Below are 56,465 nucleotides of genomic sequence, written 5' to 3'. Positions count from 1 at the left end.
TCCCACCATCTGCCGCGACAGTTCCCTCTCGGCTCCCGCCCGACGCGGTGCCGACACCCTCTCCGGGCTCGATGCTACCGATCCAGTGGTCCGGCCACTGGTCCTGCGGGCCGAAGTCCCACTCCTCATCGGGGAGGAAGTATCCGGCACGAAGCGTAGTCGTGACCACCAGCAGTCCGACCATCGCCCCCAGCAGGCCAGGGAACGTCGGGCCGAGGAAGTACGCGGTGGCGACGTACGGGATCGCGAAGGAGGCCCACGCGAACAGGCACAGCGGCAGGACTTCGAGTGCCGGTTTGAGAGACCGTTCCTCGCCGAAGAAGCGCGTCATCATCGCCACACCGATGAATGGGATGGCGATGCCGACGATCGCGTGGATGACCGCCGCCCACACGCCGATCTGGGCGACGTACGCGCCGACGCTCTCGAAGCCACCCTGCTGGACAACTTGCTGTGCTGCGCCGGTCCCCTCCGCGAACACCACGTCGCGGAGTCCGATAATCAGCGGCGTGCCGACCGCGCCGAAGGTGATTGCGAGGATGTTCCCGGTGAGCGCGACGACCACAGCGGCCAGCGGCGGGAAGCCCAGGCCGACCAGCAGCGGACCGACGATGGCCGCGGGCGTCCCGAAACCGGCCGCCCCCTCGATGAACGACCCCATGAGGAAGACGAGCAGGATGACCTGTACGCGCCGGTCGTCGCTGATCGAGGAGAAGCCCGCGTTGATGACCTCGAACGCGCCGGACTGTTTCAGCGTGTACAGCAGGAGTATCGCACCGAAGACGATAACCAGGATTCTGGTCGCTGTCAGCGCACCGCGTATCGACGCGGCGGCGATGAGTCGGGGCGACATCTGCCAGCCGACGAAGGCGGCGATAGCCGCCACCGCCCATGCGATAGGCATCGTCCGTGTCGCGGGCTGGTACAGCCCGACCATCAGCACCGCAATCGTCGCCAGCGGCAGCAGCGCCAGGAGCACCAGTGTGTGTTCAGACATGGGTGCTCACTCCCGGTATTCGTTCGTCCGGAGCTGTGCCAGTACTGTCACCGACTCCGTCCGTCGGGTTGAATGGTCGCGGTCTCATCCCGAGACCACCTCGGTACGCGGCTCTATCGCTCGAAACCATCCGATACGTCGGTTTCTGGTCAGGTGCATCAATCACCTCGTTTAGCAGGGAGTATTTATACCTATCTACTGTTTACATAATAGTCTACCCAGATTAGCTGGAGAACGGGCGTGTGAGGCGTTGATAGCGTGAATATCGGGACCTATTCTGTCCGAACGGTGGAAAACGGGTACAGTCGTGTGTAACCGGGATAACGGCCGTTTACGCCACGATTTCAGTCGTGTGTACTCTTACTGGAGGCCGGTACAGTCGTCTGTATTCGTCGGTTTCAGGGCGAAATTCACAGGCACGTGGACATAGCTGGGAACCGGGTCGTATCGCCGTTCAGAACGGGGGGTCCCGGAGCACCATTCGGCAACCGCTGGCGCGCGGTGGAAGCGAACCGGCCATCACGCCTCCGGTCGTACGGATTGCCGCTTGGCGAACGCCGTTACGGCGGAGGTGGAAACCACGAGTATGACACGCGTCACTGTCTGGAATGAAAACGTCCACGAGCAGGAACACGAAGCGGTCGCGGACCTGTACCCCGACGGGATTCACGGCGCTATCGCCGCAGCACTCGACGAGCGCGGGTTCGACACGGAAACCGCGACACTACAGGAACCCGAACATGGCCTTACCGAAGACGTACTGGCGGAAACGGATGTCCTGACCTGGTGGGGGCACGCAGCACACGACCAGGTCGACGACGAGGTCGTCGCCCGCGTGAAAGAGCACGTGCTCGACGGCATGGGACTCATCGTCCTCCACTCGGGTCATTACTCGAAAATCTTCCGCGAACTGATGGGGACGACCTGCAGTCTGAAGTGGCGCGAGGCAGCCGAGACCGAGCGGTTGTGGGTCGTCGAACCCGGCCACCCCATCGCCGACGGCGTCGACGAGTACATCGAACTGCCGGAAACCGAAATGTACGGGGAACGCTTCGATATCCCCGCGCCGGACACGCTCGTGTTCAACTCCTGGTTCGAGGGTGGCGAGGTGTTCCGGTCGGGATGTTGCTACCGTCGCGGCGCGGGCCGGGTCTTCTATTTCCGCCCGGGCCACGAGACGTATCCGATCTACCACAACGAAGACATCCAGCAGGTCCTCGCAAACGCCTGCGAGTGGGCCGCGGCCGGTGACGGCCCCGAACCGACGTTTGGCAACGCCGACCCGATTGAAGCAATCGATCAAAGCGACGACCGGTCGGTCCACTAAGTACGGCGCGGAGTTTAGCGGCGTCGTATGTGACCCAAATCACCGTAAATATTCTAGTACATCGTATACACACGGCGATGGGCCGCAGACACTCATTGCGGGAACGCGGGCTGCGGTTTCTCCCGCCATAGTTCACCGTTTCCCAGATGGTCGATATCGAGCTGCAATCCGGTCCGGAGCGCCGATTCGAGGTGATCGAACAGCGAGTCCAGTGAGGTATCGACCGGCGACAACACCCGCCACCGGTATGCGCTGTCGGCACGTTCGGATTCGAAGACGACGCCATCGCCGATGTACTCAGTGACGATAGCGGGCACGGCGCAACAACGGTCGGCCCGGTCGTGGTACGTGTACACAGTCCGTGCGGTCGGTTGCCGGTCGAGAACCTGATACTCCCGCGTCCCGGAACAACAGTGCTGGTTGAGCCGCTCGTTACAGCGACTGTCGTCGAGAAACACGTCGTCAAAGGCCGAGATGGCGTCAGCGGGACCATCGACGTGGTCGATTCGCCACATGGCGTTTCCGGTGACGGTACACGTCGCGTTCCGGAGTCGTAGCGTGGGATACTCCCGAAACAGGTCCATCACCGGGTCGGTTCCCGAAGTGAACCTGACGGTGAACTCGAACTCCTTCACAGGGAATCAGGTTGTTCTGTGGTACCATAGTGAATCAGTCGATAATTCGATCAGCCGGTCTGAGATACCGAAACGGACACAGCGAGACGACACAGCCACTAATCCCGCGGATTACGTACCTGCTTATCAATGACAGGACCGAGCGGGCTGGGCATCGGCACTGTCCCTTCTCGCCAGTCTCGTACCGATAAGACGGTGTTCGAGGGTTAGCAATGGGATAGTCGGCGCAGAGCCGACGCAGGGTTACTCCCCTGTGCCGAACAACGCGTCCGCGTCGGCGGGCGTATCGAAGTCGTGGAAGTGCTCCCCTTTCTCCTTCGTGAGAATATTCAGGGCCGCCGCCGCGCCGTCGCCAGCGGAGATGACGGCCTGCCACTCCTCGGCTCTGACCATGCCCCCCGTCGCGTAGGCGTCATCAACGCTCGTTTCCATCGTCACGTCCACGTCGACGACATCCTCGTCAGTCATGTCACAGCCCAGGGATTCAGCGAGATCACGGTTCGCACCCGTCGCGAGGACGAGATACGTCGCTTCGTGCGTGTCCTCCTCAGTTGTGACCTCGAATCCGGCATCGGTTTGTCCCACGTCGGTCACTTTTGTGCCCTGCTTGCGGTCGACGCCGAAACTATCGACCTGGGTCCGGGCCGTCTCCATGAACGCGGACCCGTCCTGGGAGCCGATCCCGAGGTAGTTGAACAGGTGTGCCTTGTGCATCCAGGTCCCGTCGGTGTCGAAGACGGTCGTTTCCAGGCCGTTCTTCTGCGTGAACAGTGCGGCACTCAGGCCGGCGGGGCCCCCGCCGACGACGAGAACATCCGTCATGGTCCCGTACTTCTATCCCCCCAGTGGTAATTGTTTCCATCCAATAAATACGGCCGGGCGGATGTGACAGACGGCATGGGAACGGTTTTCCACAGCCGACCCGAATTGAGCGCATGCGCGCAGCCATCTACCGTGGCCCCGGTGAGATCACCGTCGAAGAGGTTCCCCGTCCGGAGATCGAATCGCCGACCGACGCCATCGTCCGCGTGACCCACACCGCGGTCTGTGGGTCCGACCTGTGGTTCTACCGCGGCCAGAGCGACCGGGAGGAGGGGTCCCGCGTCGGCCACGAGCCCATGGGTATCGTCGAGAAAGTCGGCGACGACGTGCGCTCAGTCGAGCCCGGCGACCGGGTGTTCGCCCCGTTCGTCATCAGCTGTGGTCGGTGTGAGTTCTGCCGGAAGGGGCTGCACACCTCCTGTGTCAACGACGACTCCTGGGGCGGCGACAACGGCGGCGGCCAGGGCGAGTACGTCCGGGCGACTGAAGCCGACGGGACGCTCGTCCGGATTCCCGACCGCCACGCCGACGACGAGGACACCCTGGAAGCGATTCTCCCGCTGACCGACGTGATGGGGACCGGCCACCACGCGGCAGTGAGCGCCGGCGTCGACGAGGGGGACACCTGTATCGTCGTCGGCGACGGGGCTGTCGGACTGTGTGGTGTGCTCGCGGCGCGACGCCTCGGGGCGGAACGGATTATCGCGATGGGGCACCACGAGGATCGTCTTGAACTCGCGGAGTCCTTTGGCGCGACGGAAACCATCGCCGCCCGTGGGCAGGACGCCGTGGACGCGGCGACCGATCTGACAAACGGCGGTGCGAACCACGTTATGGAATGTGTCGGTGCGGCCTCGGCGATGGAGACCGCCATCGACGTCTGTCGCCCGGGTGGGACCGTCGGCTACGTCGGCGTCCCGCACGGGCTCGACGACTCCGGGTTGGACGTGTTCTCGCTGTTCGGCGACAACATCGGACTCAACGGCGGCGTGGCACCCGTGCGTGCCTACGCCGACGACCTGCTTGCCGACGTATTGCAGGGCACGCTCGATCCCTCGCCGATCTTTACGAAAACGGTCGACCTCGACGGCGTTCCCGAGGGATATCGGGCGATGGACGAACGCGAGGCGATCAAAGTCCTCGTCAAGCCGTAGATCGGATCCTCTACTCCTCCGAGTGCTGTGTATTTTCTCGGGGAATCCCGACTACGCGAAGGGCGCGCACCGAGACATCACGACGCCAATCCGTATCAGTCCTCGCCAGCTGGAGCGGCGTAGCCACACGCCGGACAGTGCTGTCGCTCGGTATCGAACGACAAACCACAGAAATCACACTGATGGTTCGCCCCAAACCCGACTGTTTCGCTGATTCGCCGACGAATGCTCATCGGTCTGCTCTCACCCGAGTTTTCCACAGGACCGACAGCGGGGTCGGTCAGTCGCCGGGTCGTACGCCATCGAGACGTCCTTGCAATGACGGCAGTATCGGTCTACTCCGCCACGATGCGAATGCGTGTTTCCTTCGTGAGATAACATGTGTGAATCAACCACACAATCGCTTATAGTACTTTTGGACAATCGGATCAGTATTCCTTATATTCTACCGTATCACTAACTACTCAATCGGAAAGCGGAGTATTCGTCTACAATTTTCGGTTCGATATTGAAAATACCGATATTGTGTTTTCTCGGTATAATCCACCCGACAACGGACCGGGACTAAATGTCGCCAGTAATAATGTCCGCGACCCGCTGCCGGTCGAACAACTGTCTGTCCTCGGGGACCTCTGGGAACTGGTCCGGTTCGAAAGAGCCAAATTCCTCGGGATAGAGCTGTTGTACGACCATCTCCGTCTGGAGCAGGTTCACGAGCGGCCCCTGTTCACCGTACTGCCCCGGGAAGATATTGTTCTCCTGAACCGCGGTGAGTTGGCTGCCGACCGAGTGGTCTTCCATCGGAACGACGTATCGTCGCTCACTGGTCGAACACCCCGTTGATGATATCAGCTAACCGTTGTCGGTCGAAGAGCTGTTCGTCGACCGGGATGTCACCGAGACCGCGCCACTCGCCGAAAGCCTCGGGATAGAACTGCTTCGCAGCTACTTCCGTCTGGAAGAGATTGATTATCGGCCCCTGGTAGGAGGTCCCGCCGCGGTAGAGCTGATCGTTCCGGACCGCCGAGAGCTGCTGGCCGATGGGGTCCTCGCGCATTGCCGCCATCCGGTCCTCGAACTCTGCGGTCGAGACGTGTGAGAAGCCGTACTGGAACAGCAGGATGTCGGGGTCCACGTCGAGAAGTTGTTCATAATCCCACTCGGCATAGCTCCCGTCGATAACGTCGTCGAACGCGCCGCGCATCCCCAGGTCGCGGTACTGCTTGTGCCCGTTCCCGTCGTGGACGGGATAGGCGTAGAACGATCCGCCCTCGAAGTCGGAGTTGACCGAAAGGAGACCGACCGTCGGCCGTTCGTCCTCGGGTGGGAGCCCTGCATCGATTTCCGACAGCAGCGAGTCGTGGAGGGCGGCAACGGCCTCGTACCGCTCGCGCTCCTGAAACACGTCGGCGATCAGTTCGAAGGCCTCATACAGCGAGTAGTACCGGTAGTCGTGCCAGTCGTCGGTCCGTCGCCGGATGCTGTTCCCGATTATCGGGCCGATATTGGTCGTGATTTCCGTGAAGTCCGCGTCGGCCCAGCTGTCGTCGAGCACCTGAACGAAGTTCGGGTCGAACAGGTGGACGTCACAGTCCATCTCGTAGAAGGCTTCCTTGTCGATGCCCCCCTCGCCCATCAGTTGTGGGATATCGTCGAACGATACATCGACATCCGGGATGGCGTCGAAAAACGCCAGCGGCCAGTTCTCGGTGAATATCAGCCCCGCAAGCCCCTCAAGTTGCCCCAGCGCGATAGCCATGTCCCCGTAGGTGCTGAAGTAGGCCATCCACCGCTCCGGGACCGACTCGAAGGTCACCTCGCCCATCGGCTCCATAGAGACAGTGTAGGGTTCCGATGCGGTCGGTGTCGGCGTCGCGCCGGACGTATCGATGGCTGTCGTGTTACTGTCCGTCGGCTCAGGTGTCGACTGTGAGTCGGCATCACCGGTACAGCCGGCGAGCAACCCACCACTGATGACTGCACCGCCGTATTTCAGATAGGCTCTGCGTGTTCGCGCGTCCGCTGTCGTGTCATTGTCGCTCATGCTTCGAATTCTCCGTTGATGATGTCAGCCACTCGCTGGCGGTCGAATAGCTGTTCATCGGCTGGAATGTCAGGGTATGGCCCGTCGGTGTAGGTCGGCCACTCGCCGAACTGCTTGGGGTACAGTTGCTTTGCGGTCATCTCCAACTGGAAGAGATGCAGTATCGGCCCCTGATACCGCGCCCCCTGCGGGTAGATGCGGTCGTTCTGTACGGCCGTGATCTCCGATCCGACCGGGTCGGATTTGAACGCCTCCCGGCGCTCCGGGAGGCTCGTGTTCGGCTCGAACCCGCCAAGGTGCAGGATTACCTCGGGGTCGGCCTCAAGCAGCGTCTCGAAATCGACCACAGTGTTCGTCTCAATCGACCCCTCGAAGGCGTCCCGTGCGCCAAATGGACGGGTATGTGCGGTCAGGAAACCGGGGTTGTCCAGCGTGTACGCGTATATTTCTTCGATATCAGCCGCGGCGAGTATCACCGCCGACGGGCGCTCCGACTCGGGCGGCAAATTCGCGTCGATAGTCGAACGTATCTCGTCGTGGATGGCCGCGAGCGCCTCGTACCGGGCCTGCTCCTGGAACGCCTCAGCCACGAGTTCGAACTGCTCCCAGAGGGTGTAGTACTGGTAACCCTCCTGCCAGCCTGGAGCGGGTTCGGCGTGGCGGTCACTCAGCGAGTTGCCGAACCACGGCGAGACGTTGGTGGCGATCTCCTCGAAGTCCTCCCGGTCCCAGTTGTCCTGTTTGGCGATCCAGGCCGGGTCGGCAAGGTGGATGTCGCTGTCCAGTTCGTACAGTTTCTCCTTGCTCGGTTCCCACGAAGAGTACAGTCCGGTCCAGTCCAGCGACACGCCCGGGAGTCGTTCGACGAACTGGTTCCACAGGCCGCTGTAATAGTCCGGGGCGTGCATCGCAGTGACAGTGTCTCCACGACCCAGGGCGAACGCCATGTCGGCGTGGTGTGTGAGCCGCGTGAAGACGGTCTCCGGCGGCGAGTCGAACGTCACCTCCCCCATCGGCGACATCGACACGGAGTACGCGTCGTCACTGGTCGCCGCGTCCGTATCGGTGGCCGAATCGTCTCCGACGGCCGCACCGTCCTCAGATGCTGTGGCCTCGCTGGTGCCGGATTCTGATCCACCGCTGGAACACCCCGCAAACAGGCCGCCGGCTGCTGCCGTCCCACCGTACCGCAGCACCTCTCTGCGCGTGGGTGACCCCGCTTCGTCGCTCATTGGTCCGCCCCGGTGATGATATCGGCCACGCGCTGGCGGTCGAATAGCTGCTCGTCTTCGGGGGTTCCGCCGACACCGCGGAACTGACCGAACACCTCGGGATAGATCTGTTTGGCCGCGTTCTCTAGCTGGAAGAGGTTGAATATCGGCCCCTGCATCGGCGTGCCGCCGACGTACACCCGGTCGGTGTCGATAGCTGTGAGTTCCTTGCCGACCGGGTGGTCTTCCAGCGCCAGCAGCGCCTCGAACCGGGCGGAAGGTTCGATATCCCAGTGGTGGATGATGACGTCGGGGTCGACTTCCAGCATCTCTTCGAGATCGACGTCGCTGTAGTCGTTGGCGTACGTCTTGTCGCTCTCGGCGAAAGCCCCCGTTGGCTCGAGCGGGCGGTAATGGGCCTTCGCAAAGCCCGGCCCGTTGATCTGGTAGGTGCCGAACGTCTCCGACTCGCTATTGTAGACGACGAGGGCGACAGTCGGGCGCTCGGATGCCGGGGGCAACTGCTCGGTAATCGTCTCGACCATCTCGTCGTGAACCACCCGTAGCTTCGCGCCGCGGTTCTCCACCTGGTACACCCGGCTGAACCGCTCGGCGAGTTCCCACAGCGTGTAGAACTGATAGGCGTCCCGACAGCGCCCTTCCGGTGGGTCGCTGTGAGCGCGGCTGAACCGATTTGCGAAGAAGGGGCCGACGTTCTCCGCCACCTCGTCGAAATCCGCCTGGGACCACCCGGAGTCAAAGGAGAGCCAGCGACACGGGTCCAGGTGGTGCACGTCGGCGTCCAGTTCGTAGAACACCTCCTTCGGGAGGCCGTCGCTCCACAGCGCCTGGAGGTCGCTGGTGTCGAACTCGACGCCAGGGAGTTCGTCGTAAAAGCCCGTGAAGTAGCCGTCGGGCCGCCCAAGCGAGGCGATGCGGTCCTGCTGTCCGAGGGCGACCAGATGGTCCGCCCAGACGTCGTCGAAAATCACCGCGTCCTCGGGGACCCCGTCGAATGTCACCTCACCCATCGGGGCCATCGTCACCGAGTAGGAGCCGCCCGCGGTGGCCGTCTCCGTTTCGGTCGGCGTAGAGCTGGTATCGCCCTCTGTGTCGCCGGTACAGCCGGCCAGCAAGCCCGCGCCGAGGACGGTGCCGCCGTATTTGACGTACTCTCTGCGCGTCGGCGTCTCGATTTCGATGGCGTCGTCTCCCATGCTTTTAGGCTAGCCTAAAAATTATATAGATGTTCCGGTTCCAACGACCGAGGGAAATCAGGTGTCAGTCGCTGAATCGGGTGTCCATAAAAAACGGGTCGGGCAGGGAGCCTATTTCGTGGTCGTCGTATCACCCTCTACTCGGCCACGACCTCCTCGGCACGTTCCGCTTCGGTACTGTCGTCATCGACCGCCTGTTCGTCCCCATCGTGGCGAGCGCGAATCGGATTGATGCGCGGCCCATGCTGGGTGACCGACACCTCCGCCTCGATCTCGAAGACGTCCGCGAGGAGTTGCTCCGTCACGACCGATTCGGGCTCGCCCCGGGCCTGTATCTCGCCGTCTTTGAGTGCGACCATCCGGTCGGCGAGGCGTGCCGCCTGCTCGATGTCGTGCAGAACGACGACGATGGTAATGTCACTCTCGTCCCGGAGCGTTTCGATGATCTCCATCACCTCAAGCTGGTGGTGCAGGTCGAGGAACGTCGTCGGTTCGTCGAGCAACAGCACGTCGGTGTCCTGTGCGAGAACCATCGCGATCCAGGCGAGTTGTTTCTGGCCGCCACTGAGGCTCCCGACTTCGCGATCACGGAGATGGTCGCAGCCGGCCAGGTCGATGGCCCGCTCGACGGCGGCCTCGTCCTCCTCGGTGACGCTCTCGAAGAACCCGCGGTGTGGGTAGCGACCGTGATACACCAGATCCTCGACCGAGATGCTGTTGGGCGACGTGCTCTCCTGTGAGAGCAGGCCGAGCTTCCGAGCGATCGCTTTGGTATCGAGCGTCTGGATGTCTTGCCCGTCCAGCAACACGGACCCCGACTCGGGCGTGAGCTGATTGGCGAGGCCTTTCAGCAGCGTGCTCTTGCCCGAGCCGTTCGGGCCGACGAGGGCGGTAACAGCACCCGGTTCGGCCCTGATCGTCTCATCGTCGATTATCGGGCCGTCACTGGAGGGGTACGTCAGAACCAGATCCTCGCCAGTCAGTGACGCTTCCGATTGATTCGCCGGTGATTCCGAAACAGCGCCACCAGCATTCTCAGCACCTGTACCGTTCGTCCGTGGTTGGTTCTGTGACATTAGATTTCACCCATCTCCTGCTGTTTCCGCATCAGATAGAGGAAGTACGGCCCCCCGACTAGTCCGGTGACGATACCGACCGGAATCTGCGTCGGATTCAACGCCAGGCGTGCACCGACGTCAGCCCCGACCATCAGCGCGGGGCCGGCGAAGACGCAGCCGACGACGAGCTTCCGGTAGTCGCTCCCGACGATGTTACGGACCATGTGGGGAACGATGAGCCCGATGAAGCCGACGATACCGGCCACGGCGATGCTCGCTGCCGCCGCGAGTACGGCCACGCCCGACAGCGCGAACCGGACCTTCTCGACGGACATCCCGAGTGACTTGGCAGTGTTCTCCCCGAGCAGAAGGACGTTCAGCTGTCGCGAGCTAAACAGCGACAGCCCCATCGCCACGATAGTCCAGGGGAGCGCCATCCGGACCTGCTCCCAGTCGGTCCCGGTCAGTGAGCCGGTCGTCCAGGCGATAGCGGACTGGACGACACCGATGTCGTCCGCGAAGAAGAACATCGCCGTCTGGAGGGAGCCAAAGACGGTGCTGACGATGACGCCGGCCAGCACCAGCCGGACCGGCGACGTGCCGTTCTTCCAGGCGATAGCGTAGACGATCAGGAACGCCACTGCGCCGCCGGCAGAGGCGACCAGCGGCAGGAGCGTCGAAAGCCCCGAAAACACCACTAGCGTGAGCAGAATCATCAGTCCCGCGCCCGACGAGACGCCGAGGATGAACGGGCTGGCGAGTTCGTTCCGGGTGACCGCCTGAAAGATCGCCCCTGAGACCGCGAGATTCATTCCGACGAGTACGCCCACGAGGACCCGCGGCAGCCGGATGTTCCAGACGATGAGGCTCTGCTTGCTCATCTCCGGCAGCGACGCGTCGACGATGAGCGAATCCCAGGCGAACGGGTTCAACAGTACGTCCGGGTTTATTTGCCCGCCGAGCAAGAGCACCTGCCAGACCCGAAGATCGAACAGGATATCCGGGTCGAATACGGCCTGCCACGCCTCGACGATAGTCATCGAGAACGCGCCGAAGCTCACCTGAATGAGGCCCCCGGCGACGACGACGGCAACGCTCCCGAGACAGAGCCCGAGCAGCGATGCATCGACGGCCCTGAGCCGGTTCAGAGCTCGCGACCACGCGTCGGTGACTCCCGTTGTCCTGCTGGCCATCGCTACTCACCCACCTCCGCCGTGCAGTCAGCCGCGTCGGCGTAGTCACGGATCGTCTCGTCGTCCATCGCATCGAGGACAGCAGTCTCATCGAGCGCCGAGACGACCGCCGCAGGGTCCAGGTAGTCCGCCAGGACTTCCTGTCCCGTTTCGGTCCGGTCGGCTATCTCCTCTGGTGCGATGTACGACGACCGCCGCTCGTCGACGGCCGCTTCGCGGACCCGCTGGAAGCGGTCCGAGTCCGGCTCGACGGGGGCGTCCTCAGCGTACCGGTCGTTGAAGTGTTCGACCCAGGTCCCACGCTCGGTCCACTCGTCGTCGAGTTCGGCCTCGCGGCGGACCCAGTCGACGCCGTCGGCGACGGGCTCCCACCAGCCGTCGTCGATTCTCGCGTCCGCGATCACCCGGCGTGCGACGCGAGCGCCCCGACCGGCCGCGATGATCGCCTGCCTGTCCGCCGCTTCGGACGGTGACGCGACATAGAGACCTGAGACCGGTGTCGTGCCGTTTTCGTCGGCGTACTCGCTGTCGAATGTTTCGCGTTCTTCGCCGTCGTGTTCATACGTCTCGAACATCGCGGACTCGTCGTCCAGACCGCGCATGTACTCGCCGTCGTAGCGGGTCGCCGCGATAACACGACGAGTCGTGGCCGTCTCCCCGTCCTGTGTCTCAACGACGAACCCCTCCCCGTCCGCAGTTCTGTCGAGCGATTCGACCAGATCGGTGACGATGGTACAGCCGGCGGTTTCGGCGTGGTCCTGGATGAGATCGTACAGCGTCTCGATGTCGATACCCGCCGGGAAGCCGAGGTAGTTTTCGAGGTGGGCACACCGCTTGAGCGACGACCGCCCGCGGTCGTAGATGACCGTATCGAGGTCCGCCCTGGCCGTGAACACACCCGCCGCACAGCCGGCCGGACCGCCCCCAACGATGCTGACATCATGGTCGAACGCCGTCCCGGTCCGGTTCCCCACTCTCGCCATGTTCACGACGCTCCGTCCAGTGTCGGTGACACTGCCCACCGGCGTGTCGGTTCCGAAGTGTCGATCGATTCGTCCAACATACTATTTAGGCCAGCCTAAATGGATAAAGCGTTTTCGAAAATTAGGCGAGCCAAATTTTACAGCAGTCTTCGTACTCGTTACCACAGCTAGCCGCTCGCGGACTCAGTTGCCGGCCGCCACCCGAAGCTCGGGGAAGTATCGACCGTGGAAATCAAACGGAGCTGCGTGGGGGAGCGTCGCTCTGGCGCGCTCCGAAAACGTCTGGCCGTCGAGTACGAGTAGCCGAGACCGGTCCTCGTCTGCGTCCAGCGCAACGACAAGTACCACGCCGTCATCTTCGGGGCCGCCGTCGGGTGCAGGGACAAACACCGGTTCGCCGAAGTACTCCCCGCCGTCGTCGAACGTCTCGACAGCGCCCGTGTCCGTGTCGAGCTTCAGCACACGACGGGCCCACTCGGTAACGGGGGTGTCCATCCCCATCGCGTACACGTAGCGGTGCGGGCGACACCAACGAGACGGTGAAACGGTCGGCAGCGCGCTGCCGTCGGGGTACAGCATCTCGCGTGACACCGTCGCGTCGACACCGCCGTAGCGAGTCACACCGCTTCCGGTACCGAGGTCGACGGTGAACCGCTCGATTCGACCGACGATAGCGCTCATCTCTCCCGCACAAAGGGTGTCCAGATACATTGAGTCGATAGTCGTTGCGTCGGGTACTGTTTCGAGGTCGAACACGAGTTCCCTGCCACCAGCTCGTTCGAACGCGTTGACGTGGTGGAACCCGAACACGGCGGGGATGACCGGTTCAGCGACGACGGTTCCCGTAGTGCGCTCCATGACGATGATTCGGGTTCCACGGTCAGGGTCCCACTCGAACTGCTCGATGAAGGGCGCTTGTCGACCGGGCTTGAGAAACCGTCGAGGGTCGAGTCGAAGCGGGAACTCCGTCAGCACGACGTACCGGGGTGTGAGCGCGAAGCTGTGCATATACGCCGGCTGGTCGGTGTCGACGCTCCCAATGTGTCGACGGGTCCCATCGGGCGACATGGCAGTGACGTGGTACCGGCTGGTCCGTCCGAACGCCGTGTCGACGTTGACGAGGACGCCACTTGTCGGGTCGCGTTTGAGATGGGCACAGGAGAGTTGGCCTGTCGGCACATCGTCGTCGTGTTCGAGGTGACCCGTCGTCTCGAGCGTGTTCGGGTCGAAGCGCACCTTGCGGGGCGATTCGGTCAGGGCGAGGTACTCGCCGCCGAACCGCTCGGCGATGATGTTCGTGTTGTCGTAGGGGTCGGTCAGGAACGTCGCCAGCCGGGAGCGAAGCGTCGTTTCACCGGTCGCAAAGCCGCCCTCGAACTCGCCACTCGTCGCCGCCTCGTATGCATCCGTTCGGAGGAAGCGGTTCCGATAGTGAACGGCGTCGCTGTCAGGGTCGAACGTAAACCGGTACAGCATCGCGAACCCGTCGAACCAGTGGTCGACACTGCTACCGTTAGGGAGGGAAAACGCGCCGGGTCCGTTCCGGATAAGACTGCCACGGAGCCAGTCAGGAAGTGTCCCGGTTACCGAGATGGATGCCGCTGTCTCGTCATACAGGGAGTGGAACCCGGGGTGGGAGGCCATACCATTGCAATGTGTGCCAACGGCTAAGTCCTGACGCCCCTGCTCGGGGTATCAGTCCTGCGTTGAGTACGCGTTCCCGCTGACGACGACGCAGTCGTCCTGCGGCCCGCATGCACGGTACGTCGGAGAGTCAGCGCGGCGACGGCGGAGCGACCGAAGCACGTCGGCTTTCACCCACGCGAAGCCGACCACGATGACGGCGAAGCCGGCGACAGTCACCGGGCTGAGTGTCTCACCGAGCAGGAGCCAGCCGCTGATAGCCGTCACCGCCGGGACCGCGTAGGAAACCAGGCTGGTTTCTGCCGCTCCGACCGTGCTGATCAAGCGGAAGTAGAGGAGGAACCCGAGAGCACTGGCGACGATGCCGAGGTACGCGATGGCCGCGAGCTGTTCGAAACCAACGGAGACGGTCCCGAGTCGCTCCGACGGCAACCCGACGCTGACGGCGTGGAGAATGGCGGCACCGAGCAGCGTCATCCAGGTCTGGAGGCTCACGAGCGGGAGCGAACTGGTGTAGCGTTCTGTCAGTACCGCACCGACGGCGAAGGCCACAGCCGAACTGATGAGCAAGGCGACGCCGAGCAGTCGGCCGTCGACCGCGCCCGGTGTGGGGTTTGCGATGATAACCACGCCGAGGAACCCACAGACGGTGCCGATGAGTTCGTGGGGGCGGGCCCGATAGCTCGGGAGGAGCGTCGATGCGAACGCCGGCGTCACTACCGGCGTGAGACTGAGCAGGATTGCGCCGAAGGAACTCGGGACGTACTGCTGGCCGAGAAACAGCAGCGCGAAGTGTGCGCCGATGAGGACAGTGCCGCCGATGAGGATCAGCGACCAGTCGTCACGGGTCCGTGGACGGAGTGTCCGGCCCCGCCAGAGGGCATAGCCCAGCAGGACGACTGCAGCGATATCGTGTCGGAGTGCTGCCAACAGCACCGGCGGAACGCTTTCGAGACCAGTCTTGATCGCCACAAAGGAGAGTCCCCAGATGAGTGCGAGCGCAGCAAACAGCAAGCCAATATGTCGTGTCGAGCGTGTCATTCCAGTAGAGACCAATCATATGTGCTGGAGGAGTATGAAGCTTCTATCGCCACTGTGACGCACACACACGGACTCTCCCGCCGAATCCACCGTTCAAAAATCGAGCCGATCAGTGGGTGTCCACAGTGCTATCCACGCCACTTGTACTGAGTCGTAGTGTTCTACTTCCGAACAGAAGACGGAGTTCGCATTCGGTCGACAGCGCTCTCATCAGTTCGCTGTCAGCAACGGCAGAACGGGATGATGCCCACGTCGGCACACCCGGACGGATGTGCCGGGTCAGGTCGACATCGTGTCGAAATGCCATCCCGGATCGGTCCCGGTCTCGTCGATGTGCTCGGACCGGCACGCCGGACAGCAGTCAGGGACCGCAGTTTCCGACCGTGGCACGTACACCGCGCCGTCACACTCCACACAGGCGTCCGCGACGACTGTCACGCAGTCGGCACAGAGGTTGAAATCGTCGACTGTGAGGTCTCGCAGGGGTTCGAGTTGTTTGTCCAAGAGGTACTCGTCGATAGCCGCCTGACAGTTTTGGCACAGTTGCATGTCGATCCGATTTGACGCATGGTACCGTGACACAAATAGTTACTGCCCGGTTATCGAGCGTGAGTTTTGCGACTACCAGCTAACGGCTGCCCGAACCAGGGAAAAGAGACGAATCCCGGCGAGGCTACGGCGCACGGAACACGCGGATGGTGTCACGGGACGTGGGCTCCCGGATGAGCTGTGCGAACCCGAGTTCCGAGAACACCTGCTTCCAGTTGCGGTGATACAGCGGGAAGTCGTCGTCGACGTAGCTCACTTCCGTGTCTGCGCGTCCACGTTTTGGGCTGTTACCCTCGTTCTCGGCGATTATGAGGAGATCCCCCGCGATGCGGGCGACCTCTTCGAACACCCACGCGTCGTCGGGGTGAATGTGCTGGAGCGTCTCGACCGAGTAGACGACATCGAAGGCGTCGTCCTCGAACTCGGTAACGACGTCCTCCAAGGCCCCGGTGTGGAACGTCCCCGACTCCGAGAGCCGCGGGTAGTGTTCTTCCATCACGTCGAATGATTCGTCGTTGATGTCGATCCCAGTGAGGTTCCCGTATCCGTTGGTCAGTAGGTGTGCCAGATGGCGGCCCGAGCCACATCCCAGTTCGAGGATTCGGGCGTTGTCGTGAACGTAGTGGTCGAGCACGTTGCCCAGCGTCTCACTCACTTCGTTCGGCCCGAGTTCGGCGTAGTACGTCGGTGAGTACTTCCCGGAGCGGGAGGCCCAGTCGTCGCGAACGTCGTCCGGGTCCATACCCGGCGTACACCGTTGCGGAATAAATGTACCACGAAGTACGTGTCGGGCGGTCCGTGGGCACAGTTGCGGGGCAGCGACTCGGCAGGGTAGCTCTCTGCCGTCACATCCGCTGTCGGGGAAAATTCTGGCGTCGTGAGCTACGACTCGTGTTGGAGTAATCGGTCAGCCCGCGTTTCAAGCTCCGTCTCGTCGATCTCGCCGGTTGCGTACTGCTGTTTGAGTGTCTCCAGTGAATCCGGCTCAGCGGTCGCTTCGTGCTGTAGCTGCACGTACAGCAGGCCCCCTATCGCCACAACGGCGATGATGAACGCTGCGAGCAGCAGCCACCAGCCACCCGGGGTCATGCCCATCCCCGTTGCCCCGCCGTGGGGGCCCATCGGTCCGTGCTGGAGTAGCGCAGTTGTTGGCGGTAGCATCTGGAACACCTCTACGTGTATCTACGGGTTTCAAGCCATAACTACGGTCGCTGGTTCCCACAGACTGAGAACGTACGACTACCGAGCGACGGCGCATACTGCGCTGAGAGGGAATCTGTAACCGATATTGTTCATGGCTCTCCACACCACGGTCATCCGACTCGGAACTCCCGCCCGCTCCAGTCGTCGATCCGTAGTTCGTACGGCGTCGTCGTCGATGTATCGTCCCAACTGACTGGGTTGGGAGCGAACTGGGTGTTGCTGGCCAGCGAGGCGAGGGCCGGCTCCACGTCGCCGTATGTCGTCTCGATCAACTCACCGGTGACGATGACGCTTCGCCACACGGATTGGGGCTCGGTCTCCTCGTACACGGTGAAGCCGACGGTGGCGTCCGCTGTCAGGTGGCGGTGTTTTTGGCTCTCGTCACTTACCGAGAGATGAAACGCCAGGCTATCCGTCGCCGGGTCGTACCCGAACGCGACCGGGACCGGATACGGGTTCGCCCCCGTCGAACTGGACAGTGCCAGCACGCCGATGCCGTTGTCGGTAAGGACCTCGACGACCGCTTCGTCACTTAATTCTCGCATCCCGAGTGCAGTGATTACTGGCAACTACTTGGGAACTGGACCGCGTTTTCAGTCGATGGGAACGTGAGCGTCGCTTTTCAAATAATGGGTAACAGAACAGGTATGGGCACGGATTCGACGAGGGAGTTCGCCGAGTGGGACGAGGAACGGTACAGTACCAACATCGAGCGGTTCGATGAACAGCACAAGCGCCTGTTCGGACTGTTGAACGATCTCCACACGGCGATGAACGAGGGGCATTCCGAGGAGGAGGTCGGCGACATTCTCCGGGAACTCGAACGCTACACGGAGTATCACTTCGGTGACGAGGAGGAGTTCATGCAGAACTGTGGCTACGCCATGGACTGCAGCGACTGTTTCTACAACCACCGCGAGATGCACGAGGAGTTCGCCGGGAAAGTCCAGGAGCTCCGCGAGAAACACGAGAACGGGGAGTACGTCACGATGGAGGTGCTGACAGTCGCCCGGGACTGGCTCGATGCACACATCGCCGCCGGCGACGAAGACCAGAACTACGCTGACTACTTCGAGACCGAAGTCAGTGACGACTACGAGTACGAGCCCGGGCAACTGTATCAGGACCGAACGGCAACGGCGGAGCCCGTCCCAGTTGACCGTCAGAGTGATGACGCCGGCGTGCGCCTCGACAGCGAAATCTACGACGGTGGGTCGCTTTCGGTCCCGGAGGGGTCAGTAGCGGCCTGGTTCGAAGAGATCGCTACAGACCACGGGGACCGAACCGCGGCACTCGTCCGGGATGGCGGCGAGTTCGTCGAGCGGAGTTTCGAGGAGCTGGCCGAGCGGGCGAAGGCCGTCGCGGGCGGACTCCTCTCGACGGAACTGCGCCCCGGGGACCGGCTGGCTATCAGAGCGCAGTCCCAGTACGAGTGGTCCGTGCTCGACCTGGCCTGTCACTTCGCCGGGCTGGTCCCGGTCGCACTCTATCCGTCTGCGAGTGACGACCGGGCATCCGAGGTCATCGAGCGGACCGGTGCGACCGGACTCGTAGCAGCGGGGGAGGTGCCAGAGGATCTGGCGATGGCCGTCGAATCCGTGCTCGATTTCGAGGCTCTACCGACCGGCGAAGCGAGAGTGCTCCCGGGCCTCCAGACGGACGGCGACGAGGTGGCGACAGTCGCGTTCGACGTGGCCGCCCCCGCCGAACAGGCCGGCTGCGCGCTGACACACCGAAATCTGCTGGCGGCAGCAGAGAGTCTCCGCGAGGAACTCCCCGCCGGTCCCGGTGCGACCGGGACGTGTTCGCTCCCGCTGGCACACATCTATCAGCGTGTCGCGACGTACTATCTCTGGGCGACCGGGAGCGCCGTCGCCTACCTCGGTGCAGAGGAGTTCGTCGACCAGCTTGGGGCCGTCGAACCAGACGTGCTCGTTGGCGTCCCGAAGATGTACCAGCAGCTATACGGGACGATACAGGATCGCCTCGGCGACATGGGCTGGATGAAACGGAAGGTCGGCGGCCGAGTCACATCGTACGGTCAGGATATCGTCAGTGGACAGGGTACGCCGCTGAAATACAGAGCCGCAAAGCGGCTCGTGTACAAGCCGCTCCGGCAGGAGATGGGGTTGTCGAATCTCACCTACGCCCTCTCCGGGACAGGCCGGCTTGACGACCACCTGCTGTACTTCTTCCGGGGACTGGGCGTTCCGATCTGTGAGCTATACGGCTCTGTCGGGACGACCGGTGTGGGCGCACTGAACCCGGCGGATTCCTTCGTCGAGGGGACGATCGGCGATCCGATGCCGGGCGTCGAAATCGCGGTGTCCGAAAGCAGGGAGATACTGGTCCGGGGCCCGACGGTGCTGGGCGGGTTCCTGGAAGACGACCGAACCGGTGCACAGACGGTCCGGGACGACTGGTACCACACCGGCGAAGTCGGTGAGGTAGGCCCGGACGGTACGCTGTCGCCCGCCGAGTGAGTGCTGTCGGGCCAGCGGTGAACAGCCCCCTTTTCCGTCCAACCGAACGCTACCACAGTCCGGATGACTCAGACGAGCCGAGACCCGAGTGCGACGAGTGGCACGAGAACGAGCAGATACACAGCCGCCGATATCGCCCAGTCCCGTCTGATGTCCGCTATCCGGACCGATGCCAGGCGGGACCGCGGGAGGACGACGAAGACGAAGAACCCGACCATCAGCGTGTACAGAACAGCGGCAGCGAGCACTGTCGCGAGTAGCGACTGCCCGCCCAAGAGACCCTCGCTGGTAAGAAGCACCCAGACGAACAGCGGGCCAGTCAGCCAGCCAGCGATGTAGTGGACCACGTTCGCGAGCCGACCCGGTGCGTGCTGTGGCGCGCTATCGGTCAATACACCGGAAGCGACGAACGGCGGCGTCTCGCCTTCCGGAAGCCTGGCCATCACGAGATCCATCGCGACCGTCGCGACGACACCGGCAGCCACGCCGATAACAAACCGGAGCGACACCGCAAGCGTCGTGACGAGAGGTACCGATTCCATATGTCACTGACAGGGCGGGAATGTATTCCATCTGACGATTCAGGGATACCTATTTGTTGGGTGCGAAAGCCCGTGATGGTGTACCCCATAGCGAGTGCATGCGCACACAGGATGCGGGACACCGAGCCGCGGCGGTCGCCGCCCTCGCTGACCGCGATTACCGGCGCGCTGGAGACGAGTACACCCGAGCGGGGTGGCGTGTTCTGTCGGACCCGCGGGAAGGCATCGCGCCTTTCAGTGCCGACGAGAAGGGATGGGTCGGTGCCGGCCTCCAGTATCTCGCGACAAGCGCGGTCTGCTACCGTGTCGCCGGCCAGGACACACGGGCTACCCGTCGCGGTGTTGAGGGCGTCGCCGTGGCGAAGGACCTGACCAACGGGCTCGACCATCCGGTACAGCACGCCTGTCTCAAGGAGTTCGTCGGGGACTTCCGGACCGTTGCAGGGCTCGACAGCGTCGAGACAGCGTACCGGGAGGCGGAGACGGCCTACGAAGACGCTGGCAGCGCTGTCGACAACCCGCAGGCGTGGGGAACGACCCCGCTGTTCGAGGCCGCTGCGACGCTGATTCAGCAGGTCGCCCGTGGCTCCGCGAACGGCGAAATCGCTATTCCCTGGGAGGACCTCCACGGCACGGACCCGGACAACCCCGGCAGATTCCTCGCACAGCGGGCCGTCGTCAAGCGTCAACGGTTCCCCAACCTCGTCCAGCAAACGATCAAAGACGGGTTCCTTGCTGCCCCCCGTGGGACAACAGAGTACGACACCGACCACCACCGCTGCCCGCACTGCGGCTCGACGGACGTGAACTGGACCGCGGAGAGCGTGTTGTGTCTGCGGTGTTCCCGTCCGACGGCCGAGACAAGCTAATATAGGAAGTCAGTCTTCGTACCAGAGAATATAATCCCAGATATGGTTGTATACCCAGTTTATGCTCCCATATATCATCTACCTGATTTTTATTTTGTTTTTTCTATTTAAATAAATATATTATATATCCATATTACGGAGAGGTATTGAAACGGAGTGGTGTAATAGAGACGGAATAGCGTAGATGATCATAGGATCCGACCATGTTGGTCACGTTGTCGGTTCGGCCGATTCGGACTGTGAAGACGGATGGCTGCGTGCTTCGATCAGAAGGCGTCGATTAACAATGTGGTCGACGACGGTGGTGCTGTCGAGAATCTCCGTCGCACCGTCGTCAGTTTCCGGATCAACGGGGTAATGGCGTATCTTGAACGAATCCATCGCGTTTCGGTTCTCCGAGACTGGTTCGATCACTTCGATGTACTCATCAGTGGCGGTGTTGCGGTAGGTTTCCCCCGTCGAAAAGCCGACGACGGGTACGTCCGCGGGCCACTCCCACGAGAACTGCCGAAGATACTGATCGAACTGCCAGACGAGATACTCGGGGTCAAGATCGTCGTCAAGCGCACCCACAGCAGCTGAGTCGAGTGTCCGATCCCAGTAGTCGACGACGCATTCCTTGAGGTCGTCCTGCAGGCAGTCATCGACCAGTTTCTGCTCGATCGGATAGCCGATTTCGATGGCAACGATGGCATGTCGGTCGAGATGTGTGAGACAGCGCTGGCATTCGATCTCGAACACGGACAGACCGAGTGGGTTGTCGGCGGTCATATGCGCCAGTTCGTTCCCACAGTTTGGGCACCAGAGAAACAACACGCCGTTGTCCGCACCGGACAACTCACCGAGCACGGTCAGATCATCGAATGCCGTGTCGGGACTGTCCGTCTGGGATTCCGGTATCGATTCCGGGACTGCACCGACAGTATCGTCCGCGTATTTCGCCAGCTTTCGGTCTTTCAGCAGCGACTTGATGACGGAGTCGTGCGAGGAGTGAGACTCCGCGTCACGTATCTTCTCTATCTGTTCTTTCGTCCAGTCACGTACGCGAATCGTTGCCATTTGTCACACGTATAAACCGGGACACAAAAATGTTTTCCTTTTTTCATGATCGTTCGTCTATCCACCTGTACCACACTGCGGGAGAGCGATCAATGACCGGCAGCAGTGATCCGCCGCTTGATTTCGTCGTTCGAGACACAGATCTGATTGGCGGCCAGACGGTGGGTGACGAGGTCAAGGAGATCCAGCTCCGAAAGCAGTCGTCGAGCGTGCGTCTGGCTCAGATCGAGACGCTGTGTCACCTCGTGTAGCGAGGTGGACTGGGTAACAGTCCGTGCAAGCTCGGCGACGGTCAGGTCCTGTGAGATACCGAGTCCGTCCGCGACGAGATTGTCGTCGCTGTCCTGTGAATCCGCTTCAGCGAGCAGTTCAGCGACAGATCTGGCCCCCAAACCGTCCGGGTCTTCGGGCTGTCCATCGTCGTCCGGTTGGTCGTCAGGAGTGGCCGAGTCTGCCGAGGGCGTACCGTCGGTGTCGGTTTCGGAATCCGCCTGAACATCGGAGAGGCTCAGGCCGCCTGCCTGTGGCGTCGTCTCGGTCGGGTCATGGATGTCGTACTCCACCATATACCGGCGGACAGTTTCGGAAGTCACGTCGGCGTCCAGCGCCTCGGTCATCTCCGGGAACGTATCGCAGGTGTCGTAGGCAGCCTGGAGTGCGTCCGGGTCCTTGTATGCTGGGACGGAATCCGACTGCGAGAGGTTCTGAGCCAGTTGGTCAGTCGCATCTCCCTGGTCCTCCGACGGAACCGGTATGTCGGTCCCGACGGGCACCGTAACGGTCACGTCAAGCTCGATCCGCTTGTCGGTCAGATCGAACTCTTCAGCGTCGACAGACACGTCATCGTGTAGCGTTATCCCGCCGAACACCGGCGTTTCGAGCGTCAAATCAGCACTGATTTCGTCGTTATCTGCAGTCGTCTGGCCCTGTACCGAGACCGTTTTGACCACAGTCTCAGACGATTCTACGCATTCGAGTACCTGCGTGAACGTCTCAAAGGCGTCACTAACTACCATATGTCAACCACGCACACAGTGGCACTATTACATACTGGAACAGGAAATATTTGCGACGGCCCAGGATTTAGACAGATTACAATCCTCAGCGGCGCTGCGGTCGAAATACTGTGTGTACAGAATGTGCACACTGACGGAGAAATCGGGATATCGGCCGAAGTTGTACACACTTAGGGTGTAATTTAATAGGCGGTCACAGAAGACGATCCTCCGAAATCGGCTGGAAAAATTATAACACCCTTAGGATGTAAACTGCTGTTAACGGTTCTTTTGCAGCAACGAACAGTAACAGTGTGAAAGCCGACCTACAACCGATCCCAGAGATCGGCGCTCGCATCGCCGACAGCAGCCATATCCGCGTCGGCAACGCCGGTGACACCGGATCGTTCGTCGTAGACAACCTCTCCGTCGATTATTGTCCTCGTAACGTCCCCGCGGCTTGCGGCGCTGACGACGTAGTAGGGAGCACTTCCGTCTAACACCGGATTCGGTCCCAGATCCAGCGTGACGAAATCACCGCGTTTGCCGACCTCGATACTGCCGACGGAGTTCTCCATCCCCAGCACCGCCGCACTGCCGATTGTCGCCCATTCGAGGGCAGTCGCCATGTCGAAGCCACTGGGATTTCGCTGTTTGAGTTTGTGGATACCGACGGCCGAACGCATGGTCTCGAACATGTCCGGATCCCACCCGTCGTCGCCGAATCCGATGGTCATCTCGTTGGCTTGCATCGTTTCGACATCGACGATACCGACGGCGTTGTTGATGTTGGAGTAGGGGTTGTGAGCGACGCGGACATCGTTTTCTGCGAGGATTTCGATTTCGGACTCGGTGGAATGGACGCAGTGGGCGGCGATGACCTCGGCGTCGAAAAAGCCCATGTCTTCGAGCGCCGGTACCGGCCGTTTCCCGTAGTCGGCGATGGATTCGTGCACGTCGACCAGCCCCTCTTCGAGGTGTATCTGGATCGGGCGGTCGTCGTCGATAGCCCGATCGACACACTCCTCAACGATGGCCTCTGTGTTGGTAAACAGCGTGTGGAGGCAGTAGTGGCCGGAGACGGTGTCGTACTGACCCTCGGTTTCGTCGATGAATCGCTGATTTTCTGCGATGCCGTCCCTGGCCTGGGCCTCGGAGTTTCGGGCCGTCGTCTCGAAAGCAATCATCCCGCGGATCGGCGTCTGTGCGACCCCTTCGGCGACGGCGTCGAGACCGCCCGGCAGCGTATTCGGCCCGGAGTAGTTGTCACAGAACGTGGTGACGCCGCTCTGAAGCATCTCGGCGCAGGACCCCAGTGCGGACAGGCGAGCGTCACGCTCGGTAAACGCTTCGTCGACGTTCCACCAGATATCGACGAGCGCTTCGTAGAAGCTCTCGGGAGCTGCGGCCAGCGGTGCGCCGCGAATCGGGAGCGCGTACATGTGCGTGTGGCAGTTCACCAAGCCGGGGATGACGACCTCGTCGGTCGCATCGATCACGTCAGCACCGGACGCGTAGCCGTCTTCGATACCGACGATTTCGCCCTCCTCGACGACGACGTGTGCCTCCGACCGAACCGTACGCTCATCGTCCATCGTGATGAGCGTCCCTGCGTTCAGTATCACAGATTGGGGGATACCGGCAGCCGACTAAAAGCTATCCGCCCCAGAACACCCTCACCAGCCACTCTGCCACAAGCCGTGTGTGGGCCGGATGTGGCGTCTCACACACCAACTGTTTTCGTCGTTCGCCCGGGCCGTACTGGCATGACAGATATTCACATCAAAAACGCACAGGTGGTGACGGGGTCGGGTGTCCAGCACGGTGAAATCGTGATTTCCGACGGGAGGATCGACGCCGCCGGTCCCTCGTCCTCGGTACCCATTCGCAGTGACCCTGATACCGTCATCGACGCGGACGGGATGGTCGCGCTCCCGGGCGCAATCGACGTGCACACCCACATGCACGACGACGAGCTGTTTCCGGACGGGATCGACTTCGCGTCCCAGACCGCGAGTGCGGTCGCCGGCGGGGTGACGACGGTTATCGAATTACCGACGCAGACACCCGTCACGACGCCCGAGGCGCTGCAAGAGAAAGCAGAGACGTGTTCAGCCCTCGCGCACGTCGATTTCGGCCTCGTTGCGGGCAACGTGCAGGACCCCGCCATCGACGTGGCCGGAGTCTTGGACGCCGGAACGGCGGATTTCAAGACGTTCACCGCCGATCCCTATCTGGCGAGTGACTCGTCCATCGCCCGGCTCATGCGGTCTGTCGGCGATGCCGGGGGAACGGTTCGCGTCCACTGTGAGACACAGGGACTGCTCGACGACGCGCGGTCGACTATCGAGGGCGGCGAGCCCGACGTGTACATGAACTCACGCCCGCTCGAAGCCGAACTGGACGCGATATCCCGGGCGGGGTACTTCGCGGAGTACGCCGACTGTCCGCTGTACGTCGTCCACATCTCCAGCGGGAGCGGCGCGCGCGAGGCCAGCCGTTTCAATTCACGAGCGAACGTCCCGGTCACGCTCGAAACCTGCCCGCAGTATCTCGCCTTCTCGAAGGCCGACGTTGCCGAGAAGGGGCCGTTCCTGAAAGTCAATCCCAGCCTCAAATCCGACGCCGAGCGCGAGCGGCTTTGGGACGCAGTTGAGGACGGGACGGTTGATCTCATCGCCACCGATCACTTCCCGACGTACCGCGAGACGCGGGAAGCCGGCTGGGATGACATCTGGGAGCCCTACGCCGGCCTCCCGGGCGTCGAGACGATGGTCGAGTTCCTCATCAGCGAGGGAGTCCACGAAGGTCGGATATCGTGGCCGCGACTCCGCGAACTCGTGTGTGCGGCTCCAGCCCGAAGCGCCGGCATCTACCCGCGGAAAGGAACGCTGCAAGCTGGAACAGACGCGGACGTGATGCTCGTCCGACCGGAAGAGTACGAAGTCAGTGCCGACGACCACGCGTTCGTCGGTGGCTGGACGCCGTACGAAGGACAGCACTGGAGCGCACGCGTGGACACAGTCATCGCGGGCGGTGAGATAGTCGCAGAGGACCACGAGGTCCGGTCAGCCGCGGGTCGCGGACAGTTCTTACACCGCCCGCTGTAGCGAATTGCAGGGTTGTATCCGCTGACCAGCGATTCGCCCCGCAAGTAGATGTGTGTCGTGTGCGACCCGTGTGTGGTGTGTGGCGGCCTCGACAGAGCCGGGTTTCGTCACAACCGAACGAGCGCCACAGTACTGTTTTATATGCAGTTGGGCTCAGGAACTAGTATGGGCATGACGCAAGTCACAACCCTCGAGTGTACACTCTGCGGGGCAGAGTACGACCCGAACCAGGTCATCTACACCTGTCCCGAACACGAGGGCGTGAAGGGGATTCTCGAAGTAACGTACGACTACGACGCCATCGACGACGCGTTCGACGGCGACCTCGGCGGGCCGATAGCGAGCCAGTGGAAGTACGAGGCGTTCCTGCCGGTCGCAGCGGACGCCGAGGTCGTGACGCTCAACGAAGGCGGGACGGACCTCTTCGACGCGCCAAACCTCAGCGACGCGCTGGGTGTCGAGACGCTGGTCAAGGACGACGGGCGGAACCCGACGGGGTGTTTCAAGGACCGCGCCAGCGCCATCGCCGTCACGAAAGCCAAACACGCCGGCCGCGACATCATCACCTGTGCTTCGACCGGGAACGCCGCCGCCTCGCTGTCGGGCTATGCCGCCCGCGGCGGGATGGACTGTCGCATCTTCGTCCCCGGTGACGCCCCGACGGGCAAGCTCGCACAGCCACTCGTCTACGGTGCGGACGTCCTGGCTGTCAACGGCAGCTACGACGAAGCCTACGACCTCAGCGTCGAAGTGACCGAGAAGTACGGCTGGTACAACCGCAACGCGGCCATTAATCCGTTCCAGGTCGAGGGCAAGCGGACCGTCGGCCACGAACTCGCCGACCAGTCTATCGCCCGCGGCCACGTCCCCGACTGGGTCGTGTTCTCGATGGGCGACGGCTGCACCATCGCCGGTGCCTGGAAGGGGTTCAAGGAGTTTTACGACCTCGGCTACGTCGACGACCATCCCAAGATGCTGGGGGTCCAGGCCGAGGGCGCATCTGCGATCCACGACGCCTTCCACGACCACGAGGACATCGGCGACATCGCCGAAACGCTGGCCGACTCAATCGCGGTCGGTCGGCCGCGAAACACTATCAAAGCCTGCCGGGCGCTGGAACAGAGCGGCGGAACCGCGCTGCTGGTCGACGACGACGAGATTCTGGAGGCCGAAACGCTGTTGGGCAGCACCGAAGGAATCTATTCCGAACCGGCAGGCGCGACGCCCGTCGCCGGCGTCCGAACCGCGCTCGACCGCGGTATCATCGAACAGGACGAAACTGTCGTCGTGGTTTCGACAGGGTTCGGGCTGAAAGACACGAAAAGCGCCGAGAGAGCGACCGGTGGGGTCGACCGGATCGACCCCGAAATCACGGAGGTCGAAGGCCTGTACGGCACGGCCGAGGAAGCCGCTGCGGACGACTGATACCGTCGGACGATTGACTTGCTGCGGGTCGGCCTGCTGTCCGGTTTACAGTTAGCTTCGAAACTCCATCGAACCAGCGTCTCGCAGATTACGATAGATTCCGTTCGTATTCTAGACGGTTATCAGAGACCAGTGGAACAGATGATTGTGTCTCGCCGACAAAATTAAACACATATGTTGGTATTAGGATTTCAGTAGGTGGATTGAAAAGACAAGCGGTTGGACGGCGTCACATGAGCAGTCCGGAGGCGGAACAACAGTCGGTCGTACTGTACGATATCGAAGACAAGCCGCCGTTAGGAAAGGCGATCCCGCTGGGCATCCAGCACGTGCTCGCGATGTTTCTGGGCAACGTCGCGCCCCCGCTCATCCTCGCGGGGGCCGTCGGCTCTGTCACAGGGGAGACGACGTTTCTCGTCCAGATGGCGCTCATCGTCGCCGGCGTGGCGACCATCGTCCAGGCGTACCCGGTCGGGCCCGTCGGGGCGCGCCTTCCCGTCGTAATGGGGACCAGTTTCGCGTTTCTCGGCCCGCTCATCGGCATCGGTAATCAGTTCGGTATCGCCGCTGTCTTCGGGGCGTCGCTGCTTGCCGCGCCGGTCGAGGTCGTCATGGGCGTCTCCTTCGACCGGTTTCGGCAGTACTTCCCGCCGCTTGTCACCGGCATCGTCGTGATGCTCATCGGACTGACGCTCATCCCCACGGGAATGAACTACGCCGCGGGCGCGTCTGCCGGCCCGTCAGCGGAGGGGTACGGCTCCTTCGTCAACCTCGGGCTCGCGGGGCTCGTCCTGGTCGTCACGGTCGGACTGAACCAGTTCTTCGAGGGGTTTCTCCGCGTCATCAGCGTGTTCGTCGGTATCGTCGTCGGCTATTTCACTGCGCTCGCGCTCGGTGTCGTTGATCTTTCGGCTGTCGGCGCTGCCGGGTGGGTGACGGTCCCCGTCCCGCTCAAATACGGCCTCGCGTTCGAGCCAAGCGCCATCGTCACCGTGGCCTTCCTCTATATCATCACCGGCATGGAGACCATCGGGGACATCTCGGGGACGGTGTCCGCGACGGGTCGGGACGCTACCCGCGGGGAAATCCGCGGCGGTCTCGTCGCCGACGGCGTGATGAGCGTCTTCGGCGCGGTGTTCAACGCGCTCCCGAACACGTCGTTCTCCCAAAACGTCGGGCTCGTGAACTTCACCGGCGTCGCCAGCCGGTACGTCGCCGGCATCGGCGGCGTCGTCCTCCTCGCCCTCGGATTCGTCCCGAAAGTTGGCGCCGTCGTCTCGGCGATGCCCGACGCCGTGCTGGGCGGCGGCGCGCTCATCCTGTTCGCGATGATATTCTCCTCCGGGGCGCGCCTCATCACGCAGAACGTCGAACTCGACCACCGCAACTCGACCATCCTCGCGATGTCGATGGCGCTCGGCCTCGGCGTCGCGTTCCGACCCGAGATTCTCGGGAACTTCCCCGCGGAGGTGCAGACGCTGTTCGGGTCCGCACTCGTGACGGGGGGGATGACCGCCCTCATTCTCAACATCGTGTTCCCCGGCGGCAGCGTCGGCACCGGGCCGACCGAGTACACCGCCGGACTGGAACCCGAGCTGACTGAGGCGGGAGCCGGCGCGCCGCCGGTCGACGACGACTGAAAGCTGCCTCTGCTGTGTAGCTGTGCGTCGTCCCGCCTACAGGTAGCCGTCGGCGAACTCGTCGATCATCAGTCGCCGGTCATCGCCCAGCGGGTAGAGGATCGGGCACTGACAGCCCGTTTCGGCGTATTCGCGAACTTTCTCGCGGCACTGCTCGGGCGTTCCGCTGGCGGTGAGTTTGTGAACCACGTCGTCCGGAATAAGGTGCATCCCCTCCTTGATGTCGTCCTTGTCGGCCGGCCATCCGCCGATGGTCTCGCCCACCTCGTCGATGAGGTCCTGGCTGACGCCGCTGGCTTTCATGATGTGGGGCTGCTGGCCGAGGTACTGCGTGATGAGTTCACGGGCGTTGTCTAGGGCCTGCTCCTCGTCGTGGTCCATCGAGCAGACGACGAGCTGGGGGCGGTCGATGTCTTCGAGCGAACGGTCACCGCGTTGTGCGCCGGTTTCCAGCGCGTCGAGGGCCTTCTCGTTGTACTCGGGGCTGACGAGGTAGTTCAACAGCGCGCCGTCGGCGAAGTGGCCGGTGAGTTCCAGCATCTTGAACCCGGTCCCGCCGACGTACACGGGGACGGTTCGCGGTCCGTCGTCGCCGTGGACCACGTCCAGTTCCACGTCGCGCATCTGGACGAACTCGCCGTCGTAGGTGACGTTTTCCATGTCCAGCAGATCCTGTGTCACCTCGACGCACTCGCGCATCGCCCGCAGTGCGCCGCTGCGGTCGATGCCGACCTTCTCCGCGAGTGGGTCCCACCAGGCCCCGATGCCACACATGATGCGGTCCGGACCGGCGAGTTCCTCCAGCGTGCTCATCGACTGCGCGATCAGCGCCGCGTTGCGCGTCCAGTTGTTGATGACGCCCGTCCCGAGTTTGATTTCGTCGGTGACCGCGGCGTACGCGCCCAGTGGGGAGATGGCGTCGCGTGCGAGCCGCGATTCGGCTTGCCAGATCTCGTCGATTCCCTGCTCCTCCGCGTACTGTACCAATTCGACGTTCTCTTCGAGGGAATGTTTGTCCTGCAAGTAGATCCCGACACGGTCGCCTCTCTCGAAGACCTGATTGGCGCTCATGAGACATGCGGGATTCAGCGAAAGCAGATAAATAGATTTGCCACACACACGGTCTGTGGGAGGTGTGGCCGCTCGTTTCGGACCGCGCCGTGCTGGCCGTTAGTCCGTCTCGCGGCTGTAGGCCTGTAGCAGCGCCGACGGGACCGCGAGCTGGTCGCTTTTCGTCCGAATGACGGCGTATGCCAGCACGATGATCGTCGCCAGATACGGGTACGTCCCCATGATCTGGGGCGTCATGAGGAACTCGACGATGGGGTTGATAACGCCCGCAAGCGGCGTATCGGGTCCCAGCGTCAGCGAGATGGACTGCGACCGAATCCGGAGCGCGTCGAGCAGGCCGAACAGGTAGGCCCCCACAAGCATCCGGCGGGGTCGCCACTGCGCGAAGATGACCAGCGCGACGGCGATCCAGCCACGGCCCGCGGTCATGCCGGGCACCCAGAGCTGGGAGAAGGCCAACGAGAGGTGGGCTCCGGCCGCACCGGCGAACCCGCCGCCGATGAGCACCGCGAGGTACCGAAGCCTGAACACGGAGACGCCCATCGTGTCCGCCATCTCGGGGTCCTCGCCGACGGCTATCATCTCCAGTCCGAGGTTCGAGTGGTGCAGGAAGTACCAGACCACGACCAACAGGCCGAGCGCGAGGTAGTCAGTCGCCGTGCTCCGGAAGAAGGCCTCACCGATGACCGGAATCCCGACGAGGTACTGCCCGACGAGCGGGAACGTCAGCTGCGGGAACCCCTCGATGGACTCTTCGACCCACCCGGAACCGAAAAACGTCGTCAGGCCGGCCCCCAGTAGCGTCAGCATGACGCCGCTGATGACCTGGTTCGATTTCAGGGTGATACAGAGGAACGCGTGGACCAGCGCCAGTACCATCCCCAGGAGGATGCCGACGCCGAACCCGAGCCAGTGACTCCCGGTGAGGACGGTGGTGATGAATCCGCCCAGCGCGCCGACGAGCATCATCCCCTCGACGCCGAGGTTGAGGACGCCCGCCCGCTCGCTGATGAGCTCTCCCATCCCGGCGAGCAGGAGCACCGTCGCCGCCTGGACGGTCGCATCCAGCAGGCCGGCGATGAAGCTCACCATCAGTCGTCACCCCGCTGTGGCTGGGCCGGCGTCTCCGTTGGCCCGCGCTTGATGTCGATACCGACCCGGTAGCTCTTGAAGAACTCCGCGGTGATCAGGAAGAGGATGACAAGTGCCTGGATGATCTCGACCAGCGCCGCGGGCACGCCGAAGGCCACCTCCATGCTCGACCCGCCGACGAACAACACGGCGAAGAACAGCCCCGCAAGCATCACTTTGAACGCACTGTTGCGGCCGAGCAGCGCGATCGGAATGGCGGTGAAGCCGTATCCGGGTTCGAATCCGGCACGGTATCGCCCCTGTGCGCCGGCGATTTCGCTAATTCCACCCATGGCCGCGAACGCGCCGCCAACGACGAACACCAGCAGGTAGACGTAGAACTTGCTCATCCCCGCCTGCTGTGCGGCCGCGTCGTTCGAGCCGACGAACGTGATTTCGAACCCGAGTCGCGTTCGCGTCATCAGGACGTACGTCGCCACGACCATACAGACGGCGACGAGCAGGCCGGCGTGGACGCCGCCGATCAGTTCCGGAATCGTCGCGGCCTCGGAGAACCGGTCGGACTGCGGGAAGTTCCCGGTCCCGCCCTGCATCGGTCCCCGAAGCAAGTAGCTCTGGATTTCGAGGGCGACGAACGTCAGCAGGAGCGAGGTGATGATCTCGTTGACGTCCCATTTCGCGCGCAGGTAGGCCGGGATACCGGCCCAGATACCGCCGGCGACGGCCGCGGCGACGAACATCAACGGGACCAGCGCGAGCCCCGGGAGCGAGACGTTCAGTCCGATCCAGGTCCCCGCGAGCGCACCCGCGACGAGCTGTCCCTCGGCACCGATGTTGAACAGTCCCGCTTTCAGCGGGAGATACACCGCCAGTCCCGTGAGAATCAGCGGTACCGCTTTCGTCAGCGTCTCTCTGAAACCGAACTCGGTAAAGAGCGTCTCGACGAACATCGTGGCGTACGCCGCGACGGGGTTCACGTCGAGGACGACCAAGGCGATGGCGCTCACCGCAAGCGCGGCCAGCACGGTGAACACGGGCGTCCCGTAGGCCAGCCAGACCGGAATGTCCTCGCGTGCGTCGACGTTGACCGCGACGTTCATCAGCTCTCCCCCTGTGTGACCCCTGACTGGGGCGGCGACGCAACCGTCCCGCCGGCGTCGTCGCCACCACCGCCAGTCATCTCCAGGCCGATCCGTTCCCGGTCGGCCTCGGCCGGTGTCGTCTCGTAGACGAACTCGCCCTCGTAGACGACGAGGATTCTGTCGCTCAGGTCGAAAATCTCGTCTAAATCCTCCGAGAGCAGGATGATTCCAGTACCCGCCTTGCGCTGTTCGAGCAGCGTCTCTCTGATAAACTCGATCGCACCGACGTCCACGCCACGGGTCGGTTGGTTCGCGATGAGCAGGTCCGGGTCGCGGTAGATTTCCCTGGCCAGGATGAGTTTCTGGAGGTTCCCCCCCGAGAGGTCACCAGCGTTAGTCTCGGTCACGTCGCTGACGCCCCGGACGTCGAACTCCTCGACAAGCGTTTCGGCGTAGTCACGGAGTTCACCGTAGTCCAGAAACGGCCGGTCGCCGAATCGACGGTCCCTGAAGTCTTTCATCGTGGCGTTGTGCATCACCGAGAGGTCCGCGGCACAGCCGTACTGGAGCCGGTCCTCGGGGACGAACGAGACGCCGCTATCGACGAACGTCTTCGGTTTCGCGCCCGTGATGTCCTCGCCGTTGACGACAAGCTCGCCGGCCGTCACGTCCCGGATGCCGGCCATGACCTCGGCGAGTTCCTTCTGGCCGTTGCCACTGACGCCCGCGATACCGACGATTTCCCCCTGTCGAACCGTCAGGTCGATGCCGGAGAGCGCCTCGATATCTCGGTTGTCTGTGGCCGTGATCCCGCGTGCGCGCAGGACTGGGTCGCCGAGGTCGACCGCTTCTCTGTCGATTTCGAACAGCACTTCCCGACCGACCATCATCTCCGCGAGGTCCGCCCGGGAGACCGACGACACCTCGGCGGTGCCGACGTTTTGCCCCTCCCGAAGCACCGTCACCCGGTCGACGATGGCGTCGACTTCAGTGAGCTTGTGGGTGATGAAGATTATCGAGAGTCCTTCGTCGGTCAGCCGTTCGAGCGAGTCGAAAAGCCGCTCGGCCTCTGTGGGCGTGAGAACCGCCGTCGGCTCGTCGAGGATCAGGAGGTCGACGTCCCGGTACAGCGCCTTGAGTATCTCGACGCGCTGTTGCTGGCCCACGTCCAGTTCCCAGATCTTCGCGCTCACGTCGATGTCGAACCCGTACTGGTCCGCGAGGTCCTGAATCCGCTGCTCAGGGACGTCGAGCCCTAACGAGAACTGCCCGGCGAGCGACTGGACGAGGCTGTTGTTCCGGATCGCTGCCGGGAGCCAACTGTCCTCGGCATCACTGCGAAACACCGTGGCCGGCTCCCGTTCGCCCAGGACGACGTTCTCGGCGACCGTCAGCCGAGGTATCAGCATGAAATGCTGGTGGACCATCCCGATACCGGCATCGATGGCGTCCTGTGGCGACCCCAGGTCGAGTCGCTCGCCGTCGAGATAGATATCGCCGTCGTCCTGCGAGTAGAGCCCGTACAGAACCTTCATCAGCGTGCTTTTTCCCGCGCCGTTTTCGCCGAGGAGGCCGTGGATTTCCCCGCGCTCGACGGAGAGGTCCACGTGGTCGTTGGCGACGACCCCAGGGAACTCCTTCAGGATCCCCTCCATCCTGAGCGTGGTGTGTTCGGACATGCTGTCTGATCTTGGCCGGGTATCAACAATGTAGTGGCATAATTGTTTCCAAAGGCAGCCATATTCGCCGTCCAGAACCGGATATACCGGACATTTGCCAAATGTCAGTTGTTGTGTGCTACGGTCAGTTGTCGGCTTTCAGTCCGTCTGTCGCGACCGCCAGTAGTGTGAACATATGCAGCAGATAGTCGCCAGATAGGGTTTGATGGAACTGTTTTTGTGGCATATATTTGGAGAATAGCGTAGAGAAAGCTGCGTGAACGGAACGATTTAAGTGAGTGTTTCCGCAATGGCTACTCGGTTAGTTAATGGTTGACAAGAATCACGGTACGTCAAGACGGCAGTTACTGACAGCGCTCGGGGCGGCGGGAATCACCGGATTAGCCGGTTGTAGCGGTGGCGGTGACGGTGGCGATGGCGAGGCAGCCACTGACACCGCCGACAGCGGGGCCGGTGACGGGACCACGACCGGCAGTGACGGCGGATCCGGGACGGATTCGGTCACCGCCGCCTGGGTGTACAATTCGGAGGTCGGCGACCTCGGCTGGTCCTGGGCGCACAACGAAGGTCGGGTAGCGGTCGCAGAGGAGTACGACTGGCTGGAGACGGAGTACACCGAGGCCGTTGCTCCGGCCGACTCCGAGCGGGTGTTCGAACAGTACGCGCAAGGTGACGCCGATATCATCTTCGGCTGTACGTTCGAGTATCAGGACCCGATGGCGTCCGTGGCGGAGCAGTACCCCGATACGTACTTCGAACACAACACCGGCTACCTGACGATGGAGAACATGGGACGGTACATGGGTCGGATCTACCAGGCACGGTATCTGGCCGGACAGGCCGCCGGGACCGTGACGGAGACGGACACGCTGGGATACGTGGCGGCGTTCCCGATTCCGGAGGTCATCCGCGGCATCAACGCCTACGCGCTCGGGGCCGCGTCTGTCAACGACAGCGCAACGCTGAAGGTCAGATGGACGAACTCCTGGTTCGACCCGCCGACTGAGGGCGAAGCGGCGAACGCCCTGCTGGACGAGGACGTCGACGTGATGGCCCAGCACCAGGACTCCCCCGCCGCACTCCGTGCGGCCTCCGATGCGGGTATCTGGGCGACCGGCTACGACGCCCCCATGGGCGACATCGCCGGCGAGAACTACCTCACCTCCCCGATCTGGCACTGGGAAGAGTTCTACGGTCCGACTATCGAATCTGTCAGGGACGGAACCTGGGAGTCCGACGCGTACTGGGAAGGGATCGACTCAGGCATCTGCAGTCTGGACGACTGGGGGCCGGACGTGCCCCAGGAAGCGAAAGACACCGTCTCGGAGTCGCGGTCGGCGATACTCGACGGGGAGCTGGATGTCTGGGCCGGCTCGGCGTTCGAGGGCGAGAGCGACGAGTTCCTCTTCCAGGAGATGAGTAGCTACGTCGACGCCGTCGAGGGGGAAGTCCCGAGCTGACCGGGAATCGTCGACAGCAGGGTCCGGCGGGCTGGAAAGACGGACCCCGGCAGGTCCACGGCAGCGATGCTGCGCCCACGTATCATCGTCGGAGAACAGATGCGAACTCATGGGCGAAAGAATTCCGGAAACGTGGTGTGCTACCGGGTGTCCCTGAAGGTATTTTTTGATTGGAAGGTCAACAATGGTATCTCTTAAGTAGGAGTTTCCGTTACACCTACCCAGTTCAGTAATGGTGGATACCAACCGTACGATATCACGACGGGAGATGCTGGGTGCGCTGGGGGCGTCAGGTGTGACTGCGCTGGCCGGCTGTAGTGGCGGCGACGGTGAAAGCGGCGACGCCGACACGACCGACGCCACCGCAACGAGCGGTGATGGTGGGTCCGGAATGGACTCGGTCACCGCTGCCTGGGTGTACATCTCAGAGGTGGGTGACCTCGGCTGGTCCTGGGCGCACGACGAGGGGCGAAAGACGGTCGACGAGAAGTACGACTGGCTGGAGACCGAGTACACGGAGGCGGTTGCGCCGGAAGACTCGGAACGCGTCTTCGAGCAGTACGCACAGGGTGACGCCGACATCGTCTTCGGGACGACCTTCGGGTACCAGGACCCGATGTACACCGTCGCGGAGCAGTACCCCGACACGTACTTCGAGCACGCGACTGGCTACCGGACCCGGGAGAACATGGGGCGGTACATGGGTCGGATCTATCAGCCCCGGTATCTCGCCGGGCAGGCGGCCGGGATGGTGACCGAGAACAACACCATCGGCTACGTCGCCGCGTTCCCGATCCCCGAAGTCATCCGCTCTATCAACGCGATGGCGCTCGGCGCGCGGTCGGTGAACCCGGACGCGACGTTCAAGATCCGGTGGGTCAACGCGTGGTTCGACCCGCAGACCTCCAAGCAGGCGGCCAACTCGCTCATCGACGAGGGGTGTGACGTCATCTCACAGGAGCAGGACTCCCCGGCACCGGTCAGGGCCGCCAACGAGGCGGACGTGTGGGCCTCCGGCTACAACGCGCCGATGGGCGAGTTCGGCGGCGACAACTACCTCATCTCCCCGGTGTGGAACTGGGAAGAGATCTACGACCCGACCATCTCCGCGGTCCGGGACGGGACCTGGGAGTCCGACGCCTTCTGGGGCGGCATGGAGACGAACCTCCCCGCGCTCGACGACTGGGGTCCGGAGGTCCCACAGGAGGTCAAAGACACCGTCGCGGAAACGGAAGAAGAGATCGTCAACGGCGAACTCGACGTCTGGGCCGGCTCCGAGTTCGAGGGCGAGAGCGACGAGTTCCTGTTCCAGGAGATGAACAGTTTCATCGACGCCGTCGACGCCGAAGTGCCGGAGTAAGGGAGCCCGGATTCGACGTTTTTCAGCTCGACACCGCCACACCGGTAGCTAGCAGTCGAGCCAGTCAATCAGCGGTCGGCCGATAACTCAACGGTCAGCCCAGCCGGTTAGTCGTCGGCAGCGCGGTCGAGTTCGGGACGGGTCGCACCACCCCACTCCTCGTAGGAGCGAAGCACCGCACCGTTCCGAGCGCCGGTCAGTTCGCCGTCCCGGACAGCGACTTCGCCGTCGACGAGGACGTACTCCATCCCGTCGGTGTGCTGGAACGGGTCCTCGTAGGTCGCGTTCGCCGACACCGAATCGAGGTCGAAGGCCACGAGGTCCGCGACGTACCCCTCGCGGACGTACCCGCGGTCCCTGAGGCCCAGGATATCGGCCGGATGTCCCGCGGCCTTGTACGCCATCAGTTCCGGCGAGAGCACGTCCCGCTCCCGGACGTACCGTTCGAGGATGCGACTGAACGCCCCGATGGCTCGCGGGTGGGGCTTTCCGCCGAAGATACCGTCCGTGCAGAACGTGCCGCGGTCGTCCGCGAGAAACCGCTCGATGTCGTCTTCGGCCATCACGAAGTCGGCCATCGTCACGTCCAGTTCCTCGGCGACGAGGAGTTCACACATCGCGTCGACCGGCTCGCGGCCCATCTCGGCGGCGATATCCTCGATGGTGTCGCCCTGATGGTGACCGCTTCCGGTTCGCGTCACGAGGATGTTGTCCCAGGACCCGGCGGCGTAGGCGAGGTTCTCCCAGTCGCCCGGCTGGGAGATGTCTGTGGCGATGCGGTCGCGAACTGCCGCGGAGTTGAGGCGGTGACGGATGTCTTCCGCTGCGCCCTGCCGCGCCCACGGCGGCAAGAGCGCGGTGAGCATCGTCGACCCGGCCGTGTAGGGGTACTGGTCGAAGGTGACACGCTGGCCGCGGTCGGCGGCGTCGTCGAACAGTTCGAGCACAGCCTCGGAGTTCCCCCAGTTCTGCTGGCCGCCGACTTTGAGATGAGAGACGTGGGCGTGACAGCCGCCACGCCGACAGATGTCGAGATACCGGTCGATTGACTCGACCACGCGGTCCGTCTCGTTCCAGACGTGAGAGATCATAAACGAGTCGCGCGCCGCGAGAGTGTCTGCGAGCGCCAGCAGTTCCTCGTCGCGGGCGTAGGAACTCGGCGGGTAGATCATCCCTTTGGACATACCGAACGCACCCTCTTCGAGTGCCACTTCCAGTTCCTGCTGGAGGGCGTCCAGTTCCCCGGGAGCGGTGTCGTGGTCGTCCTTCGGTCTGTCCAGCCGCTGGCTGGTGACTGGCCCGGCGGCGACGACGTGTTCGCCACTGAGCGGGCGGTCCTCGAACCCGGCCAGCATCGACCTGATGTTGCCATGTGGGGCGTAGTACGCGCAGTTGACGGCCGGGTCGGCGGCTTCGAGGGCCGCGAGATAGCCGTCGACGGTGTGCCACGGCCAGGTATCGCCGAGCGACCCGTCGAGCGACTTGACCCGTTCTTCCCACTCGTCCGTGAGGGTCGGCGGCACTGGGGCCACGCTGACGCCGTCCTGTCCGAGAACTTCCGTCGTAATGCCCTGGGTCAGTTTCTCCTCGGCCCCGGGCTGTTCGAACAGTCGGAGCTCCGAATGCGCGTGCATGTCGATGAATCCCGGTGCGAGATACGATCCGTCGAGGTCGACGATACGGTCGGCGTCGAGCGAGTCGTCGCTGATGGCATCGATTCGACCGTCGGCGACACGCACGCTCGCAGTGTACGGGGGGCGACCGCTCCCGTCCAATACCCGCGCGTCTCTGAACGCGATAGACGCGGCACTCGGCTCGGTCATGTCTGCCGACTCGCGGAACGGTCGTTTCCCTCTTTCGGTGGTCTCAGCCGTGTGTGACAGCGGGCGAGCGCGTGCCACAGCGTGTCTGTCGGCCTGTGTGACGCCACCCCGACACAATCTTCAAGACCACACCGCGGAACAGCTACCCAATGCCATCCGTCAGTCTCGACAGCGAACGGTTCAGACGGCGCTTCGATACGTTCAACGAGATCGGCGCGACAGAGCGGGGCGGCGTGAACAGACCGAGCCTCTCCGACGAGAACAAGGCAGCCCGCGACACGCTCGTCGAGTGGTTCCGCGAGGCCGGCTTAGAAGTCCGTATCGACACGATGGGCAACATCTTCGGTCGCCGGGACGGGAATGACAGCGACGCCGCGCCCGTACTCTTCGGCTCACACATCGACAGCCAGTACAACGGCGGGCGATACGACGGCGTTATCGGTGTCCTCGGCGCGTTAGAGGTCGTCGAAGCGTTCAACGACGCCGGCGTGACGACCGAACGCCCGCTGGAGGTCGTCGCCTGGAGCAACGAGGAGGGCGTCCGCTTCCAGCCGGACATGCTCGGTAGCGGCGTCTACTGTGATATCTTCGATCTCGACTACGCCTATGAGCGCGAGGACAAGGACGGCAAGCGGTTCGGCGACGAACTCGAACGCATCGGCTACAAGGGCGAAGCCCCCTGCGAAGCTGACGACATCCACTGCTACTTCGAGATGCACGTCGAACAGGGGCCGTTTCTCGAACAACAGGACATCCCCGTCGCCGCCGTCGAAGGCGTGTTCGGATTTTCCTGGCTGAATGTTACCTTCGAAGGCCAGGCCAACCACGCCGGACCGACGCCGATGGACATGCGCCACGACGCCTTCGTGGCGACGGCGGATGTGACCCAGGCGGTCCGGCGAATCACGGCGACCGAGGGAACGGACCTCGTCGGCACTGTCGGTAGCGTCGACGTGTGGCCAAACGCGATCAACGTCATCCCCGAACGCGTGGAGTTCACGCTGGATTTCCGCTCGTACGACGACGCGGTCGTCGACGCGGCCGTCGACCAGATCCGACGGGAGGTCGCCCACGCGGCCGAACGCGAGGGGCTCGAATACGAGATCGAGGAAATAATGCGGGTCGACGCGGACCCGTTCGACCAGGACTGCATCGACACGGTCGTCGAGGCCGCCGAGACAGTCGGCTGTGAGTACACGCGGCTGGTCAGCGGCGCGGGCCACGACGCGAACTACCTCAACAAGATAACCCCGACGAGTATGATCTTCGTCCCGAGCGTCGACGGGATCAGCCACCGCGAGAGCGAGTTCACCGAATGGGACGACATCCTCACCGGAACTGCGGTGCTGCTGAACGCGATCCAGGCGAAGGCCGCCGAGTGAGCGGGCACGCTGTGCGAGAGCGGTGCCACAGATGTGGCACACGCCACACAGCGACCGTCATATCTGTGGCGGTTTTGGCCGTCTGTTGCCGCAGGATAGCAACTGCTCGTGGCTTCGTCTGCCAACACCGGATTCAGGTGCCTGTGAACCATACATATATGCGACGGTGTTCCACAGTTGTTCATTAACAGGCGTGTGTCCGTAGCGCACGCCGAACAATGGAGGGTACTCTGTGGACATCGAACTCACGATCAACGGCGAGCGGACGACAGTCGAAGCCGGGTCGGCGGACGACCTGGCGACGGTACTGAGACAGCACGGCTACATCGGTGTGAAATGCGGCTGTGACGGCGGGACCTGCGGCGCGTCGAAGGTGTTCGTCGACGGCGAGGTGCGCATGGCTTGTGGGATGGCCGCGACGGACGCCGACGGCAGCGAGATCAGAACCGTCGCGGCGCTCGGGACACAGGACGATCTGCACCCGGTCCAGCAGGCGTTCGTCGACAACTTCGCCGTCCAGTGTGGCTTCTGCATCCCGGGGATGGTCATCCAGGCGGTCGCGCTGCTGGATTCGAACCCCGACCCGACCGAGCGGGAGGTCCGGGAGGCACTGGACGACAACGTCTGTCGCTGTACCGGCTATCAGAAGCCCGTCGAAGCCGTCCTGGACGCGGCGGGCAGGATGCAAGGGGAATCGGTCGCCGCGGACGGCGGCCAGCCGGTCAGTGCGCCACCCCGGAAAGGCGAGTCGACCGGGTGCTGTGGAGGTGGCTGCGATGAATGAGGACGACGAGCCGGCCAAACCGGATGGCGGTACGGCCTCGCAGTCAGAAACCGTCGAAGACGGGCGATCCGAGGAGCACCCGCTCGAATGGGACGAACCCGAGAACAACGACAAGGCCCCCGACGAGCGCGACAGCGTCTCCCACCGGGCCGAGAAGTACGACGACCGAAAGCTCGTCACCGGGCAGGCGAAGTACACCGCCGACTACGAGGAGCGGTATCCGGACCTCGCGTACGCAGCGGTCGTCCGAAGCGAAATTCCACACGGCCGCGTGACCGATACCGACACGAGCGCGGCCGAGGCGATGGACGGTGTCGAGGCCGTCCTGACGCCGGACTCCGACACGGTCCCGGACGCCAAATACACGAGCGCCGGGCAGTCCTATCCCGAGCCGAGCCCGTGGGACATGCGGGTGCTGAACGAACACGTCCGCTACATCGGCGACCCGATTGCCGCCGTCGCCGCCGAGGACCGGGCGACTGCAACGGCCGCCGTCGAGGCCATCGAGGTATCCTACGAGGAGTACGACTACGTCACTGATCCGGAGGCGGCCTTCGACGCGGACGCGCCACAGCTGTTCGAGGACGGCGAGGTCGAAAACGAGATCGTCGGTCACGACTACGACCGCAACCGGATGGCCCACATCGAGGGCGAACTCGGGGACGTGGATGCGGCGCTCGACAGTGATACCCACGTCCACGAGACCGAGTGGGAGACGATCCGCCAGTCCCACGCCAACGTCGAGAAGCACACCTCGCTGGCGTACACGGACGAGGACGACCGCCACGTCCTCATCACCAGCACGCAGGTGCCAAACCACACGCGCAGACAGCTCGCACACCTGTTCGACATTCCCATCCGGGACATCCGGGTGACGAAACCGCGGGTCGGCGGCGGGTTCGGCGGCAAACAGGCGATGGTCGTCGAGCCGATTCCGCTCGCACTGTCGCTTGCCACCGACCGCCCGGTCCTCTACGAAGCCAGCCGCGAGGAGGAGTTCTACGCGATGCGCTCGCGGCATCCGATGAAAGTCCGGGCCAGAACGGCCGTGACCGAGGACGGCGACATCGAAGCCATCGATCTATACGCGCTGTCGAACACCGGCGCGTACGGCAGCCACGGCATGACCGTCGCGGGCAACGTCGGGAGCAAGCCGATGCCGCTGTACTCGAAGGTCCCCAACGCCCGCTTCGAGGCCGATATCGTCCACACGAACACGCCACAGACCGGCGCGATGCGGGGCTACGGCGCGCCACAGGGCACGCTCGCGCTCGAAGGCCATCTCGACGAGGTGGCCCGCGACCTCGGTCTCGACCCCGTCGAGTTCCGACGGCGACACCACATGGAAGTCGGCGACCTCGACGAGATCGCGGGGATGATGGGCGGCGAAGGCGCGGAGCGCCGTATCCGGTCGTGTGGCCTCGACGAGTGTATCGAACGCGGGAAGGACGCTATCGGCTACGACGATCTCGAACAGCCCGAAGCAGACCACCTGCACCGCGGCATCGGAATGGCGCTGTCTGCCCAGGGAACCGGCGTCGCCGGCGACGAACTCGGGGCCGCCCAGATAATGATGAACGAGGACGGGAGCTTCCACCTGCAGGTCGGCGGCGTCGATATCGGGACCGGCGCTGACACGGCGTTCCTCCAGATCGCCGCCGAAGTGCTTGGCTGTGATGAGGAAGATATAATTGTCAAATCGGCCGATACTGACGTAACGCCCTTCGACTACGGCGCGTACGCCTCCTCGACGACGTACATCAGCGGTATGGCCGTGAAGAAGGCTGCAGAAGACGCGAAAGAGCGGATCCTCGACTGGGGGGCGAAACTGCTCGACGAGCCGGTCGAACAGCTGGAAACCGGCGACGGAACGGTGTATAGCGAGACGAGTGGGGATTCCGTTACGCTCGAAGACATCGGGTACGAGGCCGCCTACGGCGACGACCAGCGCGAACACATCCTGGGGAAGGGAACCCACTGCACCGAGGAGAGCCCCCCGCCTTTCGCCGCGCAGTTCGTCGACGTGACGGTCAACGAGGAGACTGGCGAGTTCGAGGTGGACAAACTGGTCGTCGCGGTCGACTGCGGCGTCGCCATCAACCCCGGCATGGCCGAGGGCCAGATCGAGGGCGCGAACCACATGAGCTACGAGATGGCCGTCAGCGAGGGCATCACGCTCGACGACGAAGGACGGGCGGAAGTGGCTGATTTCGACGAGTACGGGCTCCCGTCGGCGACCGAGACGCCGCCCATCGAGTCGATCCTGGTCGAAACCCACGAGCCGACCGGTCCGTTCGGGGCGAAATCGGTCGCCGAAGTCCCGACGAACACAGTTCCGCCGGCGCTTTCAAACGCCGTCCGTGACGCCGTCGGCGTCCGCATCCGGAAAATGCCGATCACCGCCGAGAAGATTCGGGTGAAACTGGAAGAGCGCGAGGGGTGATAGGCCACAAATTTCCGTGTGCGAGCCGCTGTCCGCGATAGCTATTTAGGCGTCTGGCCGTCACGTAGCGGACATACCAGCGAGCTGATGAGCCATATGCAAATCGAACTGGAAGTGAACGGCGAGACGGAGACGCTCGAGGCGGCTAAATCCGATTCCCTCCTCGACGTGTTGCGGGCCAACGGCTACACTGGTGCAAAGCGGGGGTGTGACACCGGCGCCTGTGGCTTCTGTACGGTCCGCGTCGACGGCGAGCCGGTGAAATCCTGCGTTGAACCGGTGGCAAAGGTCCGTGGCGGGTCGGTCGAGACAATCGAAGGCCTGGGCGAGCAGGACGATCTCCACCCGGTCCAACAGGCCTTCGTGGACAACACAGCGCTGCAGTGTGGCTTCTGCATCCCGGGGATGATTATGCGGTCGACGGCGCTGCTGGACGAGAACCCGGACCCCACCGAGGAAGAGGTCCGCAAGGCGCTGTCGGACAATCTCTGTCGGTGTACCGGATACAAGAAAATCGTCGAAGCAGTGCTGGACGCCGCCGACCGACTGGACGGGGAGCGGACGGTCGCGGCCGACGGTGGGGAGACAGTCGAGGGGAACGGCGGGACCGGGACAGAAACCGCGTGTTCAGCCGGAGGCTGTGACTGCATGGAGGGCGATCAGTGAGCGATTCCGACCGGGCACGAGAGGTAAGCGAGCAGTCCGACGGGACAGGAGTGGAGGGGACAGCCTCCACCGACGGTAATACGGAATCGGAAACGGTCGTCGCACGCGAGCCCGACCGGAAGCCCGAATCCGAACGCGACGCGATCACGACGGACGAGGAGAAAGACGACGCGCGCAAGATCGTCACCGGTGAGGCTCGCTACACGGCGGACTACCGCGACCGGTTTCCGGACCTCGCCCACGGGAAAGTGGTCCGCAGCGACATCGCCCACGGGTATGTCGAATCGGTCGACACGAGCGCGGCCGAGGCAATGGACGGGGTAGACGCCGTCATCACGCCGTTCGACGACGTGGTCCCGGACAAACTGTACTCCAGTTCGGGCCAGTCATATCCCGAACCGAGCCCGTGGGATCTGAAAGTGTTGCGCGATCACGTCCGCTTCGTCGGCGACCCGGTCGCCGCCGTGGCGGCCGACGACCCGGAGACGGCCGACCGCGCCGCCCGGAAAGTCGATATCGAGTACCGGGAACTCGACGCCGTGTTCGATCCCGAGGCGGCATTTGACGAGGACGCACCACAACTGTTCGAGGTCGACGACGTGGAGAACAAGCAGTCCGGCGCGGACTACAATCGAAACCTCGAATCCCACTTCGACGGGGAACTGGGGGACGTGGACGCGGCGTTCGAGACAGCCGAGGCTGCGACGGACCGACACGTCATCGAGACGGCGTGGGAGACGCCGTACCAGTCACACTGCGTCCCCGAACCGCACACGACCATCGCCTACACCGACGAGGACGACCGACACGTGTTCATCACGGCGACGCAGGTCCCCTTTCACACCCGCCGTCAGATAGCCCACCTGTTCGACGTGCCCATCCGCGACGTGCGGGTGACGAAACCGCGTATCGGCGCGGGCTTTGGCTCGAAACAGGAGATGGCGATAGAGCCCATCGCGTTCGCGCTCCACCTCGCGGCGGGCCGCCCGGTCAAACTGGAGATGACCAGACAAGAGGAGTTTACCGCCCTTCGCTTTCGGCATCCGATGCGGATGCGGATGAAGACTGCCGTGACGGACGAGGGCGACATCGAGGCGATGGACCTCTACACGCTGTCGAACTCGGGGGCCTACGGCACCCACGGCATGACCGTCGCGAACAACGTCGGGACGAAGCCGCTCCCGCTCTATCCCCGCGTCCCGAACGTCCACTTTTCGGGGGACGTAGTCCACACGAACCTCCCGATGGGCGCGGCGATGCGGGGCTACGGCGCGCCACAGGGGCATTTCGCCGTCGAAGCGCACATGGACGAAGTGGCCCGCCGGCTCGATTTCGACCCCATCGAGTTCCGCCTGCAGAACGCGGTTCGAGAGGGCGACCTCGACCGGAGCGTCGCAATTCTGAAGGACGGTGACCGGTTCACTCGGCGAATCCACTCGTGTGGCATCCGCGAATGCGTCGAGCGCGGAAAGGCAGCAGTCGGCTACGACGACCTCGAACAACCCGAGGCTGACCACCGCCACCGCGGCGTCGGGATGGCACTCATCGCCCAGGGCAGCGGCGTCGCGGGCAAGGAACTCGGCGCGGCGCAGGTGAAGATGAACGAGGACGGGAGCTTCCACCTGCAGGTCGGCGGCGTCGACACCGGCACGGGCGCGGACACGATGTTCTCCCAGATCGCCGCCGAGGTGCTTGGCTGTCCACCCGAGGATGTCGTCGTCATCGCCGCCGACACGGACCTGACGCCCTTTGACTATGGCGCGTACGCCTCCTCGACGACCTATATCAGCGGCCGCGCTGTCAAGAATGCCGCCGAGGACGCGAAAGAGCGGTTGCTGGAGTGGGGGGCCAGGATGCTCGACGAACCACCGGATGTCCTCGATACTGGCGACAGCGGCGTGTACAGCGAGCGGACCGGAAACCGCGTCTCGCTCGAAGACATCGGCTACGAGGCGACCTACGGCGACGACGAGCGCGAACAGATCCTCGGCGATGGGAACCACTCGACCGACGAGAGCCCGCCGCCATACGGCGCGCAGTTCGTCGACGTGACCGTCGATACGGAAACCGGCGAATACGAGCTCAACAAAATGGTGTTCGCGGCCGATTGCGGCGTCGCCATCAACCCCGCGCTGGTCGAGGGCCAGATCGAGGGCGGCGAACATATGAGCCTCGAATACGCTACCAGCGGCGGCCTGGCTTTCGATGAAGACGGGAACCCCGAAGTGCTCGGTTTCCGCCAGTACGGGATGCCACGGACGACGGACCACCCCGAGATGGAAACCATCCTCGTCGAAACGCACGAACCCACGGGTCCTTTCGGCGCGAAGTCTATCGCGGAACTCCCGACGAACGGCGTCCCACCAGCGCTGAGCAACGCGATCCGCGATGCCGTCGGCGTTCGACTGACCGAGCTACCGTTCACCGCAGAGGACGTGAAGACGGCACTCGACGAGCAGTCTGAGACGGAAGGGTAAGTTGTCGCCCGGTCGGTTTTCCGTCGAGAAATATCACACTCGCCGCACCTGTTCATGTGTCGGGCAAACCATTAAGAGCGATTCACCGAAATTCCGACAGTATGGCGTATATCGGGTTTCTGCTGACAGGCGGCCCCTTCGACAGCGAGCGGTGGCGCACCGCCTACGAGCTGGGCCGGGCGGCGCTGGACCAGGGCCACGAGGTGAGCTACTTCCACTACCTCGACGGGGCGCTCGTCCCCGTCGCGGACCAGACCCTTCCCGGCTGTTCGGACACCGGGCTGTACGACGAGATGCCGACCGAGAAGTTCCAGGAACTCATCGCGGACGGCGCGGAAATCATCTGCTGTGGGCTCTGTGTCGACGCCCGGGGGATCGACGCGCCTGCCGACTACCCCGAGGGCGTCGAAGTCGGACTGCTGCCGGACCTCGCGGACATCATCGGCGAGGCCGACCGGGTGGTGTCGCTATGAAACGAGACGTCGTCGTGATGCTCACCCGCGCCCCGTACGGCCGGGTCCACATTCCGGAGGGGCTCCGCGCGGCCCGCGGCGTCGCAGCCGGCTTCGACAGGCACGACGTGACCGTGATATTCACCCAGGATGGGGTGTACGGCGCTCGGGCGGCTGTCGACCGCGGCGCGCTCAACATGAGCGGACACGTCGCCGACCTCGTGGAACAGGACGGACAGATGGTCGCGGACGGCGCGGCGATGGCCGAGCGCGGCGTCGACGAGCGCGAGATCGCCGACGACGTGGCGGTCTGGTCGGACGACCGCGTCAGTGCCCGCATCCGTGACGCCGACCGGACACTGGATTTCTGACGATGCTGTATCTCATCGACAAGCCGATGGCCGAAATCGGACTGCGAACAGCCGCCGGGGACCCAGAGGCACGCGTCGTCCTGATTCAGGACGGTGTCTACCTCTCGCCGGATATCGACGCGCCCGTCTCGGCGGTCGCGAGGGACGTGGCCGTTCGCGGAGTCGACCTTCCGCCGGACATCGACCGCATACCCTACGACGACGTAGTCGCTGCCATCGTCGAACAGGAGGTCAAGAGCTTCGTATGAGCCTGTTCGAACGTCTCGACAAACTGGCCGCGCAGGGAGTGCCGGCAGCCTTGCTGACCATCGTCCGCAAGGACGGCAGCGCACCGCGGGACGTGGGGGACAAGATGGTCGTCACCGCCGACGAGGAGTACGGGACCATCGGCGGTGGCACGGTCGAGCACCTCGCCGTACAGGATGCCCGGACGGTGCTTTCGGGAGCCGACGACCCCGGCGTCCGGACGTACGAACTCGAACGCGGCGGCAACACGGGGATGGTCTGTGGCGGCGAGATGGACGTGTTCATCGACCGGGTTCGCGGGCAAGCACGGCTCTACATCGCCGGCGGCGGCCACATCGGCGTCGAACTGGCCCCGCTTGCGGAGCGGCTGGGGTACGCCGTCACCGTAGTCGACGACCGCGAGACCTACGCCGATCCGGCGGCGTTCCCCGACGACACCGACGTGATACACGGCGACTACGGCGAGGCGCTCGGGGACCTGCCGATGGGGCGCGAAACAGCCGTGGCCGTCGCGACGCGGAGCGGGACGTTCGACCAGGACGCCGTCGCCGCGGCGCTGGACGGCGAGGCGGGCTACGTCGGCCTCGTCGCCAGCGAAACGAAGGCCGACCACGTCCTTGACTCGCTCGCCGCGGCCGGGTACGCCCGTCGGGATCTCAGCCGGGTTCGGACGCCTGTGGGGCTCGACCTCGGCGGGAGCGGGCCGGCCGCCGTCGCGCTCTCGGTGCTCGCCGAGGTCAGCATGGACCGCCACGAGGCCACCGGGGAGCGGGCCACGCGTCTGAACCTCGACGACCTCGTCGTCGTCCGCGGCGGCGGCGACCTCGGGAGCGGCGTGGTCTACCGACTCCAGCAGGCCGGCTTCCCGGTCATCGTCACCGAAGTCGAACAGCCGACGGTCGTCCGGCGGGCGGTCGCCTTCGGTGCAGCACTGTACGAGGACGAGGTGACGGTCGAAGGCGTCACTGGCCGGGCGGCGGCAGACATCGACGAGGCGCTCGAACTACTCACTGACGACGTGGTTCCCGTACTCGTAGACCCTGATGCAGCCGTTGCGAACGAACTCGACGCAGCCGTCCTCGTCGACGCCATCATGGCGAAAGGGAAGTTCGATACCGGCACCCGTCAGGGTGATGCCGACGCCGTGGTCGGGATGGGGCCCGGTTTCGAGGCCGGCGAGGACGTGGACGCAGTCGTCGAGACCGACCGCGGGCACGAACTCGGTCGCGTGTTCTACGAGGGGACGGCGAGTGAGTACGACGGTGAACCCGGTAAACGGCGCGGCTACACCCGCGAGCGGGTGCTTCGCGCCCCGGACGACGGGAAGTGGACCCCGACGGTCGCCATCGGCGACAGTGTCACAGCCGGCGACGTGGTCGGCACCGTCGGCGACCGTCCGGTCGAAACCGAAATCGATGGACTCGTCCGCGGCCTGGTCCACGGTGGCCTCGGCGTCAGCGAGGGCACCAAACTCGGCGATGTCGACCCTCGCGGCGACGACGTCGATCCGACGAAGATCTCCGACAAGGCGCTGTGCCTGGGCGGCGGCGTACTGGAAGCGGTGCTGCGGCTACGGTAGCGGCCGGTGGCTGGGCAGGGATAAGCAACGCCGCTGCTTCCAGCCTGAAGTTAGGAGCTCCCTGAACGGTAGTAAAGACACCCTTCGAGCGCTCAGCGGCGGACCGCCTCGACAGTCGGATCGTCAACGGTGACACCGCTTCCGTCAGTGGCTCGTCCGACTTGACGGAAGAACACGCCAGCATCCTCGAACGCTGCTTCGACGGCATCGGTCGCGTCGGGCGGAACGACGACGAACAGGCCACCGCTGGTCTCCGCACTTTCGCCCGCTGTCAGTCCGTAGCCGAAAAGCGACGAGAGAGCGGGCGTCCCGGCGATGACCGGGAGGTGCGTCAGTTCGATGCCGACGTTCGAACGGTCGGCCACCACGCGGCTCTGTCCGACGAGGGCGAAGCCGGTGATGTCGGTCGCGGCGGTCGCGTATTCGCGGCACGCGAGTGTCGCCTCGCGGTTCGGTGTCGTCATCCACGCGACGGCTTCCGAGGCGATCCGGTCGAGGGGGCGGTCGGTGGCATCGGTAACTGTTTCCACGAACTGCTCATCAGTGACGCGGATCGCCCCCATAGCCGGCTGTGTCCCGAGCGGCTTGGTCAGGTAGAGGTAGTCGCCGGGGCTGGCCCCCCGGGAGGTGAGCAGGGCGTCCGGATGTGCCGTCGCCGAGATGGCACCGCCCGCGAAGGGCCACGGACTCATGATTGTGTGGCCGCCGGCGATGACGCCGCCCATCGCATCCAGCGCGTCGGCCATACCGGCGAGGATCTGTGCCGCGTTGTCGGTCAGGTCTCGCGGCAATCCCAGGACGACCAGACAGTCGAGGTTCTCGACTGCGCCCGTCGCGAACGCGTCGCTGGCGGCGTTGCAGGCCGCGATACGGCCGAAGTCGTACGGGTCGTCGACGATTGGCGTGAAGAAGTCCACCGTCGAGACCAGCGCGAGGTTGTCAGTTAGCTCCCGGGCGGCGGCGTCCTCGCCAACGCCAAACAGCAGCGCGTCGCGATCACCGGTGAGTCCGGCATCGGCCAGCAGGGAATCGAGATCGCTCTGGCCGACCTTGCAGGAACACCCGTGGAGTTCGGTGTACTCAGTCAGCGGTGCCGTCTCCTCGTCAGCGTCGGCCGCCGCGTCACGTCCCACACTCAGGCCTCCGATAACGACGCCATCTCGGTGACCCGGAGTTCGAGTTCGAACTCATCGGTCTCACCGGCGGTCTCCGCAGTCGTCACGTCGATCCCGTGGGTCGTACACATCCGCCGGAGGTTCTCTTCGGCCGGTGGGTAGTCACCGCGAACGACGAGCGTCTCGCCAGGATCGAGATCCGAAAGCGCCCGGCGGACAATGAGCGCCGGCCGAGGACAGATTTCACCGCGTACGTCTACCTGGACCATACTACGACGTGTGCCACCGAGCCACAAAAACGCTACCGGCGGCACAATTCGTTGCCCCGGCAAGCTATTTTTGTCTGTCCCGTAGAACGAGGGTATGGATCTGGCTGACGCGCTGGACCTGGGCTCCAGCGCCGCTGTCGCCTTTGTCGGGGCCGGCGGGAAGAAAACCGCGATGGGACAGGTGACACGTGAGGGGGCCGCCGAGGGATACGCCATCGGGTACACGACAACGACAGCGATGCCGCCACCACCTGATCTGCCGCTGACCCTCACCGGCCCAGGCGAGTGGCGCGCCGACCTCGAAGCACACGAGCCACCGGTTGCCTTCGCTCGCGAGCGAGTAACCGATCCGGCGCGAGTCGACCGAAAGGTTCGCGGGTTCGAGGCGAGCGTGCTGGATCAGATAGCCGCCGCCGGGTTGTTCGATTGGCTACTGGTCAAGGCTGACGGCGCACGCAAGCGGGAGTTCAAAGCGCCCGGTGATAGGGAACCAGTCGTGCCGAGCACAGCAACCCATGTCGTGCCAGTCGCCTCAGTCGCTGCAGTCGGTGAACCACTGACGACAGACGCGGTCCATCGACCGGAGCGGGTGTCAGACGTTACCGGCCTCGACGTGGGCGATACGATCACGGCAGAAGTAGTCGGAACAGTGCTCACACATCCCGACGGCGGCCTCCGATACGCACCGCCGGAAGGGTCAGTGATTCCGCTGGTCAACAAGGCCGACACAGCAGCTCAACAGCGTACCGCCAAGACGGTGCTCACCCACGCGCTCTCACAGACCTCGCGGTGTTCTCGGGGCGTCATCACGTCGTTCGCATCGGATGTCTGTGAGGTCGTCACTGTGACAGCTGAGCGGGACGGCCAGCCATGAGCAGTCAGGATCGAGCAACCGTCGGTGGCGTCATCCTCGCTGCGGGGCAGAGTTCACGGTACGAATCGGGCAACAAACTGCTCGCGACCGTCGACGGCACAGCAGTCGTCCGGCATGTCGCCGAAACCGCCTGCAGATCACCGTTGTCCGAGGTCATCGCCGTCCTGGGATACGAGAACGCGGCTGTCGCGGCGGCGCTGGACGGCCTGTCGCTCTCGAGACGACACAACAGCGATTACGCAGCGGGGCAGAGTACGTCCGTACGACAGGGCGTCGCCTACGCACAGGAGTCCGGGTGGGACGCCGCGCTGTTCCTGCTGGGCGATATGCCCTTCGTACGGGCCGAAACTATCGAGCGTCTTATCGAAGCGTACCGTACAGGAACGTCGACAATCGTTGTCCCCGAACACGAGGGGACACGGGGCAACCCGGTGCTGTTCGACAGTCACTGTTTCGAGGAACTCGCCTCGGTCTCCGGCGACCGCGGGGGTCGAGACCTCATCGAGTCCACCGAGCGGACAGCGCTCATCGAGGTCGGGGACCCCGGCATTCACTGGGATATCGATACCGACGCTGACCTCGCTGAGTTCGGGGACCGGCGTGACGGCCTGTGAATTTAAGACGCTGATGGTGGAACACCTGACCGATGAAACGGACTATCAGTACGGCCGATGCCCCTGAAGCGGTCGGCGCGTACAGCCAGGCAACGACAGATGGCTCGCTCGTGTTCACCGCGGGCCAGATCCCGCTGACACCCGACGGCGAACTGCTGGATGACGAACCGATAGCGACGCAGGCAGAACAGTCGCTGTCGAACATCGAAGCAGTACTGGCCTCGGAAGGGCTGGGGATGAGTGACGTGTTGAAGATGACCGTCTATCTCGACGACATCGAGGACTTCGAGGCGATGAACGACACGTACGCCGGTTTCTTCGACGAGGATCCGCCGGCCCGGAGCGCCGTCGAGGTCGCAAATCTGCCAAAGGGCGTGGGCGTCGAGATCGAAGCTATCGCGACGAGTGAGTGAGTCGGCCGACGACGGGCACTCAGGGCTTCTGTTCCTGAGCTGACTGACGTTCCGCTTCGAGATCCATCTCAAGCCCCATCGTCGATGCCCGGGAGCGGACGGCATCGGCGTCGATGGTGGTTACCTCACCCTGTTCCATGAGCACGTTCCCGTCGACCATCGTGAAGCGGACGTCGTCGCCGTGGGCCGCGAACACCAGATGCGAGAGCACGTCGTGTAGCGGCGTCGCCCGCGTGAGCTCCGTATCGAGGCCGACGATGTCAGCACGCCATCCCTCCCGGATCGCCCCGAGCTTCTCGAAGCCGGCGGCTTTCGCACCGTTGCGTGTCGCCATCTCGAATATTTCGGCCGCCGGCGTCACCGTCGGGTCTAGCTGTTCGACCTTCTGGAGAAGGCTCGCCTGTCGCATCTCCGTGAACGCGTCGAGCGTGTTGTTACAGGGCGGCCCGTCGTTGCCGATGGCGACGTTGATACCCCGGTCGCGGTAGTCCCAGATCGGCGCGATGCCGCTGGCGAGTTTCATGTTCGAGGACGGGCAGTGAGTGACGTGCGTCCCCGTCTCCGCGAGAACCTCGCGCTCGCTCTCGTCGGTCCAGACGCAGTGGGCCAGCACCACGTCCTCGCCGGTGAGGCCGACCTCGTCGAGCCAGTGGATGTTGCGCATGCCGGTGTCTTCTTTGACTGTCTCGATCTCGCTTTGGTTCTCACTGGCGTGAGTGTGGATGCGCACGCCGTCGTATTTGTCCGCGAGTTCGCGCGCCCCGCGTAGGCAGGCCTCACTACAGGAGACGGCAAAGCGGGGAGTGACAGCGTACCGGATGCGGTCATCGTAGGCACCGTGGTACTCCTGGATGAGTCGCTCTGATTCGTCCAGTGCGGCCTGCGTGTCCTCCAGGAGGCCCTCGGGCGAACGCTGGTCCATCAGCACCTTACCGAGCACGCCGCGGATACCGATTTCGCCAGCCGCTTCGAAGGCACGGTCCGCGTGAGCGACCGAAAGGTGGTCGATACAGGTCGTGGTCCCGCTTTCGATCATCTCCAAGTAACCCAGTTTCGCCGCGACCTCCATCTCTTCAGCGGTCAGGGAGGCTTCCATCGGCAGGATATAATCGAACAGCCAGTCGAGCAATTCCGTATCGTCGGCGATGCCGCGTCCGAGACTCTGCACTGAGTGAATGTGGCCACCGACGAGTCCCGGCAACAGCACGTCGTAGGACTGGTGATCGTGGTCGGCGTATTCTGCTTCGAGATCAGCACGGGAACCCACAGCCGCGATCCGGTCCCCGGAGACGACAACGGCCCCGTCTTGCAGGACGGTTTCAGAGTCCGCAACGACAGTCCCAGTGAGTAACATACGTCCTGCAAAACGGTCTCGGCATAAAGAAGGTCCACATACCGGAGCGGCCACCGAGGCCGTGGAACCCGCCACACACATGTGGCTCCGTGTGGCGCGTGTGCGTCGTGGTGGTGTTATCTCTGCGAGCCGTCCCGCGTCCGTTTTTTTCGTGTGATGTATCCGGTGAGCCGGGTTCGGCTGCGAAACGAGTCCACTCCGGCGAGTCGCTGAACGATGCGGGTGTTCGTCTCGTACTGCTCAGTGAACAGTTCGGGATACTCCGACAGCAGCCTGTCGCCCGTGTCGATTATCTCCTGGGGGTCGGCCTGCATGGATGTGAGACTCGCGGAGTGAGGCTGTTAACTGCTTTGCTCACAGAGCCGGCCGCAGACGGTGGCTCATACTGTTGGCTGTCCCTATTTCAAGATACTCGCTACCCCGGGGCAGCGATATTCGTTGCAGACGGACAGCCGACGGTATCAGTTATCCATCGATGGTTTCGGTGGCGTGTGTCGTTTGTGGCGTGTACTGGCACACCACTGAATCGTTCGCTCAACGGTAGCTTCGTCGACGTCGACTCGGTCGGCCACATCCGGTGCGGGGCAGTCTCTATCGATCGCGAAGTGGAGGATGCTATCGAGTTCCTGCTGGTCGATGCCCAGTTCCGCCGCATCAGTTGCACTACTGTGGTCCATCGGATGGGCCGGGTGTTCGAGGATCTCCGACGGTACGTCGAGTGCATCGGCCAGTGCCTCGATCTCCGTTCTGTACAGGTCACCGAACAGCGACAGATCCACGCCGTTCTCGCCGTATTTCGCAACGGAGCCCAGCAACCGGTCGGTCCGGGGAACGGTTCCCACGACAAGCTCGTTTCTGGTGTTTGCGACGTAGTATTTACACGCCATCCGGAAGCGTTCGCTGGCGTGTTGCATCGCCACGAGATCGTCGGTCGGTTCACCGGTCTGGCCGACGACCCGCTGGAACGCCGTCAGCACCGGCTGCAGGTGGAGCCGGTGGCAGTCGATGTCCAGCAGCGACGCGACGGTTTCAGCCGTCCGGGCGGGCCCCTCGTCACTTAACTGTACCGGCATCACCAATCCAGTCACGTAATCGGCCCCGATCCCGTCGACGGCCAGCGCCGCCGCAACCGTCGATTCGACGCTGCCGTCGAGTGGAACGACGAGCCCGTTGGCCTCCGCGTCGATGATCTTGGTCTCTAGGAACGCCGGGAGGACTCCCTGTATCCGTCTAGTCGCTGCCTTCGACGTAGCCAATCCGTGTTCCTCACGAGGGAGTTTGAGCGTGTGAGGGTGCGTCGCTTTACTCACACGTTCCCCCTCCCTCGCCACTCGGGACGTGCTCGGAGATGCGACTAGCGAACCGCGTGCATCCAACCAACCTAATCATGGTAGAAAGTAGATCGCTAACGTCGTATAACTGTTGTCGACAAACGTCATGAGTGTCTTCGGTATCCTCGATACACCTTATATATTATTTCCGGTAATATAAATTTCCAGTCGTAAATTCTCCACATACATAGTCAATTTTCGATTTTATCACGTAACTTATGTTAGTATCTCTCAAAATATTGTACAATCATTAGGCAGTGGTCTGAGGGGATTGGGCGATTAGGGGCGGAGACGTATGCTGTCAGTTATGACAGATTCAACCAGGTTCTGCTCTGGAAGACACTCCCTTTCCATCGGCGAGACGCCAAAACTGGCGGTATCAAGCTCCGTTACGTCGCCGGTGGGGTCGTTTCCACGGACTGCTCCGTGACGACCAGTTCCCGGTTGACAATCCAGTCGACGACCGTACTGCTGTCTAACTGGTCCGGGGCGACATCGTCGTCCGCGGTGCAGCGTCTGATCTTGTACGAGTCCATCGCGTTCCGGTTCTCCGTGAGGGGTTCGACGACTTCGATTCGCTCGTCAGTGACCGTGTTGCGATACGTGACGCCCGGAACAAAACTGACAGCCGGGACCTCTGTGGGCCAGTCCCAGGTGAACTGCTTGTGGTACTGGTCGAACTGCCACACGAGACGGTCGACCGGGGTCTCTGTTTTAACAGCCTCGTTGGCGGCCCGATCCAGCGTCCGGTCCCAGTAGTCTATCACGCAGGATTTGAGATCCGCCTGGAGTTGGCCCTCGATCATCTTCTGTTCGATTGGATACTGCAGTTCGATAGCGACGATGGCGTGGCTGTCGAGATGGGTGAGACACCGCTGGCACTCCATTTCGAACACGGAGAGACCGAACGGCCGCTCAACTGTGAGATGGACGAGTTCGTTCCCACAGTTCGGACACCACAGGAACAACACGTCGTCGTGCCCAGCGGTCAGTTCCGCCAGAACAGTCAGATCGTCGAACGCTTTGTCGACACCCGAGTCCGCTGACCGGACTGACTCGCTCGTCGCTGTCCCGGGGCCGTCATCCGCGTACTTCGCTAGTTTGCGGTCTTTCAGCAGCGATTTGAGGACTGAATCGTACGATGAATGTGACTCCGCGTTTCGTATCTTTTCTAATTCAGTTTTCGTCCAGTCTTTTACCCGGATATTCGCCATCTGGGTTAGAAACGGGGAGAGAACTAATAGTATTTTTGTATTATTCCCCTAGAAGTGGAATTACACCTATGATATCGGTTCCGTTCGCGGACGGCAGGATGGTGGGATCACCC

Annotated in this window: 52 protein-coding genes (1 of these 52 only partly in view); 21 read left to right on the top strand and 31 right to left on the bottom strand. The window is 63.2% G+C overall.

Translation table 11 applies throughout. The features are described from left to right. A protein-coding gene (locus ACY9XZ_RS13935) for an L-lactate permease (RefSeq protein WP_463457624.1) crosses the window boundary here: on the bottom strand, positions 1–997 show its 5' portion. The gene continues 782 nt to the left of window position 1, outside the view; 997 of the gene's 1,779 nt are visible here — the first part of the coding sequence; its start codon is at positions 995–997; its stop codon lies beyond the left edge, outside the window. A gap of 586 nt (positions 998–1,583) precedes the next feature. Here ACY9XZ_RS13935 and ACY9XZ_RS13930 point away from each other — a divergent pair. Then, positions 1,584–2,324: a ThuA domain-containing protein gene (locus tag ACY9XZ_RS13930; RefSeq protein WP_463457623.1), complete on the top strand. Its 741-nt coding sequence runs from the start codon at positions 1,584–1,586 to the stop codon at positions 2,322–2,324. Positions 2,325–2,416: 92 nt separating this feature from the next. On the opposite strand, the gene ACY9XZ_RS13925 is transcribed toward ACY9XZ_RS13930, so the two are convergent. Then, complete coding sequence (locus ACY9XZ_RS13925; protein ID WP_463457622.1) at positions 2,417–2,959, bottom strand: hypothetical protein; 543 nt, start codon at positions 2,957–2,959, stop codon at positions 2,417–2,419. A gap of 243 nt (positions 2,960–3,202) precedes the next feature. Then, entirely contained in the window at positions 3,203–3,781 is a 579-nt protein-coding gene (locus ACY9XZ_RS13920; protein WP_463457621.1) for an FAD-dependent oxidoreductase, read from the bottom strand. A gap of 113 nt (positions 3,782–3,894) precedes the next feature. Between ACY9XZ_RS13920 and ACY9XZ_RS13915 the strand changes: the two genes are divergently transcribed. Beyond that, on the top strand, positions 3,895–4,935 hold the full coding sequence (locus ACY9XZ_RS13915) for a zinc-dependent alcohol dehydrogenase family protein (RefSeq protein ID WP_463457620.1): 1,041 nt from the start codon (positions 3,895–3,897) through the stop codon (positions 4,933–4,935). 564 nt (positions 4,936–5,499) lie between these two features. Here ACY9XZ_RS13915 and ACY9XZ_RS13910 read toward each other — a convergent pair. The 13 genes from ACY9XZ_RS13910 to ACY9XZ_RS13850 all read right to left on the bottom strand — a co-directional run bounded on the left by ACY9XZ_RS13910 (position 5,500) and on the right by ACY9XZ_RS13850 (position 17,623). After that, positions 5,500–5,736: a branched-chain amino acid ABC transporter substrate-binding protein gene (locus ACY9XZ_RS13910; protein ID WP_463457619.1), complete on the bottom strand. Its 237-nt coding sequence runs from the start codon at positions 5,734–5,736 to the stop codon at positions 5,500–5,502. Between the two features lie 19 nt (positions 5,737–5,755). Next, the gene (locus ACY9XZ_RS13905; RefSeq protein WP_463457618.1) at positions 5,756–6,979 is read right to left on the bottom strand and encodes an ABC transporter substrate-binding protein; all 1,224 of its coding nucleotides are present in this window, start codon (positions 6,977–6,979) and stop codon (positions 5,756–5,758) included. After that, positions 6,976–8,211, bottom strand: coding sequence for an ABC transporter substrate-binding protein (locus ACY9XZ_RS13900; protein ID WP_463457617.1), 1,236 nt, complete (start codon positions 8,209–8,211; stop codon positions 6,976–6,978). Before ACY9XZ_RS13900 ends, ACY9XZ_RS13905 begins: the two co-directional genes overlap by 4 nt. Further along, complete coding sequence (locus ACY9XZ_RS13895) at positions 8,208–9,407, bottom strand: ABC transporter substrate-binding protein (RefSeq protein ID WP_463457616.1); 1,200 nt, start codon at positions 9,405–9,407, stop codon at positions 8,208–8,210. The genes ACY9XZ_RS13900 and ACY9XZ_RS13895 overlap by 4 nt, the downstream gene beginning before the upstream one ends. Positions 9,408–9,544: 137 nt before the next feature. Further along, positions 9,545–10,483: an ABC transporter ATP-binding protein gene (locus ACY9XZ_RS13890; protein ID WP_463457615.1), complete on the bottom strand. Its 939-nt coding sequence runs from the start codon at positions 10,481–10,483 to the stop codon at positions 9,545–9,547. Next, entirely contained in the window at positions 10,483–11,658 is a 1,176-nt protein-coding gene (locus tag ACY9XZ_RS13885) for a FecCD family ABC transporter permease (RefSeq protein ID WP_463457614.1), read from the bottom strand. Before ACY9XZ_RS13885 ends, ACY9XZ_RS13890 begins: the two co-directional genes overlap by 1 nt. Positions 11,659–11,660: 2 nt before the next feature. Further along, positions 11,661–12,641 carry a thioredoxin reductase gene (locus ACY9XZ_RS13880; RefSeq protein ID WP_463457613.1) on the bottom strand — a complete coding sequence of 327 codons (981 nt, stop codon included), beginning with the start codon at positions 12,639–12,641 and terminating at the stop codon, positions 11,661–11,663. A gap of 183 nt (positions 12,642–12,824) precedes the next feature. Beyond that, positions 12,825–14,285 (bottom strand): carotenoid oxygenase family protein, encoded by a 1,461-nt coding sequence (locus ACY9XZ_RS13875; protein WP_463457612.1) that lies wholly within the window; start codon positions 14,283–14,285, stop codon positions 12,825–12,827. Between the two features lie 51 nt (positions 14,286–14,336). After that, on the bottom strand, positions 14,337–15,326 hold the full coding sequence (locus tag ACY9XZ_RS13870) for a DMT family transporter (RefSeq protein ID WP_463457611.1): 990 nt from the start codon (positions 15,324–15,326) through the stop codon (positions 14,337–14,339). A gap of 279 nt (positions 15,327–15,605) precedes the next feature. Then, the gene (locus tag ACY9XZ_RS13865) at positions 15,606–15,875 is read right to left on the bottom strand and encodes a DUF7571 family protein (RefSeq protein WP_005532887.1); all 270 of its coding nucleotides are present in this window, start codon (positions 15,873–15,875) and stop codon (positions 15,606–15,608) included. Between the two features lie 124 nt (positions 15,876–15,999). Next, positions 16,000–16,617 (bottom strand): class I SAM-dependent methyltransferase, encoded by a 618-nt coding sequence (locus ACY9XZ_RS13860; protein ID WP_463457610.1) that lies wholly within the window; start codon positions 16,615–16,617, stop codon positions 16,000–16,002. A 140-nt stretch (positions 16,618–16,757) separates the two neighbouring features. Then, positions 16,758–17,036: an SHOCT domain-containing protein gene (locus ACY9XZ_RS13855; protein WP_463457609.1), complete on the bottom strand. Its 279-nt coding sequence runs from the start codon at positions 17,034–17,036 to the stop codon at positions 16,758–16,760. Between the two features lie 152 nt (positions 17,037–17,188). Further along, complete coding sequence (locus ACY9XZ_RS13850) at positions 17,189–17,623, bottom strand: pyridoxamine 5'-phosphate oxidase family protein (RefSeq protein ID WP_463457608.1); 435 nt, start codon at positions 17,621–17,623, stop codon at positions 17,189–17,191. Between the two features lie 102 nt (positions 17,624–17,725). Between ACY9XZ_RS13850 and ACY9XZ_RS13845 the strand changes: the two genes are divergently transcribed. Further along, entirely contained in the window at positions 17,726–19,561 is a 1,836-nt protein-coding gene (locus ACY9XZ_RS13845) for a bacteriohemerythrin (protein WP_463457607.1), read from the top strand. 68 nt (positions 19,562–19,629) lie between these two features. Here the strand turns inward: ACY9XZ_RS13845 and ACY9XZ_RS13840 are convergent, their stop codons facing one another. Then, entirely contained in the window at positions 19,630–20,103 is a 474-nt protein-coding gene (locus ACY9XZ_RS13840) for a hypothetical protein (RefSeq protein ID WP_463457606.1), read from the bottom strand. A 98-nt stretch (positions 20,104–20,201) separates the two neighbouring features. Between ACY9XZ_RS13840 and ACY9XZ_RS13835 the strand changes: the two genes are divergently transcribed. Beyond that, positions 20,202–20,972 carry a hypothetical protein gene (locus tag ACY9XZ_RS13835; protein WP_463457605.1) on the top strand — a complete coding sequence of 257 codons (771 nt, stop codon included), beginning with the start codon at positions 20,202–20,204 and terminating at the stop codon, positions 20,970–20,972. 210 nt (positions 20,973–21,182) lie between these two features. Here the strand turns inward: ACY9XZ_RS13835 and ACY9XZ_RS13830 are convergent, their stop codons facing one another. The 3 genes from ACY9XZ_RS13830 to ACY9XZ_RS13820 form a co-directional block, all read right to left on the bottom strand. After that, complete coding sequence (locus ACY9XZ_RS13830) at positions 21,183–22,031, bottom strand: hypothetical protein (RefSeq protein WP_463457604.1); 849 nt, start codon at positions 22,029–22,031, stop codon at positions 21,183–21,185. 89 nt (positions 22,032–22,120) lie between these two features. Beyond that, entirely contained in the window at positions 22,121–23,047 is a 927-nt protein-coding gene (locus ACY9XZ_RS13825) for a hypothetical protein (RefSeq protein WP_463457603.1), read from the bottom strand. 305 nt (positions 23,048–23,352) lie between these two features. Then, positions 23,353–24,651: an amidohydrolase family protein gene (locus tag ACY9XZ_RS13820; protein ID WP_463457602.1), complete on the bottom strand. Its 1,299-nt coding sequence runs from the start codon at positions 24,649–24,651 to the stop codon at positions 23,353–23,355. 141 nt (positions 24,652–24,792) lie between these two features. On the opposite strand from ACY9XZ_RS13820, the gene ACY9XZ_RS13815 reads away from it, so the two are divergent. From ACY9XZ_RS13815 to ACY9XZ_RS13805, 3 genes are all read left to right on the top strand, one after another. After that, a complete protein-coding gene (locus ACY9XZ_RS13815) occupies positions 24,793–26,136 on the top strand; it encodes a dihydroorotase (protein WP_463457601.1) in 1,344 nt (447 codons plus the stop codon). A 165-nt stretch (positions 26,137–26,301) separates the two neighbouring features. After that, complete coding sequence (gene thrC, locus ACY9XZ_RS13810; protein WP_463457600.1) at positions 26,302–27,561, top strand: threonine synthase; 1,260 nt, start codon at positions 26,302–26,304, stop codon at positions 27,559–27,561. Between the two features lie 233 nt (positions 27,562–27,794). Continuing rightward, positions 27,795–29,201, top strand: a complete 1,407-nt coding sequence (locus ACY9XZ_RS13805) for a uracil-xanthine permease family protein (protein ID WP_463457599.1) — start codon at positions 27,795–27,797, stop codon at positions 29,199–29,201. A 36-nt stretch (positions 29,202–29,237) separates the two neighbouring features. On the opposite strand, the gene ACY9XZ_RS13800 is transcribed toward ACY9XZ_RS13805, so the two are convergent. The 4 genes from ACY9XZ_RS13800 to ACY9XZ_RS13785 all read right to left on the bottom strand — a co-directional run bounded on the left by ACY9XZ_RS13800 (position 29,238) and on the right by ACY9XZ_RS13785 (position 34,125). Then, positions 29,238–30,272, bottom strand: a complete 1,035-nt coding sequence (locus ACY9XZ_RS13800) for an LLM class flavin-dependent oxidoreductase (protein ID WP_463457598.1) — start codon at positions 30,270–30,272, stop codon at positions 29,238–29,240. A 99-nt stretch (positions 30,273–30,371) separates the two neighbouring features. Continuing rightward, positions 30,372–31,364 (bottom strand): ABC transporter permease, encoded by a 993-nt coding sequence (locus tag ACY9XZ_RS13795; RefSeq protein WP_463457597.1) that lies wholly within the window; start codon positions 31,362–31,364, stop codon positions 30,372–30,374. Continuing rightward, positions 31,364–32,464 carry an ABC transporter permease gene (locus ACY9XZ_RS13790; protein WP_463457596.1) on the bottom strand — a complete coding sequence of 367 codons (1,101 nt, stop codon included), beginning with the start codon at positions 32,462–32,464 and terminating at the stop codon, positions 31,364–31,366. Before ACY9XZ_RS13790 ends, ACY9XZ_RS13795 begins: the two co-directional genes overlap by 1 nt. Beyond that, on the bottom strand, positions 32,464–34,125 hold the full coding sequence (locus ACY9XZ_RS13785; RefSeq protein WP_463457595.1) for an ABC transporter ATP-binding protein: 1,662 nt from the start codon (positions 34,123–34,125) through the stop codon (positions 32,464–32,466). The genes ACY9XZ_RS13790 and ACY9XZ_RS13785 overlap by 1 nt, the downstream gene beginning before the upstream one ends. Positions 34,126–34,433: 308 nt before the next feature. Here ACY9XZ_RS13785 and ACY9XZ_RS13780 point away from each other — a divergent pair, with 308 nt between their 5' ends. Both ACY9XZ_RS13780 and ACY9XZ_RS13775 read left to right on the top strand, forming a co-directional pair. Then, positions 34,434–35,585, top strand: a complete 1,152-nt coding sequence (locus ACY9XZ_RS13780; RefSeq protein ID WP_463457594.1) for a BMP family ABC transporter substrate-binding protein — start codon at positions 34,434–34,436, stop codon at positions 35,583–35,585. 232 nt (positions 35,586–35,817) lie between these two features. After that, positions 35,818–36,945: a BMP family ABC transporter substrate-binding protein gene (locus tag ACY9XZ_RS13775; protein WP_463457593.1), complete on the top strand. Its 1,128-nt coding sequence runs from the start codon at positions 35,818–35,820 to the stop codon at positions 36,943–36,945. 107 nt (positions 36,946–37,052) lie between these two features. Here the strand turns inward: ACY9XZ_RS13775 and ACY9XZ_RS13770 are convergent, their stop codons facing one another. Beyond that, entirely contained in the window at positions 37,053–38,768 is a 1,716-nt protein-coding gene (locus tag ACY9XZ_RS13770; RefSeq protein WP_463457592.1) for an N-acyl-D-amino-acid deacylase family protein, read from the bottom strand. Between the two features lie 149 nt (positions 38,769–38,917). Here ACY9XZ_RS13770 and ACY9XZ_RS13765 point away from each other — a divergent pair, with 149 nt between their 5' ends. From ACY9XZ_RS13765 to yqeB, 9 genes are all read left to right on the top strand, one after another. After that, positions 38,918–40,150 carry an allantoate amidohydrolase gene (locus ACY9XZ_RS13765; RefSeq protein WP_463457591.1) on the top strand — a complete coding sequence of 411 codons (1,233 nt, stop codon included), beginning with the start codon at positions 38,918–38,920 and terminating at the stop codon, positions 40,148–40,150. A 232-nt stretch (positions 40,151–40,382) separates the two neighbouring features. Next, the gene (locus ACY9XZ_RS13760) at positions 40,383–40,934 is read left to right on the top strand and encodes a (2Fe-2S)-binding protein (RefSeq protein ID WP_463457590.1); all 552 of its coding nucleotides are present in this window, start codon (positions 40,383–40,385) and stop codon (positions 40,932–40,934) included. Then, the gene (locus ACY9XZ_RS13755) at positions 40,927–43,377 is read left to right on the top strand and encodes a xanthine dehydrogenase family protein molybdopterin-binding subunit (protein WP_463457589.1); all 2,451 of its coding nucleotides are present in this window, start codon (positions 40,927–40,929) and stop codon (positions 43,375–43,377) included. The genes ACY9XZ_RS13760 and ACY9XZ_RS13755 overlap by 8 nt, the downstream gene beginning before the upstream one ends. A 96-nt stretch (positions 43,378–43,473) precedes the next feature. Beyond that, positions 43,474–44,043: a (2Fe-2S)-binding protein gene (locus ACY9XZ_RS13750; RefSeq protein WP_463458091.1), complete on the top strand. Its 570-nt coding sequence runs from the start codon at positions 43,474–43,476 to the stop codon at positions 44,041–44,043. After that, complete coding sequence (locus ACY9XZ_RS13745) at positions 44,040–46,520, top strand: xanthine dehydrogenase family protein molybdopterin-binding subunit (protein WP_463457588.1); 2,481 nt, start codon at positions 44,040–44,042, stop codon at positions 46,518–46,520. The genes ACY9XZ_RS13750 and ACY9XZ_RS13745 overlap by 4 nt, the downstream gene beginning before the upstream one ends. Before the next feature lie 101 nt (positions 46,521–46,621). Next, positions 46,622–46,993: a DsrE/DsrF/TusD sulfur relay family protein gene (locus ACY9XZ_RS13740; protein ID WP_463457587.1), complete on the top strand. Its 372-nt coding sequence runs from the start codon at positions 46,622–46,624 to the stop codon at positions 46,991–46,993. Then, on the top strand, positions 46,990–47,343 hold the full coding sequence (locus tag ACY9XZ_RS13735) for a DsrE family protein (protein WP_463457586.1): 354 nt from the start codon (positions 46,990–46,992) through the stop codon (positions 47,341–47,343). The genes ACY9XZ_RS13740 and ACY9XZ_RS13735 overlap by 4 nt, the downstream gene beginning before the upstream one ends. A gap of 2 nt (positions 47,344–47,345) precedes the next feature. Beyond that, positions 47,346–47,591 (top strand): hypothetical protein, encoded by a 246-nt coding sequence (locus ACY9XZ_RS13730; RefSeq protein ID WP_463457585.1) that lies wholly within the window; start codon positions 47,346–47,348, stop codon positions 47,589–47,591. After that, positions 47,588–49,168, top strand: coding sequence for a selenium-dependent molybdenum cofactor biosynthesis protein YqeB (gene yqeB, locus ACY9XZ_RS13725; RefSeq protein WP_463457584.1), 1,581 nt, complete (start codon positions 47,588–47,590; stop codon positions 49,166–49,168). The genes ACY9XZ_RS13730 and yqeB overlap by 4 nt, the downstream gene beginning before the upstream one ends. 92 nt (positions 49,169–49,260) lie before the next feature. On the opposite strand, the gene selD is transcribed toward yqeB, so the two are convergent. Both selD and ACY9XZ_RS13715 read right to left on the bottom strand, forming a co-directional pair. Further along, a complete protein-coding gene (gene selD, locus ACY9XZ_RS13720) occupies positions 49,261–50,301 on the bottom strand; it encodes a selenide, water dikinase SelD (protein WP_463457583.1) in 1,041 nt (346 codons plus the stop codon). A 2-nt stretch (positions 50,302–50,303) separates the two neighbouring features. Next, positions 50,304–50,552: a sulfurtransferase TusA family protein gene (locus ACY9XZ_RS13715; protein ID WP_463457582.1), complete on the bottom strand. Its 249-nt coding sequence runs from the start codon at positions 50,550–50,552 to the stop codon at positions 50,304–50,306. A gap of 94 nt (positions 50,553–50,646) precedes the next feature. Between ACY9XZ_RS13715 and yqeC the strand changes: the two genes are divergently transcribed. The 3 genes from yqeC to ACY9XZ_RS13700 are packed head-to-tail and all read left to right on the top strand — an operon-like array spanning position 50,647 to position 52,453. Then, positions 50,647–51,426: a selenium cofactor biosynthesis protein YqeC gene (yqeC, locus tag ACY9XZ_RS13710; protein ID WP_463457581.1), complete on the top strand. Its 780-nt coding sequence runs from the start codon at positions 50,647–50,649 to the stop codon at positions 51,424–51,426. Beyond that, entirely contained in the window at positions 51,423–52,040 is a 618-nt protein-coding gene (locus ACY9XZ_RS13705; RefSeq protein ID WP_463457580.1) for a nucleotidyltransferase family protein, read from the top strand. The genes yqeC and ACY9XZ_RS13705 overlap by 4 nt, the downstream gene beginning before the upstream one ends. Before the next feature lie 32 nt (positions 52,041–52,072). Beyond that, positions 52,073–52,453: a Rid family detoxifying hydrolase gene (locus tag ACY9XZ_RS13700; RefSeq protein ID WP_463457579.1), complete on the top strand. Its 381-nt coding sequence runs from the start codon at positions 52,073–52,075 to the stop codon at positions 52,451–52,453. Positions 52,454–52,472: 19 nt separating this feature from the next. On the opposite strand, the gene ACY9XZ_RS13695 is transcribed toward ACY9XZ_RS13700, so the two are convergent. The 4 genes from ACY9XZ_RS13695 to ACY9XZ_RS13680 all read right to left on the bottom strand — a co-directional run bounded on the left by ACY9XZ_RS13695 (position 52,473) and on the right by ACY9XZ_RS13680 (position 56,352). Continuing rightward, positions 52,473–53,807, bottom strand: a complete 1,335-nt coding sequence (locus ACY9XZ_RS13695) for a 5'-deoxyadenosine deaminase (protein ID WP_463457578.1) — start codon at positions 53,805–53,807, stop codon at positions 52,473–52,475. A 116-nt stretch (positions 53,808–53,923) separates the two neighbouring features. Beyond that, positions 53,924–54,121, bottom strand: a complete 198-nt coding sequence (locus ACY9XZ_RS13690; RefSeq protein WP_463457577.1) for a 30S ribosomal protein S17 — start codon at positions 54,119–54,121, stop codon at positions 53,924–53,926. 147 nt (positions 54,122–54,268) lie between these two features. Beyond that, entirely contained in the window at positions 54,269–55,117 is an 849-nt protein-coding gene (gene nadE, locus ACY9XZ_RS13685) for an NAD(+) synthase (RefSeq protein ID WP_463457576.1), read from the bottom strand. A gap of 410 nt (positions 55,118–55,527) precedes the next feature. Beyond that, positions 55,528–56,352 carry a hypothetical protein gene (locus tag ACY9XZ_RS13680; protein ID WP_463457575.1) on the bottom strand — a complete coding sequence of 275 codons (825 nt, stop codon included), beginning with the start codon at positions 56,350–56,352 and terminating at the stop codon, positions 55,528–55,530. Positions 56,353–56,465: the final 113 nt, after the last annotated feature.

It is taken from the genome of Haloarcula sp. HT12 (assembly GCF_055271655.1).
Note: the sequence above shows the minus strand (reverse complement) of the source record. Positions and strands in the feature narration are given on the sequence as shown.

What these genes read in the sequence shown, in the direction of transcription:
- ACY9XZ_RS13735 (WP_463457586.1), top strand. Translation starts at nt 46,990, where the DNA reads ATGAAACGAGACGTCGTCGTGATGCTCACCCGCGCCCCGTACGGCCGG.
- ACY9XZ_RS13825 (WP_463457603.1), bottom strand. Translation starts at nt 23,047, where the DNA reads ATGGTAGTTAGTGACGCCTTTGAGACGTTCACGCAGGTACTCGAATGC.
- ACY9XZ_RS13865 (WP_005532887.1), bottom strand. Translation starts at nt 15,875, where the DNA reads ATGCAACTGTGCCAAAACTGTCAGGCGGCTATCGACGAGTACCTCTTG.
- ACY9XZ_RS13875 (WP_463457612.1), bottom strand. Translation starts at nt 14,285, where the DNA reads ATGGCCTCCCACCCCGGGTTCCACTCCCTGTATGACGAGACAGCGGCA.
- yqeB (WP_463457584.1), top strand. Translation starts at nt 47,588, where the DNA reads ATGAGCCTGTTCGAACGTCTCGACAAACTGGCCGCGCAGGGAGTGCCG.
- ACY9XZ_RS13755 (WP_463457589.1), top strand. Translation starts at nt 40,927, where the DNA reads ATGAATGAGGACGACGAGCCGGCCAAACCGGATGGCGGTACGGCCTCG.
- ACY9XZ_RS13700 (WP_463457579.1), top strand. Translation starts at nt 52,073, where the DNA reads ATGAAACGGACTATCAGTACGGCCGATGCCCCTGAAGCGGTCGGCGCG.
- ACY9XZ_RS13910 (WP_463457619.1), bottom strand. Translation starts at nt 5,736, where the DNA reads ATGGAAGACCACTCGGTCGGCAGCCAACTCACCGCGGTTCAGGAGAAC.
- yqeC (WP_463457581.1), top strand. Translation starts at nt 50,647, where the DNA reads ATGGATCTGGCTGACGCGCTGGACCTGGGCTCCAGCGCCGCTGTCGCC.
- ACY9XZ_RS13915 (WP_463457620.1), top strand. Translation starts at nt 3,895, where the DNA reads ATGCGCGCAGCCATCTACCGTGGCCCCGGTGAGATCACCGTCGAAGAG.
- ACY9XZ_RS13815 (WP_463457601.1), top strand. Translation starts at nt 24,793, where the DNA reads ATGACAGATATTCACATCAAAAACGCACAGGTGGTGACGGGGTCGGGT.
- ACY9XZ_RS13880 (WP_463457613.1), bottom strand. Translation starts at nt 12,641, where the DNA reads ATGGCGAGAGTGGGGAACCGGACCGGGACGGCGTTCGACCATGATGTC.
- ACY9XZ_RS13845 (WP_463457607.1), top strand. Translation starts at nt 17,726, where the DNA reads ATGGGCACGGATTCGACGAGGGAGTTCGCCGAGTGGGACGAGGAACGG.
- ACY9XZ_RS13840 (WP_463457606.1), bottom strand. Translation starts at nt 20,103, where the DNA reads ATGGAATCGGTACCTCTCGTCACGACGCTTGCGGTGTCGCTCCGGTTT.
- ACY9XZ_RS13680 (WP_463457575.1), bottom strand. Translation starts at nt 56,352, where the DNA reads ATGGCGAATATCCGGGTAAAAGACTGGACGAAAACTGAATTAGAAAAG.
- ACY9XZ_RS13805 (WP_463457599.1), top strand. Translation starts at nt 27,795, where the DNA reads ATGAGCAGTCCGGAGGCGGAACAACAGTCGGTCGTACTGTACGATATC.
- ACY9XZ_RS13900 (WP_463457617.1), bottom strand. Translation starts at nt 8,211, where the DNA reads ATGAGCGACGAAGCGGGGTCACCCACGCGCAGAGAGGTGCTGCGGTAC.
- ACY9XZ_RS13920 (WP_463457621.1), bottom strand. Translation starts at nt 3,781, where the DNA reads ATGACGGATGTTCTCGTCGTCGGCGGGGGCCCCGCCGGCCTGAGTGCC.
- ACY9XZ_RS13785 (WP_463457595.1), bottom strand. Translation starts at nt 34,125, where the DNA reads ATGTCCGAACACACCACGCTCAGGATGGAGGGGATCCTGAAGGAGTTC.
- ACY9XZ_RS13930 (WP_463457623.1), top strand. Translation starts at nt 1,584, where the DNA reads ATGACACGCGTCACTGTCTGGAATGAAAACGTCCACGAGCAGGAACAC.
- ACY9XZ_RS13740 (WP_463457587.1), top strand. Translation starts at nt 46,622, where the DNA reads ATGGCGTATATCGGGTTTCTGCTGACAGGCGGCCCCTTCGACAGCGAG.
- ACY9XZ_RS13770 (WP_463457592.1), bottom strand. Translation starts at nt 38,768, where the DNA reads ATGACCGAGCCGAGTGCCGCGTCTATCGCGTTCAGAGACGCGCGGGTA.
- ACY9XZ_RS13695 (WP_463457578.1), bottom strand. Translation starts at nt 53,807, where the DNA reads ATGTTACTCACTGGGACTGTCGTTGCGGACTCTGAAACCGTCCTGCAA.
- ACY9XZ_RS13800 (WP_463457598.1), bottom strand. Translation starts at nt 30,272, where the DNA reads ATGAGCGCCAATCAGGTCTTCGAGAGAGGCGACCGTGTCGGGATCTAC.
- ACY9XZ_RS13790 (WP_463457596.1), bottom strand. Translation starts at nt 32,464, where the DNA reads ATGAACGTCGCGGTCAACGTCGACGCACGCGAGGACATTCCGGTCTGG.
- ACY9XZ_RS13715 (WP_463457582.1), bottom strand. Translation starts at nt 50,552, where the DNA reads ATGGTCCAGGTAGACGTACGCGGTGAAATCTGTCCTCGGCCGGCGCTC.
- ACY9XZ_RS13795 (WP_463457597.1), bottom strand. Translation starts at nt 31,364, where the DNA reads ATGGTGAGCTTCATCGCCGGCCTGCTGGATGCGACCGTCCAGGCGGCG.
- ACY9XZ_RS13905 (WP_463457618.1), bottom strand. Translation starts at nt 6,979, where the DNA reads ATGAGCGACAATGACACGACAGCGGACGCGCGAACACGCAGAGCCTAT.
- ACY9XZ_RS13830 (WP_463457604.1), bottom strand. Translation starts at nt 22,031, where the DNA reads ATGGCAACGATTCGCGTACGTGACTGGACGAAAGAACAGATAGAGAAG.
- ACY9XZ_RS13855 (WP_463457609.1), bottom strand. Translation starts at nt 17,036, where the DNA reads ATGCTACCGCCAACAACTGCGCTACTCCAGCACGGACCGATGGGCCCC.
- ACY9XZ_RS13750 (WP_463458091.1), top strand. Translation starts at nt 43,474, where the DNA reads ATGCAAATCGAACTGGAAGTGAACGGCGAGACGGAGACGCTCGAGGCG.
- ACY9XZ_RS13775 (WP_463457593.1), top strand. Translation starts at nt 35,818, where the DNA reads ATGGTGGATACCAACCGTACGATATCACGACGGGAGATGCTGGGTGCG.
- ACY9XZ_RS13730 (WP_463457585.1), top strand. Translation starts at nt 47,346, where the DNA reads ATGCTGTATCTCATCGACAAGCCGATGGCCGAAATCGGACTGCGAACA.
- ACY9XZ_RS13860 (WP_463457610.1), bottom strand. Translation starts at nt 16,617, where the DNA reads ATGGACCCGGACGACGTTCGCGACGACTGGGCCTCCCGCTCCGGGAAG.
- ACY9XZ_RS13850 (WP_463457608.1), bottom strand. Translation starts at nt 17,623, where the DNA reads ATGCGAGAATTAAGTGACGAAGCGGTCGTCGAGGTCCTTACCGACAAC.
- ACY9XZ_RS13895 (WP_463457616.1), bottom strand. Translation starts at nt 9,407, where the DNA reads ATGGGAGACGACGCCATCGAAATCGAGACGCCGACGCGCAGAGAGTAC.
- ACY9XZ_RS13890 (WP_463457615.1), bottom strand. Translation starts at nt 10,483, where the DNA reads ATGTCACAGAACCAACCACGGACGAACGGTACAGGTGCTGAGAATGCT.
- ACY9XZ_RS13870 (WP_463457611.1), bottom strand. Translation starts at nt 15,326, where the DNA reads ATGACACGCTCGACACGACATATTGGCTTGCTGTTTGCTGCGCTCGCA.
- ACY9XZ_RS13780 (WP_463457594.1), top strand. Translation starts at nt 34,434, where the DNA reads ATGGTTGACAAGAATCACGGTACGTCAAGACGGCAGTTACTGACAGCG.
- ACY9XZ_RS13765 (WP_463457591.1), top strand. Translation starts at nt 38,918, where the DNA reads ATGCCATCCGTCAGTCTCGACAGCGAACGGTTCAGACGGCGCTTCGAT.
- ACY9XZ_RS13885 (WP_463457614.1), bottom strand. Translation starts at nt 11,658, where the DNA reads ATGGCCAGCAGGACAACGGGAGTCACCGACGCGTGGTCGCGAGCTCTG.
- ACY9XZ_RS13705 (WP_463457580.1), top strand. Translation starts at nt 51,423, where the DNA reads ATGAGCAGTCAGGATCGAGCAACCGTCGGTGGCGTCATCCTCGCTGCG.
- ACY9XZ_RS13690 (WP_463457577.1), bottom strand. Translation starts at nt 54,121, where the DNA reads ATGCAGGCCGACCCCCAGGAGATAATCGACACGGGCGACAGGCTGCTG.
- thrC (WP_463457600.1), top strand. Translation starts at nt 26,302, where the DNA reads ATGGGCATGACGCAAGTCACAACCCTCGAGTGTACACTCTGCGGGGCA.
- ACY9XZ_RS13835 (WP_463457605.1), top strand. Translation starts at nt 20,202, where the DNA reads ATGCGCACACAGGATGCGGGACACCGAGCCGCGGCGGTCGCCGCCCTC.